Raw genomic sequence first — 57,671 nt, 5'->3', positions numbered from 1 at the left:
CCCTGAACCAGGCGGCGTACATCGCAGGCAAGGCCAGCAAAGTGAGCAAGGTGGCCACGATCAACCCCCCCATGATGGACACGGCCATCGGGCCCCAGAACGCGCTGCGGGTCAGCGGGATCATGGCCAGCACGGCGGCGGCGGCGGTCAGCACGATCGGGCGGAACCGGCGCACGGCCGCCCCGACGATGGCATCCCAGGCCGGCACGCCACGCGCCCTGTCCTGCTCGATCTGATCGATCAGGATCACGGAGTTGCGCATGATCATGCCCATCAGGGCGATCACGCCCAGCATGGCGACAAAGCCGAACGGACGATCGGACGCCAGCAGGGCCATGGCCACCCCCGCGATGCCCATCGGGCCTGTGAGGAAGACCAGCATGGCACGCGAGAAGCTCTGCAGCTGCAACATCAGCAAGGTGAAGATGATGAACAGCATGGCCGGCACGTTGGCAAAGATCGAGCCCTGCCCCTTCGTGCTTTCTTCAGCCGTACCCGCCAGTTGCACGTGATAGCCCACGGGCATCTTCGCTTCCAGCGCCTTGATCTGGGGCCACAGCGCCTGGCTGACGGTGGGGCCCTGGATGCCTTCACGCACATCGCCTTGCACGGTGATGGCGAAATGGCGGCCTTCACGCCACAGCACGCCCGGCTCCCAGACCAGCTTGGGCTTGGCCACCTGCAACACCGGCACCATGCGCCCCGAGGCCGTGGGCACGTAGGCGTTGTCCAGCGCGCCCAAGGTCTGGCGCTCGGACTGCGGCGAGCGCAGCGAGATATCGATCAGGCGATCGCCCTCACGGTACTGGCCGATGGTCGTGCCGGAGGTCAGCACCTGGCTGGCCTGTGCGATGGACTGGGTGGTGACGCCCAGCGCACGCGCTTTGTCCTGGTCCACGAACAGCCGGATCGACTTGATGGATTCGTTCCAGTTGTCGTTGACGCCACGCATGTCGCCATTGGCCCGCATCAGGTCCTTGGCTTCCTCGGCCCAGTGGCGCAAGGTGTTCACGTCTTCACCCACGATGCGGAACTGCACGGGATACGGCACAGGCGGCCCGTTAGGCAGCAGCTTGACTCGCGCACGCGCCTCGGGGAACTCGGTGGCCAGGATCTCGGGCAGCTTGTGGCGAAGCTTCTCGCGCATGGACGCGTCTTCAGGCAACACCACGATCTGGCTCACGTTGCTTTGCGGGAAGATCTGATCCATGGGCAGATAAAAACGCGGCAGGCCAGAGCCGATCCACGAACTCACCGTCTTGACGCCCGGCTCTTTCATCATGCGGGACTCGAAGCGCCGGGCCACAGCCTCGGTCGAGTCAAAGCTGGAGCCTTCGGGCAACCACAGGTCCACGATGATTTCAGGGCGGCTCGAATCCGGGAAGAACTGTTGCTGCACCTTGCCCATGCCCACAAAACCCAGGAACAAGGCGCCCAGGGTGATGGCGATGGTGATCCAGCGGTGCCCCACACACCAGTTCACCAGCGCCTTGAAGCGCGAGTAGAACGGCGTGTCGTACAGATCAACCGAGTCGCCAGCCTGCACCTTGGGTTTGGTGCGCAGCAGCCACTGCCCCAGATACGGCACGAAGTACACGGAGACGATCCACGAGATCAGCAAGGCAGCAGCCGTGACGGCGAAGATGGCGTAGGTGTACTCACCCACCGACGAGTTGGCCATGCCGATGGGCAGAAAGCCCGCCGCAGTGATCAGCGTGCCCGTCAGCATGGGCATGGCGGTGATGTCATAGGCCGCAGTGGCCGCACTCATCTTGTCGTAACCCTCTTCCAGCTTGTGCACCATCATCTCGACGGCGATGATGGCGTCATCCACCAGCAAGCCCAGCGCGATGATGAGCGCGCCCAGCGAGATCTTGTGCAGGCCCACGCCCCACAGGTCCATGATCAGGAAGGTCACGGCCAGCACCAGCGGAATGGTGATGCCCACAACCAAGCCAGGCCACACGTCCAGGCGCAATGGCTTGGTATGCAGCCCCAGACTCAGGAAGCTCACAGCCAGCACGACCACCACCGCCTCCACCAGAGCGTGCACGAACTCGCCGACCGAAGACGTCACCGCCTGAGGCTGGTTCTGGATCTGATCGAGCTCGATGCCCACAGGCAGGTCAGCCTTGATGCGCTCGGTGGCGGCCGTCAGGCTCTTGCCCAACTGGATGATGTCGCCGCCCTTGGCCATGGAGATACCCATGGCGATCACGGCCTTGCCCTGGTGGCGCACCTTGGTCACGGGTGGGTCTTCATACCCACGGCGGATGGTGGCGATGTCGCCCAGACGGAAGGTGCGCGCCTGACCGGTGGCCTGGTTGACCAGGCGCAAGGGCATCTGACGGATCTGCTCGATGTTCTGGAAGGCGCCATTCACGCGCATCTGCACATTGGTGCGATCGCCGTTGTAGACACCGGCACCCTCGATGCCATTTTGGGCATTGAGTTGGGCAATAACCTGAGGTAGCTCCAGGCCCAGCTGAGCCAGCTTGAACTGAGGAACCTCCAGGAAGATCTTTTCAGCCTGGACGCCAAACAGCTCCACCTTGGCCACGCCTGGCACGCGCAGCAGATCGGAACGGGCGCGATCGGCGAACTGGCGCAGCTCTTCCTGCGAGAAGCCATCGGCCGACAGCGCGTAGATCGAGCCATACACATCGCCGAACTCGTCATTGAAGAAGGGGCCGATCACGCCCTGCGGCAAGGTGTGGCGCATGTCGCCCACCTTCTTGCGCACCTGGTACCAGAGGTTGGGAATCTCCTTGGGTGGCGAAGAATCCTTGACCATGAACATGGTGAAGGACTCACCCGGCTTGGTGTAGGACTGGATCTTGTCCGCGTAAGGCACCTCCTGCAGCGTGCGCTCAATCTTGTCGGTCACCTGCTCTGCCATCTGCTGAGCGGTGGTGCCGGGCCAGTAAGATCGCACGACCATGATGCGAAACGCAAAGGGCGGATCCTCATCCTGCCCAAGCTGGAAGTAGGCCGCCAGGCCCAGCATCATCAGCACCACCATCAGGTAGCGCGTCAGTGCGGGATGCTCCAGCGCCCAGCGGGAAATATTGAAACGCTGCCCCTGCGCCTCGTTCGAGGAATCTGGCTTGTGACTCAAGACTCGCTCCTCGCCGATCAGGGCTTCACCGCCGGGCTCGCGCCCGAAGCAGCCGCCTCAGCCGCACCAGCTTGATAGCGGCGCACCTTCTGACCGGGATTGAGCGCATGCACGCCCGCCGTCACGATCTCCTGGCCGGCATTCAAGCCCTTGGCCACCAGCACCACATTGCCGGTGATGTCACCCGTGAAGACGGGCTGCGGCTTGACGGTCATGGTCTTGCCGTCCAGCACCCAGACGATGGACTTGCCATCGCGCTCGGCCAGGGCATACAGCGGAATGCGCAGGCCACCGCTGACACGCACCGGCGTGTTGAAGGCCACGCTGGCGGATTGCCCCAACTCGAACCCCGCCTTGCCGACATCGGCCTTGACCAGGAAGGTACGCGTCACCGGATCGGCGGCGGCAGCCACTTCACGCACGGTGGCCGATACCCACTCGCTGGTGCCCCAACGACGCACCTTGATCGCATCCTTCTTGCCAACCAGGCCGCGTACGGCCTGCCCCAGATCCTCGGGCACGGCAAAAACGGCATCGCGCGGGCCGTCATGGGCCAGGGTCAACACCGGCATGCCGGCGTTCACCACCTGGCCAGGCTCCATGTCCACCGACGTGATCACACCAGCGGCGTCCGCCACCAGCGCGGCATAGCTGGTTTGATTGCTCTGCACGCCGGCTTGCGCACGCGCCTGACGCAGGTTGGCCTCGGCCGTTCGCGCCATGGTGGTGTGGCGCTCCAGTTCAGCCTCGCTGATGAAGCCTTGCGACTTCAGTTCGGTGAAACGCTTGAGATCGGAAGTGGCCTGCGTGGCATTGGCCTCGGCCGCAGCCAGACCAGCTCGCGCGGCATCCTGCTGCAGACGCAGATCCTGTGGATCCAGTTGCCCCAGCACCTGCCCGGAGCGAACCGATTGACCCAGTTCGACCAGACGGCGGGCCACCTTGCCGGGCACACGGAAGCCCAGGCGCGACTCCGTGCGGGCACGGATGTCGGCCGAAAACTCGCGCTCCAGTACGCCACCTGTTTCAGAGATCAGCAAAGTGCGAACCGCGCGCTCGGGCGTGGGTGCAGGGGCCTCCTTGCTGCAGCCTGCGAGGACCAGAGCCAGTGCAGACGAGATCAAAGCCATGACCGCAGGCATGCGGCGCGCATTCAATTTCATAGAGCGATAAGTGTGAAATCAATGGGTGATGCGCGGTCATTCGACGACAGAAAAACGCCGGGCATCAGGCGATGACAGAATAACTGACTCGCGGGTCAGTAATGTAGGCAAGGACTTCCTGATCTGTCAATTCAGCTATTGAGACAATACGGTCTGCGTCTCACCAATTGTCATGAATTCATCCACCCCGCATTCCCCCGCTGACGTTTTCCCTCGTGCCGGCAGCAGCCTCTACTACGCGCTGGCCGCGGCATCCGCTTCACAGCGTCCTGCTTTGCTGTATTGGGTGCAATGGTGGCACGAGACTGCGCAGATTCCCTTCAAAATCCAGGACCCCGGCGTGGCGGAAACGAAACTCCGCTGGTGGTTGCAAGAGTTGAACGATGCCGCGCAAGGTCAGGCACACCACCCTTTGCTCAAAGGTTTGACCGATGCCTCACGGGTCAGCGCGCCAGCGCAGGTGCCTGCCTGGCCCTTGTGGAGCAGCCAGATCGAAGGCCTCATCACGCTCATCAACCAGACGCGCTGGCTGGATGACGCGAGCCTGCAGCGGCACATGAGGCAAACGACGGGCGCTGCCGCAGAAGGTGCCGCGTGTCTGCTGGGCGCCACCAGCGAAGCCGCACGGCAGGCCGCTCACCAGTTGGGCTGGGGCCTGCGTCAGGCTCACCAGTTGACCAGACTGGGTCAGGACGCTCGCAGCGGCTGGATCCAGGTTGCCATCGACGTGCTGCAGGCTCACGATGTGCGCGCCCACCAGTTGAGCAAACCCGACGCCGCATCACCGGCCGAGGGCTGGCCTCGATTGTTGACGCATCTCCACGGCCAGGCCTCGGCGCACCTTCACCAGGGGCTGACCGCCTGCCGTGCCCTGCCCTCGGCTGAACGAGCCGCGCTCAAGCCCTTGCTGGTGCTGTGTCACATCTACCTGCATCTGATCGACCAGGTGGCGCGCCAGGGGGATCGAGTGTTGCACGAACGCATCGTGCTGACCCCTCTTCGGAAGTGGTGGATTGCCCAGCGCGTCCGCTGGGGCCTGCTGCGCTAAACCGCTAACGAGCGAAGGGCGCAGCCAATGGCTCGCCGACAAACAGCCCCTGCTGAGGCCACATCACGCTTTTCCAGTAAGCCTCCAGGGCCGTGGCACCCTGCACATAAAACAGCAGCAGGACCTGCGGATGCGGGAACTTCTGCGGATGGGCACAGGGCTCGCTGGTGGTGCCATAGCTGGCCGTGGCGCCAGCGTCTATCCACGAGAGCACGGACATCTGCCCGTGCGCGTCATCCAGCATGCCGCCAAACGACGTCAGGTGATCAGCCAGGGCACCCGGCACAAAGCTCACGGTGTCCAGGCCTTCGATGCGCTCGCGCCCGGTCATGTAGAGCAGCACGCGATCGACGTGGCGCAAGGCATCCGTCTGATCCAGCAAGACGTTGATGCCCACCTTGGGCTGAGGCCCGGCTGGTGGATACGACCACTGCCGAACACTGCGCACCTGGTCTGATGTGGCGACGAAGTGCACGTCCACAGGGGGCGCCCCCTTCAGCCCCAAGGTGCCGTCGGAGCGCACCCCGCGATCGATGAGAGCCTTGGCGCTCGCCACATCCTTGGCAGCCAGGAGCATGCCTGGTCGCATGTGGTGATCCTTGAAAGGCTTGACGGATACCGAACCGAAGTAGACAGACGACCGGCTCTTGTGCCCTGGTTTCTGACAGGCCTCGCTGCACAATTTGCCGTCATAGCCCAGCGCCAGCGCGCCCGTAATGGAGTTGCACCCCACGGCGTAGGGCTGCTTCCAGGCCAGCGCCAGGCCTTGAACCCGATTGCCGTAGAAGGTGTCAACCTGCTTCGAAAACTTCGCGAAATCGGCTGGCGACAACTCCGGCTTCACCGGCAGATTGACGCGCAGGATCTGCGAAGCGGGGATGCGCCTTGCTTTCGCGTAATACGTCCCCACCTGCACCGAATACGGATCATCCTCGTTGATGACCAGCCCCAGGTCCTTGACGCCCAGTTTGCCGATCACGCGCGGAAAGGGAGACACCCACCGGTGCACAAACGGTGCCGATGCGCCGGAGGCCGACTGCACTGCACCCGAGGCTGTTGGCGACACGACCCCAGGCGCGCTCGCTGCGGTTTTTTCCACGCCACCGGCGGGGGAATCAGGCTGAGCCATCACCCCACCGACAAAACAGGCCACCAACAGTCCCGGCAGCCAGGCTGACATCGACCGGAAAGCGAGGACGAAAACTCGCCAAATTGGCGCAAATGGTCTGGAAATGGTCATGGGCGTTATGAAATGCCGAAAACGACATGGCAGACGGGTGGAAATGCGCTCAAGGCACGGATTATTTCGCCGATTGATGGGGGATCCCGCCTTTCAAAATCCCTTCTCACGGAGGAAAACCCCGATGAGCGATACCAAAGCAGCTTCCACTTCGATCCAGGTTCTCAGCAGAATGTTCAGTCTGCTGGACACACTGGCGCGCGATGGCGGTGCCGTTTCACTGAAACTGATCAGCGAGCAGACTGGGCTTCACCCCTCCACTGCCCACCGCATCCTCAACGACCTTGCCGTTGGCGGCATGGTCGAGCGCTCGGGCCCCGGTAGCTACCGGCTGGGCCTGCGCCTGCTGGAGCTGGGCAACCTGGTTCGTGCTCGCCTGGATGTGCGCGATCTGGCCGTGCGCCCGATGCAGGAGCTTCACAGGCTGACTGGCTTCCCCGTCTCGCTGTTCATTCGCCAGGACGACGATGCCTTGTGCATCGAACGCACTGTATCTGAGCGCAATGGCGTGCAGGTCACCCGCGTGATGGGCCTGCGCGTGCCACTGACCAGCAGTGCCGCTGGCAAAATCCTCTTGCTCAACGAATCCGGCTCTGCCCTGCAAGGCCTGGCGGGCGCCCATCCCGGGCTGCACGCTGAACTGTCTATGATCCGCCAAAGCGGCATTGCAGCTGAAGGAGAAGGCCAAGATCCTTCCCTGCAACTCAGCGCCGCGCCAATCCTGGACGACCAGGGGCGTGTCACGGCCAGCCTGGCGCTCAACGCACCTGCAGCCCGCATGAGCCCGGAATGGGGCGAAGCACTGAAGAACACAGCGCAACGCATCTCGAACACGCTGGGCTGGACCCACAACTGACGCCTGACAACCACCAACAGGCTGCAACGAAAAAGCCACCGACATGCGGTGGCTTTTTCATGCCTGGCTGAACCCTGGGCTCAGCAAGTGACACATCAAATCAGGATTGAACCTTGTTGTGCGGCAGGCTGCTCAAGGCGCCCTTTTGCGTGGCTGACTCGATCCAGCGACGCACGCGCTCGGCATCAGCCTGACGCGAGTACTTTCCAGTGGAATCCAGAAACACCATGATGAACTTTCGGCCGGCCATCTTGGCCTGCATCACCAGGCAGCGGCCAGCTTCCACGATGTAGCCGGTCTTTTGCAAACCAATGTCCCAGGCAGGGTTACGCACCAGGCTGTTCGTGTTGTGGAACTGCAGTTGACGGCTGCCCACGCGGACAGCATGCTCATGCGAGGTCGACAACTCACGGATCAGCGGCTGCTGGTAAGCGGCCTTGACCAGCGAAGCCAGATCCTTGGCGCTGGACTGGTTGCCACTGTTGAGGCCGGTGGGATCCACATAACGGGTATCGGCCATGCCCAGCGAACGAGCCTTGGCATTCATGGCCTGCACGAAAGCAGGCAATCCACCAGGATAGGTGCGACCCAAAGCATGGGCTGCGCGGTTCTCGGAGGACATCAAGGCCAGATGCAACAGTTCACCGCGCGTGAGGGTCGCGCCCACAGCAAGCCGGGAACTGCTGTTCTTTTCAGTGTCCACGTCATCAGCGGTGACCGAGATGGTTTCTTCCAGCGGCAGTCTGGCTTCCACCATGACCATCGCGGTCATCAGCTTGGTCAGCGATGCGATGGGCAACACGGCCTCGGAATTCTTGGCGAACACCACTTCATTGGTGTCCTGGTCCATCACCAGCGCCACGCTGGACTTCAGATCCAGCGGATCCTGCGTTTGGTGCAGACCATAGAGCTGGCCAAACGAGGTACCTGAGGCGCTGGAGGCTGCGGCCAGATTGGACGACGGTCGAACCGGCGCGGCAGCGTTGATGGACACTGGCGCCAGTTTGGCTGGCACGCCATTGTTTGAAACGGCGCGCACGACACTGGCGCGGGGGGCTTGCTGGACCACTCGACCGCGGGCCTTGACCTGGCGAACCACCTTGCGAGCTGCGGGCTTGGCCTTGGCAACCTTGCTGACCTTCGCAACCTTGCTAACCTTGGACGAACGAACGTTGGACTGACGGGCCTTGGTAGCGGCTTCAACAGAGGTGCCGAGGGACATGGACAGCACTGACACCAGTGCGATGACAAGCCAGTTTTTCTTCAATTTCGAGCACACCACGGTACAGCCCTTTCGTCTTCACGCAAGTGTAATAAAAAAGACGCGCAAGATCAAAGACTTACGCGTCTTTTATCAAGTGGCCTGGCTGATCAGACCACCGTCGTGCGGGTCAACCCTGTGCGGCTACCCTTTCTGACTTGCTGTGCAGCTTGTTCAACGCAGAAAGGTAGGCTTTGGCTGACGCCACAACGATGTCCGGATCTGCTCCAACGCCATTGACAACCCGCCCGCTGTGTTGCAGACGAACTGTGACCTCTCCTTGTGATTCTGTGCTTCCCGAGGTGATCGCATTGACCGAGTAGAGGACGATTTCCGCGCCACTTTTCACGACAGCCTCGATCGCCTTGAGGGAGGCGTCCACCGGGCCATTGCCATCGCTCTCGGAACGGTGCTCCTGATCGCCAGCCACGAACACGATGTTGGCGTGCGGGCGCTCACCGGTCTCGGAACGCTGCGACAGCGCCACGAAGCGGTAGTGATCCTGCTCGCCGGCCGCGCTGTCACGGCCAACCAGGGAGATGATGTCCTCGTCAAAGATCTCGCTCTTGCGATCGGCCAGTTCCTTGAAACGGGCGAAAGCGGCGTTGACTTCGGTTTCCGAATCCAGATCGATGCCAAGTTCCTGCAGGCGCTGCTTGAACGCGTTACGGCCGGAGAGCTTGCCCAGCACGATCTTGTTGGCGGCCCAACCCACGTCTTCGGCACGCATGATTTCGTAGGTGTCACGCGCCTTGAGCACGCCGTCCTGGTGGATGCCGGAGGCGTGGGCGAAGGCATTGGCGCCCACCACCGCCTTGTTGGGCTGCACCACGAAACCGGTGGTCTGCGAGACCAGGCGCGAAGCCGGCATGATCTGCTGGGTGTCGATACCCACATCCAGGCCAAAGTAGTCGCGGCGGGTCTTCACCGCCATCACGACTTCTTCCAGCGCGCAGTTACCTGCACGCTCGCCCAGGCCGTTGATGGTGCATTCGACCTGACGTGCGCCACCGATCTTCACGCCGGCCAGGGAGTTGGCCACGGCCATGCCCAGGTCGTTGTGGCAATGCACGGACCAGATGGCCTTGTCCGAGTTGGGCACCTTTTCGCGCAGGGCCTTGATGAAGTTGCCGTACAACTCGGGGATGGCGTAGCCCACGGTGTCGGGAATGTTGATGGTGGTCGCGCCTTCGGCGATCACGGCTTCGCACACGCGGGCCAGGTAATCGAGGTCAGAGCGGTAGCCGTCTTCAGCCGAGAACTCCACGTCGGACGTGAGGTTACGGGCAAAGCGCACGGACAATTTCGCCTGCTCCAGCACCTGCTCGGGCGACATGCGCAGCTTCTTTTCCATGTGCAGCGCGCTGGTGGCGATGAAGGTGTGGATGCGCCAGGAATTGGCGCCCTTCAGAGCCTCGGCCGCACGGGCGATGTCGCGGTCATTGGCGCGGGCCAGCGAGCAGACGGTGGAATCCTTGATGACATCGGCGATCGACTTGATGGCCTCGAAATCACCATTGGACGAAGCGGCAAAACCGGCTTCGATCACGTCCACCTTCAGGCGCTCAAGCTGGCGGGCGATGCGCAGCTTTTCTTCACGGGTCATGGACGCGCCGGGCGACTGTTCGCCATCGCGCAAGGTGGTGTCGAAAATGATGAGCTTGTCGGTCATGGTGGTCTCCGTAGGACAGAAGTCAGTTCAGATCAGGTTGGTGGCCGCCTGGCTTGCTGTGAAGCATCTCTTGGGCATCTGGCCAGTTCCGGATCGATCAATGACGCCATCCAAAACAAAACGGCCCGCAAGAAGCGCTTGGCGGGCCGTGATGCAAGGTACAGGTATGTACAGACGATAGCGATCAACGCGCCCGGGGCTCTCCTAGCAGTAGTAGCAGCGATGCGTTGAACGTTTTCATGGGTATCAATATAACACGCAGGTTCGTGGCCTGAGGCTGGCAAAAGCGCCAAACAAAGCCAGTAAATGGTGATCAGCGGTGCAGGCCGGCCTCTTCGGGCTCGTCCGTCGAGGTGGAAATCACGCTCACACGCTTGCCCTTCATGCGCTTCCAGATGTAGACGCCATACCCCGAGGTGCCGTACACCACAAACACGCCAAACAGCACGATAGGCGGGTGAATGGTGATCACGGCGATGCCCAGCGCAATCGCCACGATGGCGATGAAGGGCACCGTCCGACGGAAATTGACGTCCTTGAAGCTGTAGAACGGGATGTTGGTGACCATGGTCAGACCCGCATAGAGCGTGAAACCACAGGCAACCCAGACCATGCCGGGCAGGGAACGGGCCGTTTCACCCATGTCGGTGACCACCCAGATCAGCCCCATGACCAGGGCGGCGGCTGCAGGGCTTGGCAAACCCTGGAAAAAGCGTTTGTCCACCACGGCAATGTTGGTATTGAAGCGCGCCAGGCGCAAAGCCGCACATGAGCAGTACACGAAGGCGGCGATCCAGCCCAGCTTGCCCATGTCCTTGAGCGCCCATTCGTAGGCGATCAAGGCGGGTGCAGCGCCAAAGGACACCATGTCGGACAGGCTGTCCATTTGCTCGCCAAACGCGCTTTGCGTGTTGGTCATGCGGGCAACACGCCCGTCCAGGCTATCGAGCACCATCGCGAAAAAGATGCCGATCGAGGCCTGGTCAAAATGGCCGTTCATGGCCATCACGATGGCGTAGAAGCCGCCAAACAGGGCCGCCAGCGTGAACAGATTGGGCAGGATGTAGACACCTTTGCGACGCGGACGAGGCGCCTCATCGGCATCATCCAGGCTCACATCCAAGTTGGGATCGGCCTCTTTGGGGGAAACAGGTTGCACAGTCAAGCCTTGTTCAGGGTTGCCAGAATGGTAGTGGTGGCCGAGACCTTGTCGCCAGGGGCGACCTTGGGCACGGCATGCGGCGGCAGGTAGACATCTACCCGGGCGCCAAAACGGATCAGGCCATAACGCTGCCCACGCGTGAGCGTGTCGCCCGGTTTCACCCAGCACAGAATGCGGCGGGCTATCAGGCCGGCCACCTGCACCAGGGTCACCAACTGCCCGTTGGATTCGATCACGATGGCATTGCGCTCATGGTGGCGCGAGGCCGTGTCCAGATCGGTGTTCACCAGTTGCCCGGGGATGTACTCGACCTGGCGGATCACGCCGTCCACGCTGGCACGGTTGCCGTGCAGGCTGAACAGGCTCATGAACACGCTGATGCGCAAGGCGTCGCGGTTGGCGTAGGGGTCGCGGGCCTTTTCGATGCGCACGATGCGACCGTCTGCTGGCGACAGCACCACACCGGCCTGGGCAGGCACGGCGCGTGGCGGATCGCGGAAATAGACCATGTGCGCCAGCAGGCCAGCCACGGCCACCAGGGAAGCCGCCAAGGGACCTTGCCAGGAGAACGCCAGCAGGCAGGCCAGCAGCACCAGCCCCATGAAGGGCCAGTTCTCCCGGCCGGGGAAAGGAATGGGAAAGCTCATCTTGCGGCGGAGGATACCTCAAGCCACGCTGGCCTGATGCACAACCCTTTGAGGAAATGGAATCTCGATGCCCATGCTGTTGAGCGTATCGAGGATGGCCAGATTGACCGCCGAGCGCGCACCGAGCTGCCCATTCTCTGGATCCGAGATCCAGAAAGCCACGGTCAACTCCAGGCCATCAGCCGCAAAATTGGACAGATGCACGGCGGGGCCAGGGTCCTCCACCACACGCGGCAAAGCGGCAACCGCGTCCTTCAGCCTGGGCATGACACTGTTGAGGTCGGTACCATAGGCCACCTGCACGACGGTGGTGAGCATCAGCTTGTTGTCCGCCAAGGAAGCGTTCTCGACCCGCTGGGTGATCAGCAATTCGTTGGGCACGATCGACTCCCGACCCGTGGCCGAGCGCAAGACGGTGTAGCGCGTGTTGATGTCGGTGATGCGACCCTCGAAGTTGTCGACCTTCACCAGATCCCCGATGCGCAGGCTGCGCTCGGCCAGGATGACGAAGCCGCTCACGTAGTTGGCGGCCAGTTTCTGCAGGCCAAAACCCAGGCCGACACCCACGGCCCCACCCAGCACCGACAAGGCCGTCAGGTCAATGCCCGCCGCCGACAGGGCCATGATCACGCCCAATGTCAGCAAGATAGCCCGAATTGCGTTGGCCGCAATCTTGCGCAGCGACAGGTTGTCCGTCGCGCCCTTGAGCAACCGAGACTCAATGGCTGACGACAGGCTCAGACTCAGGATCAGCACCAGCACGGCACTGAGCGCACCTTCGATCAGGTTGCGCAGGCTGACCCGCGTAGCGCCAATCTTCCAGGTGATGTCTTCCAGTTCGCCCAGGACCATGGGCATGATCCCCGTCACCCACAGGACGGTGACGATCCAGGCCAGCCAGGAAACAGTTCGCTCGACCACCCTCACCGTCTGTGATGACGGGAAGGCCACCTTGAGCACCTTGACCGTCAAGCGGATGACGGCCAGCGAGGCCAGGATCGGGATGATCAGACGGAAAACCGTCAGAGGCAAAAGACCGAGGAAGGCCCTGCGGGCGGCCAGCGCCAGCAACAGCGCCAGAACGGGAAACAGCACGCCATCGACGATGTTGCGACCAAACCAGACCGAATGCGCATCACCTTGCGCACCTCGCCACAGGCGAAGCAAGCCCCAAGACAGCGCCAGGCAGGCCAAGATGATGCCCGCCTCGGACAAGGCGGAGCGCTGCTGCAATCCATCAAGCAGATGGAGCAGTTCATCAGGGGTAATGGGATGGGCGACCTGGACGGAACTCACGGACATGGAGGAGATAGGGCGGGCTTAGTTTTCAATCAGGGTTCGCACATGCGCCGCCACACTGCGGGCCAGCGAACTGAGGTTGTAGCCACCTTCGAGGCAAGAGACAATGCGCCCCTTGCTGTACTTGGCAGCCACTTCCATGATTTTCGCCGTGATCCAGGCGTAATCCGCCTCGACCATGCCTAAACCGCCCATTTCGTCTTCACGGTGGGCATCAAACCCTGCCGAAATGAAGATCATCTCGGGCTGGAAATCTTCCAGGCGGTACAGCCAGTAGCTTTCCACCACATCGCGCACGACCTTGCCGTCGCTGCGCGCAGGGATCGGGATGTTGACCATGTTGCCGGCACGGCACTCCGCCCCGCTATAGGGATAGAAGGGATGTTGGAAGAGCCCCACCATCAGGACGCGGTCATCGCCTGCCAGGATGTCTTCGGTGCCATTGCCGTGGTGCACGTCGAAGTCCACCACCGCCACGCGCTTGAGCCCTCGCACGTCCAACGCATGGCGAGCCGCCACGGCAACGTTGTTGAAGAAGCAAAAACCCATGGTCTGGTTGTGCATGGCGTGGTGCCCAGGCGGGCGCACAGCGCAGAACGCGTTGTCCAACTTGCCGTCGATCACGGCGTCGGTCGCTGCGATGGCGGCGCCGGCGGCCCGCCAGGTGGCTGCGCGCGTACCGGGGCTCGCCCAGGTGTCCGGGTCGAGCGCACGGGTGTCGCCTGTGGCCTCCAGCTGTTGTAAAAAGTCATCCAGTGTCAGCACATAGTTCAGATCATGCGCCAACGCCAGATCGGTGTTGCTGGCCAGAGGCACGTCGGGCGACAACATCAGGACGTCCAGCCCCTGGGCGCGCAACTGGTCTTCAATGGCCTTGATACGCTGGGGACATTCAGGATGCCCGTTGCCCATGTCGTGATGCAGGCAGTCAGAGTGTGAAAAATAGCCGGTTGCCATGGGTCAGCTTTGGTCCGCACGATGTGCGGGTTTGAGTTAATGTCGCGTCATGTTGCGAAACGACTCGAACCATGCCATGCCGACTGGCGGTGCCACGTCCGTCAAGGGCTCGCAAATCACGCAGCTCATTGATCAGGTTAGCACGATCATTGTGGGCAAACGCGAGCAGGTCACCCTCAGCGTGATCTGCTTGCTTGCGTCAGGTCATCTTTTGATCGAAGACGTCCCCGGCGTAGGGAAAACCACCCTCTCACAAGCCCTGGCACGCAGCCTGGGCCTGAGCTTTTCCCGCATCCAGTTCACCTCGGATTTGCTGCCAACCGACCTGATCGGCGTGAGCGTTTACGAGCGGCAGAAGGAAGCCTTTGTCTTCCATCCCGGGCCGGTATTCGCGCACGTGCTGCTGGCAGACGAAATCAACCGGGCGGGGCCCCGCACCCAGAGTGCCTTGCTGGAGGCCATGGAAGAGCGACAGGTGTCGGTGGAAGGCGAAACGCGCCCCCTGCCCTCGCCATTTTTCGTGATCGCCACGCAAAACCCGTCCGAGCAACTGGGCACACACCCCCTGCCCGAGTCGCAACTGGACCGCTTTGCCATGCGGCTGTCGCTGGGCTACCCCGATCCAGCCGCCGAACGCTCCTTGCTGACCGGCCAGGATCGCCGTGGTGCGATGCTGCATCTGCAACCGGTGATGACACCCGCGCAATGGCAACACTGGCAGCAACGGGTGGATGAGATTCATGTCGCGGACAGCCTGCTGGACTATCTGCAGGCCCTGATCACGGCCACCCGCGATGGGCGCTGGTTCGCGCTGGGATTGAGCCCGCGCGCCGGCCTGTCGTTGCTGAAACTGGCGCGTTCGCGGGCTCTGGTGCTGGGCCGCCAGCATGTGTCGCCCGAAGACATCCAGAGCCTGTGGATTCCGGCCGTTGCCCACCGCCTGATGCCCCTGCCGCAATCCGGCCGCAGTGCCACGGCGCAAGCTCGGGCTTTGCTGGAGGCCACGCCCGTCCCATGATGATGAGCCGCGCGCGTGCGATGCTGAACGCCGGCAACCACCGCCTGAGCATGGCTTGGCTCAGGCAGCGCATGAACGCGTGGTGGGAAGCCAGGCTACCCCGGCGCGATCAGCTCACGCTCAATCAACGCAATCTGTACATCCTGCCCACCAAAGCCGGTTGGGCATTTGCGCTGGTCTTCATCGTGCTGCTGCTGGCGTCCATCAATGAGCAGGTCAACCTGGGCTACGCCTTGAGCTTTTTGCTGGGCGGCGCGTCAATGGCGGCGCTCTACCAGACTCATGGCAACCTGCACGGCGTGAACATGCGCTTGCTGACGCTGCGCAGCGTCCATGCCGGCCAGGTGCTGCGCGTGGGCATCACGCTGAGCAACCAACACCGCAAGCTGGGACGCTATGGGCTGGAGATCACCGCTGGCCCCAAGGCGCCAGAGGGCACGATGGAAGGCCCTGGCACACCTCAATATGCCGAACTCGGTCCCGGCAGTGACTGCACGGTCGAGGTGGATGTCGCCACCGATCAACGTGGCTGGCTGACGCTGCCCCGTATCACGATCGACACCCGTTTCCCACTGGGGCTGTTTCGGGCGTGGGCGTACTGGCTGCCTCAGACACGCGTGCTGATCTGGCCAGCCACGGAAGCCAACGCCCCGGTCCTGCCCACCAGTGGAAGGCTTGATCACGCCGCGCACGCCCAACGCCCCACCTCCAACAGTTCGGAAATGCCCGAGGGCCTGCGCGACTATCGCCGTGGCGACCCCTTGCGCTGGATTGCCTGGAAAAAATCCAGCCAGGCGCTGGCCTCCGGCACCGGGCTGGTCAGCCGCGAGCCCGCCCAGGGCCACAGCCCCGATCTGTGGCTGGATTTCGAGCAAAGCCCCGGCATGGTCGGGCTGGATGCCGAGGCCCGCCTGAGCAGGCTGGCCAGTTGGCTGATCCAGGCTGAACAGGATGCGTCAGCCCGAGGGCCCATTTACGGGCTGCGCCTGCCTGGCATCTCGGTACCATGCAACGCGGGCACGCATCACCTGCGCCACTGCCTCGACACGCTGGCCGTTTGGTCGCCCACAGGCACAGCCCGAGGCCGACCATGAGGCGACTGTCGACGGCCGCCATCAGTCGCGAAGGGCGCGACACCCTGTTGTTGCTGGCGGTGTTGGCACTGAGCATCGCGCCGCATCTGCCGCGCCTGCCCCTGTGGTCCTCCATCAGTACTGGCGTGGCCATCTTGCTGCGCGCCCGCATGGCCTGGCGCGACGATCCCCTGCCCCCTCGCTCGGTGCTGCTGGTATGCCTGGCCATCGGCATGGGCCTGACGGTGTGGACCTTCAACACGCTGTTCGGCCGCGAGGCAGGCGTGACGCTGGTATGCCTGCTGGCCGGTTTGAAAACGCTGGAGCTGCGCGCCCGACGCGACGCCTTTGTCGTGACCTCGCTGGGCTTCTTCCTGATCCTGACCCAGTTCCTCTACTCCCAGAGCCTGTTCATCGCCGTGCTGATGGTGGTGGTACTCATGGGCATGCTCACCTCGCTGGTGCTGGCCCAACGGCCGCTGGGGCGTCCCAGCATCTGGTCCGCCACCAAGATTGCCTGGCGCAGTGTGCTCATGGGCATTCCGGTAATGCTGGCACTGTATGTGCTGTTTCCCAGAATGGGCCCGCTGTGGAGTGTGCCATCCGACGCCGGGCCACGAACCGGCTTGTCCGACCGCATCAAGCTCGGGCACGTATCGGAGTTGGCACAGGATGACACCGTGGCGATGCGCATCAAGTTCATCGATATCCCACCGATCACCAGCAAGCTGTATTTCCGGGGCCCGGTTCTGGACTTTTTCGATGGCCGAAACTGGATGGCCCGGCCACGCAATCCTGCCTTGATCAGCTCAGACGAGGTGTATCCGCCCCGCCCGGCCGGACAGGTCACCCGCTACCAGGTCACGGTGGAACCCAGCAAGGTCAGCACGGTTCCCTTACTGGATGGCACCCTGCTGGCGGCACCTACTGCGCCCCACACCGAACCCCAGATCGTTCGCGACGGCCTGAGTTGGACCGCGACCCAGCCACTGCTTGATCGCGCGCAGATCGACGCCCAAGCCTGGCTGAACATCGCGCACGGCCCTCAGGAAGGAAGCCCCCTGCTGCGGGACTGGCTACAACTGCCACCCGGCTACAACCCACGCAGCATTGCATGGGCCAGAACGTTGAGGCAACGACAGGACCTGATCGGCGCCGACCCGAAGTTGCTGTCCGATGCTGTCTTGCAGCACATCCGTCAAGAGCCGTTCCGCTACACCATGACACCGGGCGATGCCTACCTGGATGAGAACGGCCAGCCCGAGCGCGACCTCATCGACCGGTTCTGGCTGGATCGCCGCAGCGGCTTTTGCGAGCACTACGCCACCGCCTATGTGGTCGTGATGCGCGCCATGGGTGTGCCCAGCCGGGTGGTGACCGGCTACCAGGGCGCAGAAATCAACCCGGTCGATGGCTGGTTCGTGGTGCGCAACAGCGATGCCCATGCCTGGGCAGAATTCTGGCAACCCGGCACGGGCTGGGTTCGCGTGGACCCGACGGGCGCCGTGGCCCCAGAGCGCATCGAACGTGCTCGACAGGCATTTGGCCGCCGCAATACCCTACCCGGCCCTCTGTCCAACATTGATCCAGCACTCTGGGGGCGGCTGCGCAACTACATGGATGCGAGCAACCATCGATGGAACCTGTGGGTCTTGCAGTACTCTCGCCACCGCCAGATGCAGTTGCTCAAGGATTGGGGGTTCGACTCACCCAGCGCGACTGACCTGATCCGCCTGTGTGGCATCGTGATCGCCTGCACCAGCGTGATGGGCATTGCCTGGCTTTGGTGGACTCGCCCGCGCACGCCGCGCACGCCATGGCGACGTCCCTTGATGCGGGTTCACCGTGTGCTCACGTCCGCAGGCCTGCCTGCACCCGATGACTGCCCTGCTCCCGCGCCCGCACTGACTTGGGCAAAACGACTGGAGCAACTGGCCGTCAGCGCCAGTTTGCAGGCGACTCAGACCAGCCTGATCGACGCACTCAAGCAACTGGATGCCTTGCGCTACGCGCCACAGGCAGAACAAGGCCGTCAGTTCAGGCAACAACGTTCCGCGCTGATACAGACGATTCAGCAACAAGCGCAACAGTGGCGAGCCATCAAGCGACGGGATCGGGCAAACTAGGCAAATCCCGCGCCTTTGACCCTGCCTGTGCTGCACCGACATCTACCCCTCCCGATCCGAGCGAGCTCGCTGGCCTTGTTCTGCACTTTGATCGGTGCCTGCAGCAACGTCCCTAAAGCGCCCCACCCCGAGCAGACCAGCAAGGCCGTGTCACCCGTCACGGCGCAAGCCAGCGCCGCCGTTGCGGCCAGCGAGGGCGACCTGATCACCAAAGGCATTGCCACTCCGGACATTCAAGCTCAGGATGCCAGATCGACACCCGGCGGAGGATCACCGGACAGTTACGCCAATCGAGATGACGCCCATCAACTCGCCGTGGAGATCGCCACCCGGATGTCGCTGGACCCTCAATGGGTGTCGCAGGCCATCGCCAAAGCTCGCTACCGCGAAAGCGCGGCCCGTCTGATGCTGCCGGCGCCCGCTGGTACGCCCAAAAACTGGGGCGTATACCGAAGCCGCTTTGTTGAACCCATCCGCGTCAAGGCCGGCGTCGCATTCTGGCGGGCCTACGAACCCGAACTTCAAAGAGCGCAAGCGAGTTATGGCGTACCAGCCAGCGTGATTGCCGGCGTATTGGGCGTTGAAACGATCTACGGCAAGCAGACCGGCAACTTCAGAGTGCTGGATGTATTGACCACACTGAGCCTGGACTTTCCCAAAGCACGCAGCGACCGCAGTGCGTTTTTCCGAACCGAACTAGGGCAATTCCTGAAACTCTGTCAGGAGCAAGGTATCGAGCCGGACAGCATGTTGGGCTCGTATGCTGGCGCGATTGGCTTGCCGCAATTCATGCCCAGCTCCATCCGCAGATATGCCGTGGACTTCGATGGCGACGGCCGCATTGACCTGCAGCGAAGCCCTGTTGATGCGATTGGCAGTGTGGCGCACTATCTTTCGCAACATGGCTGGCATGCACAATGGCCCGTGTATTTCGATATCAAGCCACCAAAGGATGAGCAGGCGCTTGCCAAACTGCTTGCGCCAGATATCGTGCCCAGTTTCTCGGTTTCAGACATGCAAGAGTTGGGCGCATCCTTGTCTGATGCGGCACAGAATCATCCCGGGCAACTTGCGCTGGTTCTTCTCCAAAACGGCAGAGACGAACCCACCTTGATCGCAGGCACTGCCAATTTTTATGCGATCACGCGCTACAACCAATCCAGCTATTACGCACTGGCCGTCACCCAGTTGGGCGAAGTTGTTTCCAAAGAAGCCTCCCGCCAAAATGCCCAAACTCCGTAATACAGCCCGCCCCGAGGCCTAGGTACTACTACTTATCTCGCATGATGAAGAATGGCTGTACTGCATGGGGTTCACGGCGCAATATAAGGTGCATTCGGACACCACATAGGTCTGCATCGATATATGGCGTTTGCAAGGAAATTTATTTTGTGTATAGAATCCATTGCAAGTCGATGTGAACGTACCGTGAAAGTCATTCCGCTACGTGTCATGGACTGTCGCTCCCACAAATAAGTATTCATTGCCCTAGACACCCGGGCCACAAAGGACACCACATGAGCAACTACCAAGAGCTTCTCGCTCAAAAGGCCGCGCTGGAAAAGCAAGCTGCGGATCTGGACAAGCAACTGCAGGACGCCCGTCGTGCCGAACGTGCTGGCGTGATCGCTCAAATCAAGTCCCTGCTGACCGAGCACGGCCTGACTGTGGCTGACCTGGGCCTCAAGCCAGGCAAACCCGCAACGGGCGGCAGCGCCTCGGCTGGTCGCAAGGTAGCGCCCAAGTACCGCAACGCTCAAACCGGCGAAACCTGGACGGGCCGCGGACTGCAACCCAAGTGGGTTCAAGCTGCCATTGCTTCGGGCAAGAAACTCGAAGATTTCGCGATCTGAATTTCAGATTGAAACAAAAAGGCCGGTCAACTGACCGGCCTTTTTTATTGTTCAGGGCTTTGTTGGTTTGAAATCACCTGCAAGACCCAATACAAACTGTTCGGGCTTCAGATACTTCTTCAAGGCCTGATTGACCTGATCCAGCGTCAGCGATTCAATGGCCGCATCAACCTGGGCGGCCAAGGCAAAGGTTCGATCAAGGTACAAATTGGCGGCCCAACCGGCAGCCAGACGCCCATCCTGCGCGCGCCCCAATCGACGGAAATTCAGCAAGCCACGTTTGCCCGCCTCAAACTCTGCCTGCGTGAAGCCCTGCGACAGTGCTCGGTGGATCTCTTCCTTGAAGGCTGACTCCACCTTGTCTCGGTTTTGTGGCGCGAAGATGGCCGAAGCAGTCCATTCGGAATGCTGTTCGACCGGATTCCAGTTCACGCTGCTGTACACGCTATATGAGAGACCTTCCTTTTCACGGATACGGTTCCACAAACGTGAGTCGCCACCGGCCCCCAGTAAATGGTTGGCCAGCATGAACGCAGCGTAATCAGGATCCCGGTCTGTCATGGCCAATGGCATGACAACCGACATCGCGGCATTCTGTTTATCCGGTGTGCCCAGCACCAACCGCGCAGGGGGCAATTTGATCAGGGGATTGGGCACACGCGCATAGGGTTTGTCGTTGCGCCAATCACCAAAGCCCGCCTGCAATGCCTGCTTGACCGCATGGGCCTCCATATCACCCACAGCGGCAAATTGCGCATGGCCTGCAGCCAGAAACTCGCTGTGGAATGCGCGCACGCGTTCAATCTGAACGGCTTTCCAGTCGGCTTCGGTTTCGGCAAAGGTGCGGGCATAACGCACATCGCCAAGCGGATAGGGATTGCCATGACGAGAGATCGCTTCAGCCAGCACGCCTTCGGGCTCCTTGCTCTGCTCTTCGAGCGACGCCAGCGCCTGCTGGCGCACCTCTTCCAGCGCATCTGCCGGCAAGGCGGGATGTCGCAGCACATCGGCGACCAGCGCGATCAATGCAGGCAGATGCGTTCGTCGGGTTGCCAGGTTGACGATCAACTGACCAGGCGCAGCGGCAAAACTCACCTCCGCCTGCAGGGCGTCGAGCCTGTCTTGCAACTGCTGACGATTCAACGTTGTCGTGCCCTTGTCCAGCAGGGCAGCCAGTGCGGCGGCCGCTTCGCCCCAATTGGCCAGGGATTTCTCATCACCATAACGCAAGGTCAGGCTGGCCTTGACGGCCTGACCACGGGTCGACTTGGAAAGCAGCGCAACCTTCATACCCGACGGCAAGGCAAAGCGCTGCGTGCGCGCATCGATATTGGCCGGGCTGGCATCGAAGGCCTCTGCCTTGGCCTGCGCACCTTGCGCCTTGAAGTCCTTGAACATGTCGGCCACGTTCACGCGATCTGGCTGCGGCGCGCGCTCAGGCGTTGAGGTAGGCACGTACTGACCCAGGGTGCGGTTGGAAGAAACAAAGACCTGCTGAGCCACACGCTGCACATCAGCGAGCTTGGCGTTCTTGATGCGGTCACGCGTCAGGAAAAACAAGCGCCAGTCGCCTTGCGCCACGGTTTCAGACAGGGCCACGCCAATGCGCTGCGGATCTGAAAAACCCATGTCCCACGACTTGAGCCATTTGGCCTTGGCGCGGTCCAGTTCTTCCTGCGTGATGGGTACCTGCTTGAGGGAGGCCTCGATCACTTCCAGCATGGCCTTGCTGGAGGTGGCCGGATCCTGTTGGGGCGACAGTTGGGCACCGAGCAGGATGAAACCGGGATCAGCCATGCCTTCCGAGAAACTGAACACACCGGCGGCGAGTTGCTTTTCCGTCAGGGCCTTGTGCAAACGGCCTGAAGGCGTGTCACCCAGGATCACGGAGATCAGCTCGATGGCAGCGTAGTCCGGATGCGCGCCAGGCATGATGTGATAGCCGGCGTACAGCAAAGGCACACCACCCACTCGGCGCAAGGTCACGGCGCGCTCACCATCCTGCACCGCATCCAGCGTGTAGAGATGCGGCAACTGGCGCGAAGGCTTGGGAATCACGCCAAAAGCTTCCTGCACCCAGGGCAGCACCTTGGCCGGATCAAACTTGCCCGACACGATCAACGTGGCGTTATCAGGCTGGTAATAGCGGCGGTAGAAGGCTTGCAAGCGGCTGATGTCCACGCCCTCCACATCAGCCCGAGCCCCGATGGTGGACTTGCCGTAGTTGTGCCACTGGTACATGGAAGAGATCGTCTTTTCCATGAGGATGCGACCAGCGTCGTTCTCGCCCATCTCCATCTCGTTGCGCACCACGGTCATTTCGCTGTCAAGGTCCTTGCGAGCGATGAAGCTGTGCACCATGGCATCGGCCTGCCAGTTCAGGTACCAGCGCAGGTTGTCGTCGTTGGCGGCAAAACTGGCGAAGTAGTTGGTACGGTCGTACCAGGTGCTGCCATTAGCGTTGAAACCGCGCTTGTTGAACTCGCCCCAGACCTGCGGGTATTTGGGCGAACCCTTGAACATGAGGTGTTCCAGCAGGTGGGCCATGCCGGTCTCACCATAACTCTCGTGGCGCGACCCCACACGGTAGGTCACGTTGACCGTGGTAGTGGGTTTCGAATCATCGGGAATCAACAGCACCTGCAGCCCATTGGCCAGACGGTATTCGGTGATGCCTTCCACCGCGGTCACCTGTTTGATCGCTGCAACGTCCTTTTTGACCACCAAAGTAGCCTTGCCAGAGCCCGTGGCCGGTGCGGCCATCACGGCCTCCGCCAAGGTGGAGGCGACCAGCAAGGCCAGGGCACTCAGCACCAGCCGTGGTGATTGACGAAAGCGGGAAACACGTGAACTGGATGAGATCGATGCGTTCATGGGTCGGGTCGTCATGACAAAAATAGGTCCGACAGCGGACCGAGCTTTACTGAGTGTAGGGGGCATGTGTAAAGGTTCCCTTTACAACTGAGCGCCGTGGGGATGTTCAGTGCATGGCATGGCTTTGTGCGAGGTCATCTTCGCTGACCTTGATGCATGGTAAAAAACAGTGTTCTCTCTGAACGAAAAGATCCAACATGACTGCCGACACAGGCCCCCTGGCCTCCCCGATCCGCAAGCGACTTGGCTGGGTGGTGCTGGCCTTGGTTGCCGCAGCAGCGCTGATCGCGTGGAACCGCCTCAAACCGCAGGGGATGCCACCCGGTATCGCAAGCGGTAATGGCCGTATTGAAGCCACCGACATCGACGTGGCCACACGCACGGCCGGCCGGCTCAAGGATGTGCTGGTCAAGGAAGGTGACGACGTCGAAGCCGGGCAGGTGCTGGCCCACATGGACACCGCCACGCTGGAGGCCGATTTGCAGCGCGCCCAATCTCAGATCAATCAGGCGCGCAATGCCAAGGCCACGGCGGCGGCCATGCTGGCCCAACGCGAACAGGCCGTGACCACGGCCAAGGCGGTGGTGTCGCAACGTCAGGCGGAGTTGCACCTGGCCAGCAAACAGCTGCAGCGCACGCAAGAGCTGGTTAACAAGGGCTTCCTGTCACCCCAGAAGCTCGATGAAATCCAGGCGCAGGTCATGAGCGCCAAGGCGGGTGTCAGCGCGGCGCAGTCTCAGGTGGCTGAAGCGAAGACGGCCATCACGGCCACCCGATCGCAATTGCAGGAAGGCGACTCGGCCATAGCCACCGCGCAAGCCAGCCTGGCACGCGTCCAGGCGGATCTGGACGAAAGCGTGCTCAAGGCCCCCAGGCCAGGGCGCGTGCAGGTGCTGGCGGCGCAAGCGGGTGAGGTCCTGGGCGCTGGCGGCAGGGCCATCTCGCTGGTGGATGTGGGTGATGTTTACATGACCTTCTTCCTCCCCGAAACCGCTGCTGGGCGTGTGGCCATCGGCTCGGAGGCCCGCCTGGTGCTGGATGCCGCACCTCAGTACGTGATCCCAGCCAAAGTAACCTTTGTGGCCAGCGTGGCCCAGTTCACCCCGAAAACGGTCGAGACCACGGCCGAGCGCCAGAAGCTGGTGTTCAAGGTGCGCGCCCAGATTGACCGCGCCCTGCTTGATCACTATCGCCAACAGGTCAAGACCGGCATGCCGGGCATGGCTTATGTGCGTGTACAGCCCGACACGCCTTGGCCCGACAAGCTGAATGTGGCGCTGCCTGACAAGGCCTATCCCAAGCCGGGCGACCCAAGCGCCCCGCAAGCGGTTGCATCCAGCGCGTCAAGCCAAGCAGCACCGTGAACCCGTCCGTTGCCCAGATCCGTTCGCTGAGCCACGCCTACAAGCGGGTCAAGGCGCTGGATGAGGTCACGCTGACGATCCCTGGTGGTTGCATGGTCGGCCTGATCGGCCCGGATGGCGTGGGCAAATCCACCCTGCTCGCCTTGATGGCCGGCGCGCGCCAGATTCAACAAGGCGAGATCGAGGTGCTGGGTGGCAGCATGGCCGGCGCCAGGCATCGCCGCGAGGTGTGCCCTCGCATTGCCTACATGCCTCAAGGCCTGGGCAAGAACCTCTACGCCACGCTGTCCGTGCGTGAAAACGTGGACTTCTTTGGCCGCCTGTTCGGCCACGAAGCCAGCGAGCGCCAGGCCCGCATCGATGACCTGCTGCACAGCACCGGCCTGGCCCCGTTCGCCGATCGACCTGCCGGCAAGCTCTCGGGCGGCATGAAGCAAAAACTGGGGCTGTGCTGCGCCCTCATCCACGATCCGGACCTGCTGATCCTGGACGAGCCCACCACCGGTGTGGACCCGCTGTCGCGCCGCCAGTTCTGGGAACTGATCGAACGCATACGCAGCAGGCGCCCAGGCATGAGCGTGCTGATCGCCACGGCCTATATGGAAGAGGCGCAGCGCTTTCATCACCTGATCGCCATGGATGGTGGGCGCGTGCTCGCCACCGGCACGCCCGCCGACTTGCTGGCACGCACCGGCTGCGAGGATCTGGAAGCGGCCTTCATTCGGTTGCTACCCGAACAAAGGCGCCAGGAGCACCATGCCTTGGTCGTGCCGCCACGCCAGGGCGAGGTTGGTGACATCGCCATTGAAGCGCACGGCCTGACCTGCCGCTTCGGCGACTTCACCGCGGTTGACCATGTCGACCTGGCCATCCACAAGGGCGAGATATTCGGCTGTCTGGGCTCCAACGGCTGCGGCAAGACCACCACGATGAAGATGCTGACCGGACTGCTGCCCGCAACCGAAGGCCGTGCCTCGCTGTTCGGGCACCCTGTGAACGCACAGGACATGGCCATCCGCCAGCGCGTGGGCTATATGTCGCAAGGCTTTTCACTCTACAACGAGCTGACCGTCACGCAGAACCTGGAACTGCACGCCAAGCTGTTTCATGTGCCTGCAGACCAGCGCGCCGCTCGCGTGCAGGAAATGATGCAGCGCTTCGAACTGGAAGCCGTGGCAGACGAACTCCCGGAGAAACTGCCCCTCGGTGTGCGACAACGCCTGTCGCTGGCCGTGGCCGTGGTGCACAAGCCGGACATGCTGATCCTGGACGAGCCCACCTCGGGCGTGGACCCGATTGCCCGCGATCGTTTCTGGGAATTGATGATCCAGCTCTCACGCGAAGATGGCGTGACCCTGTTCATCTCGACCCACTTCATGAACGAGGCTCAGCGCTGTGACCGCATCTCGCTGATGCATGCCGGGCGCGTGCTCGCCAGTGACACGCCGGCCGCGCTGGTTCAGCAGCATGGTCACGCCAATCTGGAAGACACCTTCATTGCCTTGCTGGAGCAGGCGCAATCTGCCGATCGGGTCGATCAGACGAATAAAAGTGGACTGGACGCACCAGATGAGGCCGACACAAGACATGCCGGCACGCTCGCCGACAACCCTGCGGAAACTGACACCGCTGCGCCCACCAGCCCAGCCGTCCGCGCTGCCTCTCCCCGCCCCCCCTCCACCCGCTTCAGTCTGGCTCGGTTGCTGAGCTATGCCCACCGCGAATCGCTGGAATTGCGGCGCGACCCCATCCGCCTGACCCTGGCCCTGCTGGGCACCGCGCTGCTGATGATCATCATGGGCTACGGCATCAGCATGGACGTGCAGGATCTGCGCTTCGCCGTGCTGGACCGAGATCAGACCACCCTGAGCCGGGACTACGTGCTCAACATCTCGGGCTCGCCCTACTTTCTGGAACAGCCCCCCATCCAGAGCGATGCCGATCTGGACAAACGCATGCGCAATGGCGAGCTGAGCCTGGCCATCGAGATCCCGCCGAATTTCATGGCCGACGTGCAACGTGGCCGCCCCACGAGCATCGGCGTGTGGGTGGATGGCGCCATGCCGCAACGCGCCGAAACCGTGTCCGGCTATGTGCAAGGCCTGCACGCCAGCTACCTGGCCGACAAGATGGCGCAAGCCGGCATGCAGGCCCCGGCACTGGCAGAGGTCGAGATCCGCTACCGCTACAACCCCGACGTCAAGAGCCTGTACGCCATGGTGCCGGCCGTGATCCCCATCCTGCTCATCTTCATCCCGGCCATGCTGACCGCATTGGGGGTGGTGAGGGAGAAAGAACTGGGCTCCATCATCAACCTCTACGTCACGCCGGTGACGCGGCTGGAATTTCTGCTGGGCAAGCAGCTGCCGTATATCGGCACGGCCATGGTCAGCTTCGTGTTGATGACGGCCATGGCGGTCTGGGGCTTTGGCGTGCCCCTCAAAGGCAGCCTGCTGGCACTCACGCTGGGTGCCCTGCTCTATGTGACGGCGGCCACCGGCCTGGGCCTGCTGATGTCCACCTTCACCAACAGCCAGATCGCGGCCATCTTCGGCACCTCGCTGGCCACCATGCTGCCCGCCATCCAGTTCTCGGGGATCATCAACCCGGTGTCCTCGCTGGAAGGCTTCGCCGCCGTGCTGGGGCGCATCTACCCGACCGGCCCCTTCCTGATCATCAGCCGTGGCACCTACTCCAAGGCGCTGGGCCTGGCCGAGCTGTGGCCGTATTTCATCCCGCTGGCAGTCGCCATCCCCGTGCTGACCATCATCAGCGTCGCCCTGCTCAAAAAGCAGGACAAGTGAGGACCAGCCCATGCACAGCCTGCTGACCTCACTGGCCAACATCTTCAACCTCGGCGTCAAGGAGTTGCGCAGCCTTTGGCGTGACCGGCTCTTGCTGCTCTTCGTGATCTGGGCGTTTTCCGGTGCCTTGTACACCGCCGCCAAAGGCGCACCAGACCGCCTGCACCGCGCGCCCATGGCCGTGGTGGATGAAGACCAGTCCAGCCTGTCACAGCGGGTGATCAATGCGTTTTACCCGCCCACCTTCATGAAGCCCAGCCTCATCAGCCTGAGCGACATGGACCCCGGCATGGACGCCGGCCGCTATACCTTCGTGATGGACATCCCACCCGACTTCCAGCGCGATGTGCTGGCCGGCAAGACACCCGCCATCCAGCTCAATGTGGACGCCACCCAGATGAGCCAGGCCTTTCTGGGCTCGGGCTACATCCAGAGCATCGCCCTGGGCGAGGTCAGCGAGTTCGTGCAACGTGAGCGGCGCAACAGCACCCCACCTGTGGACCTGGCCATGCGCATGCGTTTCAACCCGGCGCTCGACAACACCTGGTTCATGGGCGTGATGGAACTCATCAACAACGTGACCATGCTGTCCATCATCCTCACTGGGGCGGCCTTGATCCGCGAGCGGGAGCACGGCACCATCGAGCACCTGCTGGTGCTGCCGCTCAAACCGGTCGAGATCATGCTGGCCAAAGTCTGGGCCATGGGCGCCGTGGTGATGCTGGCCACGACGCTGGCCGTGCACTTCGTGCTGCGAGGCGCGCTGGCCATGCCGATCACGGGCTCGGTGGGTCTGTTCATGGCGGGTAGTACGCTGCACCTGTTTGCCACCACCTCGATGGGCATCTACCTGGGTACCGTGGCACGCTCAATGCCACAACTGGGGCTGTTGATGATTCTCGTGCTGCTGCCACTGGAAATGCTCTCGGGCGGCATGACCCCCAGCGAGAGCATGCCCGAGGTGGTGCGCTTCATCATGCTGGGCGCGCCCACCACACACTTCGTGAGTTTCGCGCAGGCCATCCTCTACCGAGGTGCCGATCTGAGCATCGTGTGGCCGCAGTTCGCCGCGATCGCGCTGATTGGCGCCGTGTTCTTCACCGCCGCTCTGAGGCGCTTCCGTTCTGCGGTCAGCCGCATGCAAACCTGACACCATGCCCTTGTTCAAACCCGGATCCAATCAGCCTGGCGGCCCCACCGATGGCGACAAGAAGCAGCCCTGGCCCATGAGCCCCTGGGGCATGGCCTTGATTCTGCTGACCATGCTGTGGGCGCGTGACCTGTGGGTCAACAACGCCCAGGTCCAAGCCATGCCCTACAGCGAGTTCGTCCAGCACCTGGAAGCCGGCGAAGTGGCCTCGGTGCGCGTGGCCAGTAACGTCATCGAAGGTGAATTGAAGAAGCCCCTGCCAGACGGCCGCCAGCGCTTCATCACCACCCGCATTGAACCGGGCCTGGCCAAAGACCTGTCGAGCTACAAGGTGCGCTATGAAGGCGTGGTCGAGAACACCATCGTGCACGATGTGCTCTCGTGGGTGCTGCCTGTGCTGCTGATGTTCGGGCTGTGGAACCTGCTGGCTCGCAAGATGATGAAGGACGGCGGCTTCGGTGGCGGCCTGGGCAGCATGATGGGCGTGGGCAAGAGCCGCGCCCGTGTGTATGCCGAGACCGAAGTCAGCGTGCATTTCGATGACGTGGCCGGTGTGGACGAAGCCAAGGACGAACTGCGCGAATCGGTGGACTTCCTCAAGAACCCCAAGTCCTACGGCCGCCTGGGCGCGCGCATGCCCAAGGGCATTCTGCTGATCGGGCCACCGGGTACCGGCAAGACCATGCTGGCGCGTGCCATGGCCGGTGAAGCCGGCGTGCCCTTCTTCTCCATCAGTGGCTCGGAATTCGTCGAGATGTTCGTGGGCGTAGGCGCGGCCCGTGTGCGCGACCTGTTCGAGCAGGCGCGCAAAGCCGCACCCGCCATCATCTTCATCGACGAACTCGACGCCCTGGGCCGCGCCCGCGGTGCCGGTCCCCTTAGCGGCGGGCACGACGAAAAGGAGCAGACGCTGGACCAGTTGCTCTCCGAGATGGATGGCTTTGATGCCAGCGTGGGCGTGGTCATCCTTGCGGCCACCAACCGCCCCGAGGTGCTGGACCCTGCCCTGCTGCGCGCCGGCCGCTTTGACCGCCAGGTGCTGGTGGACCGACCTGATCGCAAAGGCCGAACCGACATCCTGCGCGTGCACCTCAGAAAGATCACCACGGCCGCCGACGTGAACCCCGATGCCGTGGCCGCCCTGACGCCCGGCTTTGCAGGCGCAGACCTGGCCAACCTCGTCAATGAAGCGGCATTGCTGGCCACGCGCCGCAAGGCAGAAGCTGTTGAGGCGCGCGACTTCAACGACGCCATCGAGCGCATCGTGGCCGGCATCGAAAAGCGCAACCGCGTGCTGAGCCCCAAGGAACGCGAAACCGTGGCCTATCACGAGATGGGGCATGCCTTGCTGGCCATGTCTCTGCCTGGGGCCGATCCGGTTCACAAGATCTCCATCATCCCGCGGGGCATCGGCGCGCTGGGCTACACCATCCAGCGCCCCACCGAAGACCGCTTCCTGAGCACCCGCACCGAGCTCGAACACCGCATGACCGTGCTGCTGGGCGGCCGAGCAGCCGAGCAACTCATGCTGGGCGAGATCTCCAGCGGCGCCGCCGACGATCTGGCCAAAGCCACCGACATCGCGCTGGACATGGTGACGCGCCTGGGCATGTCAGCCGAGCTGGGCCAGGTCGCCTACGAGCGACAGCGCACGCCCTTTCTGGCCCAGATGCCGGCCTTCGGCTCCGAGCGCAACTACAGCGAAGACACGGCCCGCCACATCGACGAGGCGGTGCGTCAACTGGTCGACAAGGCCTTTGCCAATGCCACGGCCGGACTGCAAACCCGGCGCGACTTGCTGGAACAAGGCGCCCGGCTGCTCCTGGCCCACGAGACGCTCACGGAGGCCGAACTGGCCCCTCTGGCCGCGCAGGCCCGCACCCAGACCGCTTGACAAGAAACAACAGCTGTCACGAAAAAGGACAGTTGTCCTGAATCAGCAGGTATAACGCAGTCTGTCAAACCGAGGCTGGCATCGCAAAGCCAGCCAGGTCGTCGGATTCCGGAGTCGATACATGAACATCGTCAAGCTCGCTCAGACGGGGACTGGGCTGCTTCTGATCAGTTTGCTGGTGGCGTGCAAGCAGGATCCACTGCCCGCGTATTCTGGCTATGCCGAGGCCGACCTGATCTACATCGCCCCCTCTGCAGGCGGTGTCCTGCAGGATCTGCGAGTACAGCGCGGTGACCATGTCGAGATAGGCAAGCCATTGTTCCAGGTGGATGCCAGCGCCGAGACCTACAGCCGCGATGCCGCCGTCGCCCAGCAAAGCCGTGCCAACGCCCAACTGGCAGACCTGAGCAAAGGCCGCCGTTCGGAAGAAATCGCCGCCATTGAAGCCCAGCTTGTACAAGCCCGGGCTGCGCGCGACATGTCTACATCTCAGCTCAAGCGTCAGCGCGAACTGATACGCCAGGGTTTCGTATCCGCGGCCCAGATGGACGAGCTTGAAGCCACCCAGACCCGCGATGTCGCCCGCGTCAAGGAGCTGGAAGCCCAACTGGCCCTGGCCCGTGATGCCGCGCGCCCTGACACCATCCAGGCCGCACGCGCCGAAGTACAGGCTGCCAGCGCCCAGGTATCCCAATCCACCTGGGCCCAAGGCCAGAAGGCGCGCAATGCGCCGGTGAGCGCCACCGTTTTCGACGTGCTGTACCGCCCCGGCGAATGGGTGGCCCCCGGCTCCCCCGTGGTGGCCCTGCTGCCGGACAAAGGCGTGAAGGTCCGCTTCTTCGTGCCTCAGGCGGATCTGGCCAGAACCAAAGTTGGCCAGACTGTCAATGTGCAGTGTGATGGCTGCGGCCGCACGCAGGCACGGGTCAACTACATCTCCGCCCAGGCCGAGTTCACGCCGCCGGTGATCTACAGCAACGAGAGCAAGGGCAAGCTGGTCTTCTTGATCGAGGCCACGCCTGTGAGTGAACAGGCCCAGCTACTCAAACCCGGTCAACCACTGACCGTGAGCCTGGCGCCATGAACGGGTCTGACCTGGCGATTGATGTCCGAGGCCTGACCAAGGACTTTGGCGGGCGCACCGTCGTTGATGGCATCGACATCCAGGTGCGCCGCGGCGAGATCTGCGGCTTCCTGGGGCCCAACGGCAGCGGCAAGACCACCACCATCCGCATGCTGTGCGGCTTGCTGGAACCGTGCGCCGGCGAAGGCCACTGCCTGGGCTTTGATCTGCTCACCCAGTCGCGTCAGATCAAGCTGCGCACCGGCTACATGACGCAGAAGTTCGGCCTGTACGAAGACCTGTCGATCGAAGAAAACCTGCGCTTCATCGCCGAGGTCTATGACATGCCCAAGGGCCGTGAGCTGGTCCGCCAGACACTGGACAAGCTGGGCCTGTATGAGCGCCGCCAGCAACTGGCCGGCTCGCTGTCCGGCGGCTGGAAACAGCGCCTGGCACTGGCTGCCTGCCTCCTGCACGAGCCCGAGTTGCTGCTGCTGGACGAACCCACCGCCGGCGTGGACCCCAAAGCCCGGCGCGACTTCTGGCACCAGATCCACCTGCTGGCTGCAGAGGGCCTGACGGTCCTGGTCAGCACGCATTACATGGACGAGGCCGAGCGCTGCCATCGCCTGGCCTATATCTCCTACGGCAAGCTGCTGACCTCGGGCACCACGCAGGAGGTGATCGCCGGCTCGAAGCTCAAGACCTGGGAAGTAACCGGGCCAGCCCACAACCCACAGCTTGATCGCATCATCGCCCTGACGGAAAAACACAAGGACTGGATGGCGGTGCCCTTCGGTACCGAGATCCATGTCAGCAGCGTCACAGGGCGGGATTTCGGGGGCTGGCTGTCCAGCATCGAACCCCACCATCCCTGGCAGGTGCGCGCCATCCCTACCGGCCTGGAAGACGTCTTCATCCATCTGAGCCAGCATGCCCAAGACAATTTCCGATAAGGCCTTGTCATGGCGGCGCGTGTGGTCCGTGCTGCGCAAGGAATTCGTCCAACTGCGGCGTGACCGCCTGACCCTGGCCATGCTGATCGGCATCCCGCTGATCCAGCTCATCCTGTTTGGCTATGCCATCAACGGCGATCCCAAGCACCTCCCCACTGTTGTGGCGGCGGTGGACAACAGCCCGCTGAGCCGCAGCGTCATCCGTGCCATCGAGAACACCGGTTATTTCGACATCCAGGGCGTGGTCAGCGAGGCCGAGGCCGAACGGCAGATCAGCGCGGGGCTGGTGCAATTCGCCATCGTGCTGCCTTCGGATTTCAGCCGCAAGCTGCTGCGTGGCGAGCACCCGGTCATCGCCGTCTACGGTGATGCGAGCGACCCCTCCACCTCAGGCGGCGCCATCTCGGCACTCAACCAGTTGCCCGCGCAGGCCTTGCAAACCGAGTTGCGCGGCCCACTGGCCCACCTGCGCGCCAAGGACGCCCCTTTCGAGTTGCGCGTACACCGCCGCTACAACCCGGAAGGCATCACGGCCTACAACGTCGTGCCGGGCCTGATGGGCATCATCCTGGTCATGACCCTGGTGATGATGACGGCCATGGCCATGACACGCGAGCGCGAGCGCGGCACCTTGGAAAACCTGCTGGCCACACCGGTCAAGCCCATCGAGGTGATGATCGGCAAGATCCTGCCCTATGTGGTGATCGGCTATGTGCAGGTGCTGATGGTCTATGTGGCATCGCGCGTGTTATTCGATGTGCCCATGTTCGGAAGCTACCTGCTGCTCACCGCCTCGGTACTGATCTTCATCATCGCCACCCTGGTGGTCGGCTTTCTGTTTTCAACCGTGGCACGCACGCAGTTGCAGGCCATGCAGATGGCCATCTTCTTTTTCCTGCCCAACATCATGATCTCGGGCTTCATGTTCCCGTTCAGGGGCATGCCGACCTGGGCTCAGTGGATCGGCGAGGTGCTGCCGGTGACCCACTTCCTGCGTGTGGTTCGCGGCGTGATGCTCAAAGGCTCGACCCTCGCCGAGGTAGGCCACGAGATGTGGCCCATGCTGGCCTTCACGCTGATCGTGGGCGTATTGGCCATGCTGCGCTACCGGCAGACGCTGGATTGAACGGGCTGCAACGGCCAAGCCGCGCAGCCACCACACTCACTTGGCTGCAGGCGCCGCTTGCGGCGCCGTCACCTTGGGTGCCAGCATCACGCGGGTCTTGCCGCTGGTCGTCACGAGGATCACCGCATCGCCCGGATTGAAGGTTTCGTTGCCCTTGGCCTGCACAATGGAGCGGCGCTGGCCATTGGCGGTCTGCAGCAGGATCTCGATGGCGTCCTCACGCGTACCGAAGCGCTCCACCGCATTGCCCACCACAGCACCAACCACCGCACCGGCCACGCCGATCATGGCCGAACTGCGGTTGTTGCTGGACGCGCCCACGCCGGCTGCACCACCCAGCACGGCGCCCGTCACGGCGCCACCACCGCTTTGACTGCCCTCGATCACGACGGGGCGCACATTGAGCACCACGGCGTCCTCAACCTGGGACATGCGCTGGGCATTCTCAGGCTTGATCACGTCGGGGCTGGTTGTCGAACAGGCCGCCAGAACCGCCAGGGACACCGCAGCCACGGACTTCATGGTCAACTGCACGATTTGCTTCATACACACACTCGCTTCAACAGAAAACGGGTGCCCGGAAACAGCAAAGGGATGGCACCCCATCCCTTCACTGTATCGCAGTCGTGTTGGGCTTTTGTAAAGAAGCCCATAAGGTATCGCGGTCAGTCGTCAATACCCAGTTCCTGGATCTTGCGCGTGATCGTGTTGCGACCAATGCCAAGCTTCTGGGCGGCCTCGATGCGACGCCCACGGGTCAGGTCCAGCGCCGTGTGAATCAGGCTGGCTTCGAACTGGCGGGTCAAGGCATCCCAGACATCTGTCTGGCCGGATTCGAGCCGCGCACGCGCGTCACGCTCCAGGTCCTTCAACCACGTCGGCGCCACCGCCACCGTAACCGGCAGCGCATCTTGCCCACCCTCAGGCACCACCACGGCAGACGGCACAGACGGTGCGGCGGCATTTGGCAAACCAGATGAAGCCTGATAGACAGGCGCCAATGTTTCACCCGGCATCCCTTGCCAGCCTTCAGGCGAAGGCCGCACCGCATCTGCAGTACCGCTGTATGCTGCCGCTTCAGGCGCGGCCGTGTTGGCCACACTGGCGGCAGCGAGAGGCTCAGGCATTGCCAGGGAAGACACACCCACCTTGCTGTCCAGCAACTCTGGCGGCAGATCCTTGGACTCGATCACCTGCGCTGGCGCCATCACGGTCAGCCAGTGGCAGATGTTTTCCAGTTGACGGACGTTGCCAGGGAAGTCGAACGCAGCCAGCCGGGCCAGCGCCTGTTCGGAAATGCGCTTGGCCTCTACACCCAGATCCTTGGCGCTCTTTTGCAGGAAAAAGCGCGCCAGCGTCGGGATGTCTTCTCGGCGTTCGCGCAAGGCTGGCAGGCGCAGGCGGATCACGTTGAGGCGGTGGAACAAGTCCTCACGGAACACGCCATGCTTGACGCGGTCTTCCAGGTTCTGGTGGGTTGCGGCAATCACCCGCACGTTGCTTTTGAGCGGGTGGTGGCCACCGACACGGTAGAACTGACCATCGCTCAACACGCGCAGCAACCGCGTCTGCAGGTCAAAGGGCATGTCCCCGATTTCATCGAGGAACAAGGTGCCGCCATCGGCCTGCTCGAAGCGGCCACGACGCATGGTCTGCGCACCCGTAAAGGCGCCGCGCTCATGGCCGAACAGTTCGGACTCCAGCAGATCCTTAGGGATCGCAGCCGTGTTGATCGCCACGAAAGGCCCATTGCCACGAGGGCTGTGCTTGTGCAGCGCGCGTGCCACCAACTCTTGACCCGAGCCTGATTCGCCAGTGATCATCACCGTCACATTGCTCTGACTGAGGCGGCCAATGGCACGGAACACGTCCTGCATGGCCGGCGCCTGCCCCAGCATCTCCGGCATCTGCGTCACGCGCTCGTCGATCACCTCTTCGCGCACGCTCTCATCCACGGCACGGCGGATCAGCTCGACCGCCTTGGGCAGGTCAAAGGGCTTAGGCAGGTACTCGAACGCGCCGCCCTGGAAGGCCGACACGGCACTGTCCAGATCCGAATACGCCGTCATGATGATGACAGGCAGACCCGGCAGACGCGCCTTGACCTTGGACAGGAGGTCTATGCCGGAGCCACCCGGCATGCGGATGTCAGAGACCAGCACCTGAGGTTCGTCCTCATCGAGTGCTGCCAGCACATCACGGGGGTTGGTGAACACGCGAACGGGCAAGCTCTCGCGGGTCAGTGCCTTTTCAAGCACAAAGCGGATGGATTGGTCGTCGTCAACGATCCAGATGGGTTTCATGCTGGCCTAGTGTGGATGGCATCCCGAACCGGATACGTCGCGGTGGCCGGCGTCACGGTAGTGGTATCAGTATTTTGAATACCGTGCGTCCTGGCTCGCTTTCGCATTCGATGGTGCCTTGATGCTGTTGAACGAAGGTTTGCGCCAAAGTCAGGCCCAGACCGGAACCACCCTCACGCCCCGACACCAACGGGTAAAAAATGCGATCGCGGATGGTTTCCGGGATTCCCGGGCCGTTATCTTCAATATGCAAGACCAATGCCAGCCGGTGCAAATGGCGGTTGATGGTGACCCTTCGCATCACCCGGGTGCGCAAGGTCAGCTTGGCATCACCGGCGGCAATACGCTCTGACAGGGCTTGCGCCGCGTTGTGCGCGATATTCAGCACCGCCTGAATCAACTGCTCACGATCGCCCCGGAACTCGGGCAGGGAGGTGTCGTAGTCACGCCAGACCTTCAAGCCTTTGGGGAATTCCGCCAGGATCAGGGAGCGCACCCGTTCACACACCTCGTGAACGTTGACATCCCCCACCAGATGCGGGCGCCGATGTGGTGCCAGCAGGCGATCGACCAGCGCTTGCAGACGATCAGCCTCGTGGATGATGACCTGGGTGTACTCCGTGAGGGATTTGTTCTCCAGCTCCATCTGAAGCAACTGCGCCGCACCACGGATCCCGCCCAGCGGATTCTTGATCTCATGGGCCAGGTTGCGGATCAACTCCTTGTTGGCCTGCGCCTGATCCAGCGCGCGCTCTTCCCGCTCCTGCTTGGTCTGCTGTTCGATTTCGACCAGTTCGATCAGCACATGGGCCGTGAGGTCCATCTTGGTGACGATGACCTGTACAGGCAGCGGGTCACCTGCCATCACATGCAGATGCCGCTTGAGCTCCGCCTGCAGGCGGCTGGTTGCGAACTCGTTGCGCGCCACCGCCGTGACGATCTCCTTGAGCAGAGCCGGATCGACGAACCAGTCGTAGATGGACTCGCGCATCACGCTGCGACGAGACAATCCCAGCACCTCTTCAAACACCGCATTCGCAAACAGGCAGCGCCCGTCTGGCTCGACGACCGCCACCATCGTGGCCAGGTGATCGAATGCTGTCAGCTGCGCGGACAACTCCTGTGAGCCGCGCCTGGTGGTCTTGACCGACGCCTCTGCCTTGTTGCCCATGACTGCCTTTACTCTGCCTTGACTCTACCGTTACGCGCTCTTGTGCACACCCCGCAGGCGCTTACTTGCTGGCAGACGCGCCGCCCAGATTACCCAGCTCGCGTTTGAGTGCAGCCACGTCAGCTTCCTTGCGGGTGATCGCAGCCTTCATTTCATTGACGCGATCCTGGTACTTCTGGAAATTGCGCTCGTCACCCTTGCGATCGGGCTGACCGTTGTTGAATTCCTTCTGCAAGGAAGACAGGGTCTCCTCTTCCTTGCGCAGCTCGGCTTCCAGAATCTTGCGGCGATCGGCGTCGCGAGCCTTCTGATCGTCTGCCGACACTTTCTCGCCCGTGCTGCTGCCGCCAGAGGACTTGCCGCCACTGCCGCCTTTCGGCGCAACGGACTGGATCACCGTGATGGGTGCGCCATCCAGCGTCTTGCAGCCCTTGTCGTGAGCCTCCTTGGCTGACAGAGCATCGGTGTACAAATTGCCGGGGCACCGATAAACCGGCTTGTCCTCGGCTTGCGCGGGTGCGTGACTCAAGGTGGCCAGCATGGCCAAGGTCACCCACCTCGACAAGCTGCCAGCACACCTGGACGTGCCTCGACCCGACTGATCCACAGGAAGGTGATAAGCCATATCCGTCATGTTGATTCATTGATGTGGCAAACAGTATGCCCTCAAGCCAGGGGCGCTGGTCAAGCGCACAAGCGCGCGTTTACATGACACAACGCCCCGAAGGCTGAATCGGGCAATAAAAAAGGGCGACTTGCGTCGCCCTTTTCGAGTGGCCTTTGCAGACCACACTGGCATCCCGAAGGATTACAGCGCGTAGTACATGTCGAATTCGACAGGGTGCGTGGCCATGCGGAAACGCGTCACTTCCTGCATCTTCAGCTCGATGTAAGCGTCGATGTAGGCGTCGGTGAACACGCCACCCTTGGTCAGGAAGGCACGGTCCTTGTCCAGATATTCCAGAGCCTGATCCAGGCTGTGGCAAACGGTCGGGATCAGTGCGTCTTCTTCTGGAGGCAGGTGGTACAGGTCCTTCGTGGCGGCTTCGCCCGGATGGATCTTGTTTTCCACGCCGTCCAGACCAGCCATCATCAGGGCCGAGAAGGCCAGGTATGGGTTGGCAGAAGGATCGGGGAAACGTGCTTCGATACGGCGGCCCTTGGGGTTCGCAACGTAAGGAATACGGATCGAGGCCGAGCGGTTCTTGGCCGAGTAAGCCAGCTACACAGGGGCTTCGAAGCCAGGAACCAGACGCTTGTAGCTGTTGGTACCGGGGTTCGTGATGGCGTTCAGGGCACGAGCGTGCTTGATGATGCCACCGATGTAGTACAGAGCGAATTCGCTCAGACCAGCATAGCCTTCGCCTGCGAACAGGTTCTTGCCGTCTTTCCAGATCGACTGGTGAACGTGCATGCCGGAACCGTTGTCACCAACGATAGGCTTGGGCATGAAGGTGGCGGTCTTGCCGTAAGCATGTGCCACGTTCGTGATCACGTACTTTTGCAGTTGCAGCCAGTCAGCGCGTTCGGTCAGGGTGCTGAACTTCGTGCCGATTTCCATCTGGCCGGCGTTCGCCACTTCGTGGTGGTGCACTTCGACAGGGATGCCGACCGATTCCAGAATCAGGCTCATTTCAGAGCGCATGTCCTGGAAGGAGTCAACGGGAGGCACGGGGAAGTAGCCGCCCTTGACGGTGGGACGGTAGCCGCTGTTGCCGTGTTCGAATTCCTTCGAGGTGGACCAGGCGCCTTCTTCCGATTCGATCTTGAAGAAGCTGCCCGACATCTCGTTGCCCCAACGCACGGAGTCGAAGACGAAGAATTCGGGTTCCGGACCGAAGTAGGCGGTGTCGCCCAGACCGGAGGACTTCAGGTAGGCTTCAGCGCGCTTGGCCAGCGAGCGAGGATCGCGCTCGTATGCCTTGCCATCGGTAGGGTCGATGACGTCGCAAGTCAGGATCAGGGTGGGCTCTTCGAAGAAGGGGTCGATGTTGGCCGTGTTAGGGTCAGGCATCAACTGCATGTCGGAGGCTTCAATGCCCTTCCAGCCGGCGATGGACGAGCCGTCGAAGGCATGGCCCGAGACGAACTTGTCTTCGTCAAAATGAGACACAGGCACGGTCACGTGCTGTTCTTTGCCACGGGTGTCAGTGAAGCGGAAGTCAACGAACTTGACTTCGTTGTCCTTCACCAGCTTCATCACGTCGGCGACGGTCTTGTTGGCCATCAGGTGCTCCTAGCAAGAGGCTTAATGTGAATGCGAGAAGAGAAAATATGTCTGTTTCCAGATCAGAAACAGCGCGCAAGTGTAATAGCAGAAAGCGTGCCTCAAGGTCGTGACAGATCAAGCTTTTGAATTCCTTGCACGGGAAATCCCCCGCCAGATCGCACCGAAGCGGATCACGAAGTCCGATTCGCCATGCACTTGAAGGGGACAAGATTCAAATCGTGAAATCTCGGAAGCCTCTCTGCCGAACTGGGCACCTCCACAAATGCACTATATAGGTGCACAAGCGTGATCAACCCTGGTTGCGCACCAATATTGGGCCAGTTTTTGCACCAAGCTTGAGCAGACCTTGCTGCAGGTATGCAAACGCCTCCTCGACCTCTTGCGCCCCCCCTTTGACGCCCAGTTCGATGTGGCGTCCATGCACCGGATGGTCTACGCTGGGCAGGCTGAACACTTTCACCGGCGCATAGCGGGATTCGACTTCCACCATCAAAGGCGTGAGCACCGACTCGATCGCGCCATAGACCACGACAGCTTTCTCTGCCAGTTGCCCCTGCCCGTGCAGATCCGCGTGCAACTCGTCGAGCGCCCAGGCCATCATGGGCCAGGCCATGACAGGAAAGCCTGGCAGGAAGTGCACGCGCCCCTCCAGCGTGAATCCGGGAATCTGGTTGTAGGGGTTGGGGATGATGTCCGCGCCAACGGGAAAGAAACCCATCTGCAGGCGTCGCTGTGTGTCAGCCGAATCTGGCTCGAAAGGCTTGCCATCCTGCTCTGCCAGGACTTTGCAGCGATCCAGGATCAACGCCCTGGCTTGCGGATGCAATACCAGTTCACGGCCCGTGGCTTTGCCGGCGCAAGCACGCGTGTGGTCATCAGGCGTAGCGCCAATGCCACCAAACGAGAACACCACATCACCGCTGTCCAGCGCGTGCCGAAGGTCGGCCGTGATGCGCTCGGGCTCATCACCCACATAGCGCACCCATGAGACGGCCATGCCGCGCTCGGAGAGCAACTCGATGGCCTTGCTCAGATGTTTGTCCTGGCGGCGTCCGCTGAGGATTTCGTCGCCAATGATGATGAGTCCGATCATGTGGATGTCCCGATGTGGATGTCGACCGTGTCGCCAGACACTGATGAAGATGGGGAAGCCTGGCGCTGGGCCTGCAAGGCACTCAAAAGAAAATGCGCGAACCAAAGGCTGGAGAAGGCGAACACCAGCGTGTAAAGCCACACCGACAGCAGCACCATCAGCGGTGCCAGAATCACGGTCAGCGCCCCCATGGCCCACAGCGCAGCCGGTGCTGCGCCAATGTAGCCACACAGGATGCCCATGCCCAGCAGGCTGCCATGGTGGCGCTTGAGCAGGACCTCCCGCTCGGTCGGCGATGCCACATCCACCAGGGTGTCGAAAGCCATGACGCGGTAGGTCAGCCAGCCCCAGATGACGGGCGGCACCAACACGGCAAAGATCGGCATCAGCCACAAGGGCAGGCTCACCACAAACAGGGCCAAAGCCGTTATCGATGCCCCTGCCGACCACAATAGCGAGCGCCACCAAGGGGTTGCATCACGATCGAGCAATTGAGGAAATCGTCTGTGGCGAACGAGCTTGACCAGGGATGGTGTCATCAACCCCGCTACCAGCAGCAGGCACACGACAATCACCAGCGGCACGACCATGAGCACCAGCAGAAAGGGTGCTGCGGCCGTTCGCAGGAAGCTCAAGCCTGCGCGATCAAGCCAGGCCAGCACGTTATGGCTGATACCCCAGGTATCCAACGCCTGCCGCACCGCAGCCACACCTGGCTCCCAGCCGAACCATCCCAGAAGCCCCAGACCGGTGGCAGCCAGGATCAAGGGCAGAAGAGACAGATAGATCACACGCGGGTGCAGACAATACGCCACAGCCCGCCAGGCCGAATCGGCCATCAGCGCCGTAGACGAGATCGAGGTGCCAGAAGACAAGACAACATTCAAGGGGGATCGCTGCATGGCTGCCAGCATACCCAAGGTCGGGCGAGTTGGCCTCGCCCGCTTTCGCTTTAGCCTTGACCGATCAGGCGCTTGAGCCCCAGCCATTGCTGAGCCCAGAAGCCTTCTCCGTAGTCCCGCCCACCTTCCTCGGGCAACTGATCGCGGATGCCCGTAGCGGCAAACTGGCCATCGAACCGTGCGGTGCGAAACACGATGTCCCAGATCGGGAACAGGACGGCAAAATTGCAGCCACCCAGTGAACCGGGTTTGTTGCCTTCATGGCCCAGACCAATCGCGTGGTGCAGGCGGTGGAACTTGGGCCCTACGAGCAGACGCTCCCCCAGCCAGCCAAAAGTCAACCTTGCGTTGGCATGCGACAGGTTCTCGATCAACTGGGTGACCGCGACCACCGCCACGAACCGCCCTGGCGGCACACCGATGGCGCGTGCCGTGAACGCGATGATCAGGTCGCGGATGACGTCATCAAGCAGGTGGTTGCGGTTGTCGCTCCACATCGTCATGTGGCGCTGGCTATGGTGCACCGCGTGCAGTGCCCACCAACGGTTGACTTGATGTTGGCCGCGGTGGATCCAGTAATCCACCAGATCGAACACCAGCAAATACAGCACGAAACTGGCCCATGCCGTGTCGGTCACGCCCGGCCACCAGGGCGCCATGGCGGCGTCAAGCTGCATGCCATCCAGACCATTCACACGGGCCTGGCCAAACAAGCCATCCAGCAAAGGCTCGACGGAAAAGAACATGGCCACGCGGAACACACCCAAGCGGTGCAGGAGTGTGTAGATCACATCGGCTCTCACACCCCTGTCAAAGCCAAAACGCTCGACAGGCCGCCAACGTTGCAATGGTGCGATCAGGCACAGCATCAGCAATAGCTGGATGAGCCCCACCAGCAACCAACCAGTCGCCGCATAGGCATCTTCGAGCAGATTGCCCATGCCTGCCGCAAACATGGCGGGCTGCACGGCGTTTTCGAACAGCCATTGCTGAACCTGCCCGAAAGCGTCGGTCAGCGGGGTGATCAGCGTCTCATCAATCATGATGCGATGTTGAATTCAAGGCTTGAGCGGGGCCGGCCCCGCAGCAGCAAAATCAGGATGCGCACGCAGCGTCGCGAAACACAAGCCACGTGCCTGCAGCCCCACGATGAGCGGCTCCAGCACGGCGGGCGCCCAAGGGTCCTGCCGTGACCAGATGCCCAGGTGCATCAGGAGAATCTCCCCCTGGCGTACGTTCTTCAGCGCCCGATTGAGCAAGGCGGCATTGGGGTAACGATCACTGGACAACTCATCACCGAGGAAGCCCGCAGGCGTCCAGGGCACGTGCTGCCAGCCACAGGCTTTCGCGGCAGCCAGCAAGGCCGGCGATGTCTTGCCGCCAGGCGCTCGAAAAATAGCCCGCATGGATTGGCCCGTCATCTCCTGGAAACGCCGGGCTGGTTGAGCAAGTTGAGCGCAATACTGCTGGGCGGTGAGCGTTTGCACCTGCCCGGCCTGCGGACCGGCCGAGCCCTTGAATCTGAAGCGGCCAGCCACATCGGCTTGCCAGCTCAGGTGGTCCCAGGTGTGGGAACCAAAGTCGTGACCTTGTGACGCCAGCGCCTTCCACCACGGGGCCCATTGCGCATCCAGCGTGCTGCCCTCGGTCTTGCCATCGACACGCTGGGTGCGCTCGTTGGCCAGAAAGAAGGTGGCCTTGACACCATGGCGTTGGAGCGTGTCCACGATCAAAGGCGCAACACCCATGTGGCCAGTGTCAATGGTCAGGTAAACGGGCTTGTCACAGCGCTCGGCAGTTGGCGTATCAGCCCATACCGACCCGGCACTCAGGCACAAAACAGGAAGACAAACCCCGAGCGTGCCCGCCACAGCCAAGGCGACATCAGTTGCGCGGCGCATGGTCCAGCGTCCACACGCCGTGCGGCGAACGTCCCAGTGGAATCTGACGGATCACCTTTTGCGTGACCGTGTCGATAAAAGTCAGCTTGCGTGCCCAGCGCGAAGTCACCAGGATGGTCTTGCCATCCGACATCAGGTCCATGCAGTCCGGGCCACCAGGCGCCGGATAAGTGGCCACCACCGACATGGTCTGCATGTCGATTTTGCTGATCGTGTTAGCCACCCGGTTACTCAACAGAACATGGCGTTTGTCACCCCAGGCTCGAAACGCATGAGCGCCCTCGCCTGTCTTGATGCGTTTGCTCAGAACGGGCTTGGGACCGGTAATGTCATACACCTCGACATAACTGTCGCCGGTCAGGCCGATCATCAACTGTTTGTCATCTGGCGTGAGAAATATATCTGCCGGCAGCTTGCCCACTGGCACCTTCCAGCGCGGCGTCTGCGTAGCCAGATCAATGGCAATCAGTTCATCGCTGTCCTGCATGGTCACATAAGCGACCGTGCTCTTGCTGTCCACATTGATGTGGCTGGGCGTTTTACCAGTAGGAACACGCTTGACCAGCGAAACATCCACGCCACCGCCCTGACGGGGCATCGAGCGGTAAATGTCCACGTGGTTGAGCCGATTGGCTGCCGTGATGAACCACTTCATGTCCGGCGAAAAACGCAGTTGATAGGGGTCGGCAATGCCCTCCATCACGCGCTGCACCTGCCCTGTCTTCGGGTCCACCAGGGTCATGGAATCAGCCCGCGCATTGGCGACCATGAGCGACTTCTCGTCCGGCGTGAGGTAGAGGTGATGCGGCTCCTTGCCTGTGGGCAAGCGGCGCAACTCTTTGAAACTCACCGGGTCGACCACGCTGATCGTGGCGTCCAGCGAGTTCAAAACAAAGATGGGCGGCTTGGCGTGCGAGGTCGCAGCAGGTGCGGATGCAGTCTGAGAGGCTGCAGGCGAGCCAAGCCCAAGGCTCAACACGCCCGCTAGCAAAGCGCCGGCGAGACGCCCAAAGTGGACATGTCGTGCGGCGCTCGGATTGTCTGTGCGGTTCATCGGATAACTAAGCTTCGGTCAAGCTCTCCAGTGTAAGCCGGCCCAGAGTCAGGCCAGACCGCTGCTCGTGTATCGCCAGCCATCCAGCGCACCAAGCCAGTCAATTGCGATCGCTGCCCAGAACCGATCCCAGCAGACCGCCGGAGCCACCCAGGCTGCTCAGCAGATTGCCCTCTTCGCGGCCACCACTGCCAGTTTGGGGCGCGGCGGCAAAGATGCGGGAGGCCAGTCGCGAGAACGGCAAGCTCTGCAGCCAGACATGGCCGGGGCCCGTCACCCTGGCCAGGAACACACCCTCGCCGCCAAACATGGCCGTCTTGATCTTGCCCACGTATTGAATGTCGAAATCCACGCCTGACGTGTAGGCCACCAGGCAGCCTGTGTCGACCAGAAGGGTTTCGCCGGCCTTCAACTCACGCCGCACGACCGTACCGCCTGCGTGCACAAAGGCCATGCCATCGCCTTCCAGCTTTTGCATGATGAAACCCTCACCACCAAAAAAGCCGGTCCCGAGCTTGCGCTGAAAGGCAATCCCCAGGGACACGCCACGCGCGGCGCACAAGAAGGCATCCTTCTGGCAGATCAGCATGCCGCCGAGCTGCTTGAGGTCCATCGGCAGGATCTTGCCCGGGTAGGGGGCCGCGAATGCCACGCGCTTCTTGCCACTACCCTGGTTCTGGTAAACCGTTGTGAACAGACTCTCCCCGGTGATCAGGCGTTTGCCCGCCCCCAGCAACTTGCCAAAAATGCCGCCTTGTTGCGGCGATCCGTCACCAAAGACCGTGTCCATCTCAATGCCGGACTCCATGAACATCATGCTGCCGGCCTCGCCGATGGCAGCCTCGCCCGGGTCGAGCTCGACCTCCACGAACTGCATTTCAGCGCCTTTGATTTCGAAATCCACAACGTCCATCGCCATCTCAGTGTTCTCCTGTAGTCAATACCCCGGCAGTGCGGGATTCACACAGCGCGTTGCATGCGTGAAAATAGGACGCACAACAAAGAACTGTGCAGGGGTACCATGAAGGAGGATTTTGTCCGACTTCCGGACATCATGTTGCGACCAAGCAGTTAAAAGCCGCAATGCCTCATTTCGAACCCCTTCACTTGCCCACGCTGACCCTGGTCATCGGCGTCGTGCTGTTCATGGCCGCCGGGATCATGACCTTGGTCGGCGTGACGCAACGCACCTACCGAGGCTACTGGTTCTGGACGGCAGCCCAATGGGCCAACATGCTCAGCGCCCTGACGCTGTTCCTGCATGACACGCACCCCTGGATGGTGCCGCTGTCGGTCCTGCTGTCGCTGCAATGGCCCCTGACCATGCTGGCCGGCATGCGCCAGTTCTACATCCGCAGCAACTTCCGAACACCACCGCTCACAGACCTGGTGTTGCTCGTGGGCGGTTTCCTCGCCTACGTCACCATCTGGCGCCAGAACCCCAACGACGTCGGCGCACGTGTCGCCTCATTCAGCCTGATCAACATCTGCTTTTACACCTACACCGCCTGGCAGGTGCATTCGATCCGCGACTGGCGGCAAAGCCCTTATCTCAAGGCCATCCTGTTCTTCCTGGTCGTGGCAGCAGGCTTCCAGGTACCGCGCATGGTGGCCGCCTTCGGCGCGTGGGGCGTGCCGGTGGTAGACCCCAACCAGATCCAGCAGCCTGTGGTGCTGATCGGCCTGGTGGCCGCCGTCATGTTCTCGGTTTACATGTGCCTGCTGTTGACCTACGAGCGCACGGAACAGGACCTGCGCGAGTCGCACCGACAGTTGCGCATCATGGCCGACTTCGACATGCTCACCCAGGTTCCCAATCGCCGCCACTTCAACGAGATGGCCTCGCAGACACTGCGTTTGAGCCCACCCGGCTCATCTGCCCTGATGGTGTTCAACATCGATCATTTCAAGCAAGTCAACGATGAAAGCGGCCATGCAGGTGGTGACGAAGCACTGAAACTCGTGGCGGGCAGCGCACGCAAGATCCTGCGCAGCCGCGACTTGGTAGGCCGATTGGGCGGCGACGAGTTTGTGGCCTTGCTGCCCAACACCACCATCAACGATGCCCTGCACGTGGCAGACCGCATGGTCAGGCAGGTGGACCAGGGGCGCTCGTCGCTGCAACAAAGGCCTTTGAGCCTGAGTTTCGGCGTGGTACAGATTCAAGCTGGCGAGTCCCTGCCGGACGCCACACACCGAGCCGATCAGGCCCTGCAGGAAGCCAAGCGGCAAGGGCGTGGCCGTGCCGTTGCGGCTGAGCAGGAAGGCGAAGAAGGCGTGTTCACAACGGTGCGCACGCTGGGCATCAACGAGGCCTGATCGCACTGCTGCGACAATCCCGGCATGTCAAAGTTCGATGTCGTCGTGATCGGCGCAGGTGCCGCCGGCCTGTTTTGTGCGGGTTTGGCGGGCCAGCGAGGCCTGAGCGTGCTGGTGCTGGATCACGCCAGCAAGGTGGCCGAAAAGATCCGCATTTCTGGAGGCGGCCGCTGCAACTTCACCAACCGTGAGGTCACGCCGGCCAACTTCCTGAGCGAGAACCCCCACTTCTGCCGCTCGGCGCTGACGGGTTTCACGCCCCAACACTTCCTGAGTCTCATCGAGCGCCACGGTATTGCCTGGCACGAGAAGCACAAGGGACAGCTGTTTTGCGACCGCAGCGCCGGCGACATCATCGACATGCTGCTCAAGGAGTGTGACGCGGGTGGCGTGGTTCGGCGCCAGCCCTGCGCCGTGCATGCCGTCAGGCCGATGGGCACATCCTCGGCAGATCAAGCCCGATTCGAACTGGACACGGACCAAGGTCTGGTTCGGGCTCACCAGGTCGTGATTGCAACCGGCGGCTTGTCCATCCCGAAGATCGGCGCCACCGACTTCGGCCAGAAGCTCGCTGCTCAAATGGGCCACCGCATCGTGCCCCTGCGCCCTGCTTTGGTCCCCTTGACCTTTCCTGCCGAGCAATGGGCGCCGTTCGTGTCGTTGGCCGGCATCTCGCTGGAGGTGGAGATCAGCACACCCCCCGCACCGCCGTCTGAAGGCGCCAAACGCAACAAGAAAACCGCGCCTGCATCCTTCCTGGAGGACCTGCTGTTCACCCATCGCGGCCTGAGCGGCCCGGCCGTGCTGCAGATTTCCAGCTACTGGCAGACAGGCCAGCCTTTGACGCTCAACCTCGTGCCCCAACGGGATCTGGCTGACAACCTCAAGCAGGCCAAGACCGGCTCGCGCAAGCAGTTGTCCACCCAATGGGGATTGAGCCTGGGCGACACCGTACCGCAGCGCATGGCGCAAACCCTGCTGGCGCAACAGGCCGTGTCCAACCCAGCTCTGAAGCCGGACGCCGCCCTGGCCGAGCTCAAGGACAAGGATCTGGACGCACTGGGGCAGGCAGGCAATGCCTGGTCCATCACGCCCAACGGCACGGAAGGCTACGCCAAGGCGGAGGTCACCGCTGGCGGCGTCGATACCCGCGACCTCAGCTCCCAGACCATGGAGAGCAAGATCGTGCCCGGCCTGCACTTCATCGGCGAGGTGGTGGACGTCACCGGCTGGCTGGGCGGCTACAACTTTCAATGGGCCTGGGCCAGCGCGATGGCCTGTGCCCGCGCCCTGACCCCGTTTGCGGGCCCACAACAGGATTAAGATGCCGGCCTATGAGCAGCACGCACTTCGGTTTTCAGCAGGTTGACGAGCAACAGAAGGCACAACGCGTTCGCGGTGTGTTCGACTCCGTCGCCGGCAAGTACGACATCATGAACGACCTGATGTCGATGGGTTTGCATCGCCTGTGGAAGGCCTACACCATCGCCGCCAGCGGCGTGCGTGAAGGCCACAAGGTGCTCGACATCGCTGGTGGCACGGGCGACCTGTCCGAGGCCTTCGCCAAGCGTGTCGGCGCCACAGGCATGGTGGTGCACACCGACATCAACGAAGCCATGCTGAGCACCGGACGAGATCGCCTGCTCAACGCCGGCATGGCCCTGCCCACAACCTTGTGCGACGCCGAAAAGCTGCCCTTCCCCACCGGCACATTCGACATCGTCACCGTGGCCTTCGGCCTGCGCAACATGACGCACAAGGACCTGGCCCTCAAGGAAATGTGCCGCGTGCTCAAGCCTGGTGGCCGTTTGCTGGTGCTGGAGTTCTCCAAGGTCGCCAAGCCGCTTGAAAAGGCTTACGACTGGTACTCGTTCAAGATCCTCCCCAAGCTGGGCCAGATCATCGCGGGCGATGCCGCCAGCTACCAGTACCTGGCCGAATCCATCCGCATGCACCCCGATCAGGCCACGCTCAAGGGCATGATGAAGGAAGCCGGCTTCGGCCATGTGGACGTGCACAACATGACCGGCGGTGTCGTGGCCATGCACATGGGCATCAAGTGCTGAACACCTGATGCAATCGCAGCGGCAGCGCCTGTGCCAGACGCTCAGGACTGCCCCAGCAGATCACCCTTGAGGCTGCGGTCAGACGGATGCTCGCCCAGCCAGATCTTCAGCAAGGCACGATAGAAGTCCTCGCCAGCAATGTCCTTGCCCAGAGGCTTGCCACCCATGGTCACACGGGTGCCGATGCCCGGCAAGTAGTCCAGCTGGATCTGCGCGCCCTTCACCGCCTCACCGGCACTGCGCATCGCAGCCTCCAGCTCATCGATGCGAGGCTGCAAGCTAAGGAGGTCAGCCGGACTCACGTTGTCCTCGATACCTTCCGTCAGGGCATTCGCCAGCTTCTCGCCCGAGACACTGCGCAGCATCACGATGCGAATGCTCTTGGGGCCAGCCTGATTGAGGATCGCAGCAGGCGCAGTCTCTTTGCGCGGCACGTACAGGCCAACCGCATACACCTTGATGATCATCTTGACGCGCACGCCCGCGCCATTGAGCACCAGAGCCTGACTGGCCAGACTGGTCTGATCATCGAAACGCACGCCAGCCACTTCGAGGGCGGCAAGGGCCGGCAAGGCCCAGAGGCTGGTCAACGCCAGAACCAGGCTTGCCATGGTCGACTGAAAACGGTTCATCACGTGGATCGGACGGTAAAACTGCCATTCAGGTCGAACCGATACTCGCCCTCCCGCCCATCCCGCCGTTCGACATCGCGGGGATGGACATGCGCCAGAAACTTCATTGTCGACGCAACAACACAGATGTTACATTAACTCTGCAATATAGGGTCGGTATCATGCAGGCCAATACCGTTATCCGACTATCGATGTCTGCCGTTCCTGCCAATAATTCCCGCCATCGCCCTGCCCGTCCTTCCGCGGACGGCAGCGAGATGACCGTTGAAGAACTCTCGGCGCGAACCGGCGTCAGCGTCCGCAATATCCGCGCATACCAAACTGCGGGCCTGATGCCTCCGCCAAGATTACAAGGCCGACTGGGTCTGTATGACGCTGAACACCAGGGCAAACTGGAGCTGATTCGGGACTTGCGCCAGCAAGGATTCAGGCTGGACGCCATCAAGGGCATGTTGGAAAAGACGCCTGAAGGCGCCTGGGGCGAGTACTCGCTCATCAGTGAACTCTTCTCGACCACCTTCTTCACCGTCGAGGCACCCAAGCGCAAAGCCATCAACGAGATGGCGGCCAACTGGGACACGAAGGCCACGCCTGAACAAAAGGAACGACTGGCACGCAACGGTCTGTATCGCCCCGTGGGGGACGACGAGGTCGAGATGTTGAGCCCGGCACTCGAGCGCATCGGCATTCAGCTGGCCGAGTTGAATGTGCCTCTCGACACCGTTCTGGACCTGCAGGACGAACTGATCAAGCACACCAGGGCCATTGCCAAGGCCTACGTGGAGCAACTCTTTTTGGAACTGCTCAAGGCCATCACCAGCCCACAACCGACATCCAGTGACAAAGGTGCAACAGCCCCCAAGCTAGCCCCGGACCCTAATGTCATCGGCGCGATGAAAAGCTTGTTCGAACGGCTGCGCCCGCTGGCGATTGGTTCGGTCAGTGCGGCCTTCCCCGTGGTCCTGCAGCAGGAGTTTGACCGCGCCATCCAGAAGCAACAGAAGAAGCGCAGCTGAGCAGGTTCCGATCAGCCCTGCACCAGGGCACCGGTCGTGAAGAAGGCGCCACCCGCCACGTGATGCAGGCTGCGCTGCTCGTCACGAGCAAAGTGCCACCGGCCTTCACGGAACACGGAAGGATCCGCCCATGCGGCCACCACCTCCGCCAGAAACAGGTCATAGCGCTGGGCCATTTCAGGCTCAGGCAAGACCCTGCACTCCAGCCAGGCCACACAGCCCTCCACCAGGGGCGCACCCACACTTGATGCGAGGGCAGCCTGCAGGCCGCACACCTCGAATTTGTCTTGCGCCAGGTCTTTGCCACTCTGGCTTCCCGCTGCCATGACTTGATGGGTCAAGGCCACTGGCGGCACCGACAGCACAAACTCGCCCGAAGCCTCGATCAAGACCCTTGTATAGGCCTGCTTGTCGATCACGACGGCCACTTTGGGCGGATTGAAATCCAGCGGCATGTTCCACGCAGCCGCCATCACATTGCGCAGACCGCCGTGAGCCGCACTGACCAGCACGGTGGGCCCATGATTGAGCAGGCGATACGCCTTGCTCAGCTCGACAGGTACGCGCGCGGCGTGGCTAGGCTGATCAGGGGCGCTCGTCATGAAGGGACTCCGACAATTCAGTTCATCCGAGCCAAGCCGCTCTGCGTGAACGGGGGCCAGAAAACACGAAAGGGTCAGTAGTTTCCTACTGACCCTCGTGAACTTCTTTGGTCGGGGCGGCGGGATTCGAACTCGCGACCCCTTGCACCCCATGCAAGTGCGCTACCAGGCTGCGCTACGCCCCGACGAAGACTTAGACTATAGCATGGCTTTTTTGCCATTTTTGAGGCTCAAGCAAACTTTTTATCATCAAGACAACAGATCGCGGATCGACAGCAAGGCTTCGCGCAGCGCCATGACCGAGTCCGGGCTCAGTTTATCCAGTTCAGGCAAGGCGGGCATCATCCAGGCTGCATCGGCCATGGCAGGTGTACTGGCCTGCAGGGCGCGCGCCGCACGACCATCCAGCAAGCCGCTGGATACCGCGCCGTGGTGTGCACCGTTGAGCACGCCAGCCGACACGGGCGGCATGCCACCCGCATGGTTGCGCGCCGGGCTCAGCGGCTCATCCACCACGCCATCCAGTTCGTCCGCCGCTGGCGCCAGCACACCCATCTCGGCCAGCTGATTGCGGGCACCACTGATAGTGAAACCCTGCTCGTACAGCAACTCGCGGATGCGGCGAATCAGCAGCACCTCGTGATGCTGGTAGTAGCGGCGGTTGCCGCGGCGCTTCATGGGTTTGAGCTGGACGAACTCCTGCTCCCAGTAGCGCAGCACATAAGGCTTGACCAGGCACAACTCGCTCACCTCACCAATGGTGAAGTAGCGCTTGGCAGGAATGGGGGGCAAAACGCCCTCGACGCGGTCCATGGATCCCATCGCAGACTACAGATCAGTTTCCCGATGTTCCGTAAAAATCCCGAGCAAGATCAACAAGATCGGGAAAAGGCTTCAGACTTTACTCCAAGTCTTCACCAGATGGAATGTCACCTTGCACCATGCCTTTGAGCTTCTGGCTGGCGTGGAAGGTCACGACATTGCGCGCCTTGATGGGAATCGCCTCGCCCGTACGGGGATTACGTCCCGGGCGCGGTGCTTTACGGCGAATCTGGAAGTTGCCAAAGCCCGACAGCTTCACGTCGGTGCCCTGCACCAGGGTGTCGTTGACCAGCTCGAAAAACGCCTCGACCATGTCCTTGGACTCACGCTTGTTGAGGCCCAGGCGCTCAAACAGCATGTCGGCCAGCTCGGCCTTGGTCAGGGTTGGCGTTTCGATGGTGGGCAACAACACCGTCAGATCACTGATTTTTTCGCTCATCTCTCAGGCCCTCCCCGGCCTCAGGCACGAACTCGTGCGCCAATGCCGCTGTCCAGGGAGGCCAGGACGGCCCTCATGGCAGCTTCAATGCGCTCATCGGTCAAAGTCTGCTCATCATCGCGCAGTTCCACGCGCACGGCCAGACTGCGCTCGTTGTCGGCGATGCCGGCCACAGGCGTCTTGGGCTTGTAGATGTCAAACAAGCGGGCACCACGCACCAGGCCCTCGCTCGGGGCCTTGGTGATGGCGGCGATCAAGGCGTCGTGCGGCGTGCTGTCCTGCACCACCAGGGCCAGGTCACGGTACACGGACTGCATCTTGGGCACACTGGTGAACGCAGGCACCACGCGCTGCACCAGCACGTCGGCATCCAGCTCGAACAGCACCGGCGCCAGCGGCAGGTCATACGACTGGCGCCACTTGGGGTGCAACTCACCCACGAAGCCTACCGCCTTGCCGTCCACCACCACCTGCGCGCAACGGCCAGGATGGAAGGCGGGGTGCTCGGCGGCCACGAACTGAGGCTGACGCGGGGCCAGCAAGGCCTCCACGTCGCCCTTCACGTCGAAGAAATCCACGTTGCGTGCAGCCGTGCCCCATTGCAGCGCGTCAGCCGAGCCATAAGCCAGGCCGCTCACGCGCACGGGCTGATCAAAGCCCGCCACGGTCTGCGCGCCGTCTTGCACGGACGCGTCACGCTTGAACACACGCCCCACTTCGAAGATACGCACGCGATCGGCCTTGCGCGAGAGATTGGTCTTGAGCACCTCGACCAGGCTGCCGATCAGGCAGGAACGCATCACGGCCAGCGGGCTGGCGATCGGGTTGAGCACCCGAATCGGGTTGGTGTTGCCGGCGAAATTGGCTTCCCACTTTTCCTCCACGAAGCTGAAGGTGATGGCTTCCTGATAGCCACGCGCGGCCACGGCACGGCGCACGGCGTACAGGCCACGCTGAGCTTCCGGACGCACTTGCGAGGTCACAGGTGCCTTGGGCGCACGCTTGGGCAGCTTGTCGAAGCCGATCACGCGCACTACTTCCTCGATCAGGTCTTCTTCGATCTGGATGTCGAAACGCCAGCTTGGCGGGGTGACGACCAGGTGCGTGTCATCCTTCTTCGCCTGGGCCGTGAACGGCAGATCCAGACGCGTCAGCACCTGCTCGACTTCCGTCAGCGTCACGGGCATGCCGATCACACGCTGGGCACGCGCCAGACGCAGCGTCACCGGCTTGCGATCGGGCTTCTGCACGATCTGGTCATCCAGCGGGCCAGCCTGGCCACCGCAGATGTCGATGATCAGGCGGGTGATGCGCTCGATGTAATCGGCTGTGGGCGCCGGGTCCACGCCACGTTCATAGCGGTGCGAAGCATCGGTCGAGAAGTTGTAGCGGCGAGCACGGCCAGCAATGGCCTTGGGCCACCAGAACGCGGCCTCCAGGTAGACATTGCGGGTGTCATCGCCCACGGCGGTGGCGTCGCCACCCATGATGCCGGCCAGCGACTCGACCTGGTTGCCGTCCGCGATCACACCAACCTGCTCATCCAGCGTGATGGTGTTGCCGTTGAGCAGCTTGAGTCGCTCGCCGGCCTTGCCCCAGCGCACGGCCAGCCCGCCCTGGATCTTGTCCAGATCGAACACGTGCGAAGGCTGCCCCAGCTCGAACATCACATAGTTGGAGATGTCCACCAGCGGCGACACCGAACGCTGACCACAACGCGCCAGGCGTTCGATCATCCAGTCCGGTGTCCTGGCTTGCGGATTGACACCACGGATCACGCGGCCAGCAAAACGACCACACAGGTCGGCCGCTTCCACGGTCACTTTCACGCGGGCGTCGATCTCGGGCTTGACGGGCGCCACAGCGGGCAAGGTCAGCGGGGCACCCGTCAAGGCGGCCACTTCACGGGCGATACCCGCCACGCTCAGGCAATGCGCCAGATTGGGCGTGAGCTTGAGCGTGAACAGCGTGTCGTCGAGCTTGAGGTGCTCGCGGATGTTCTGGCCAATCGGTGCATCATCCGCCAGGATGTGCAGGCCGTTCGACTCCTCCGACACACCCAGTTCGCGCGCCGAGCACAGCATGCCCTGGCTTTCCACGCCACGCAGCTTGCCCAGTTTGATCTTGAACGGCTTGCCATCGGCGCCTGGCGGCAATTCGGCCCCCACCGTGGCGCAAGGGATCTTGATGCCCGGGCGCACATTGGGCGCACCGCACACGATCTGCAACACGGCGCCCGTGCCGGCATCCACCTTGCACACGTTCAGACGATCGGCGTCCGGGTGCTTGGCCACTTCCAGCACATGCCCCACCACCACGCCCGTGAAAGGCGGCGCAACGGGTTGCAGCTCTTCCACTTCCAGACCCGCCATGGTCAGGAGATCGGCCAGTTGCTGCGTGGTCAGGTCGGGGTTGCAGAAGGTTCGCAGCCAGGACTCGGGGAATTGCATGTCAGTGATCCTTGGGAATCGGTATGTTTGGTTCGATCAGATGAGCTCGGACGGGTAATCCGCGTCCAGCACCACGCGATAACGGGCCTTACCCGCGCGCAGGTGCTCCAGCGCATCGTTGATGCGGCTCATCGGGAAATGTTCGGTTTGAGGCTCGATGCCATGGCGTGCGGCAAAGTCGAGCATGGTGTCGATGTCCTGGCGCGAGCCCGTTGGCGAGCCCGACACACTGCGTTGGCCACCGATCAGCGGGAAGGCTTCCACCTCCATCGGCTGAGGCAGGATGCCCACGATGTGCAGGCGGCCATTGGGCGCCAGCGTGCTCATCAGCGCCTTCCAGTTCAGCATGACGTTGACGGTGACCAGCACCATATCCAGCTTGCCGGCCACCTGCTTCATGGACTTGGCATCCACGCTGGAGACCACGTTGTGTGCCCCCAGTTGCAAGGCCTCATCACGCTTGGACTCGCTGGACGTGAAGGCTGTAACCTCGCAGCCCCAGGCGCGCGCGAACTTGAGCGCCAAATGCCCCAGCCCCCCAATGCCCACCACGCCAACGCGGTGCGTCGGCTTGATGCCGAAGTTCAGGAAAGGCGAGAACACCGTGATGCCGCCACACAGCAAGGGACCAGCCTTGGACGGATCCAGCTTCTCAGGAATAGGGCAAGTCCACAGCCAGTGCGCACGCACACGTTCGGCAAAGCCACCGTTGTGACCGACGATGGTCGGCACACCGGCCCGGCACAGTTGCGGCTCACCACCCAGGCAGCTTTTGCAGGACATGCAGCTTGCGGCCATCCAGCCAATGCCCACACGCTGGCCCAGCTTCAAGCCCTTGGTATTGCTGCCCAGCGCGACGACCGTGCCGACCACCTCGTGGCCACCAATGATCGGGTAGCCCGAGAAGCCCCATTCGTTGTCGATCAAGGACAAGTCGGAGTGGCACAGGCCGCAATGCTCGACCTTGACCTCCACCTCTTCCGCGCCTAGGGGACCTGGCTCATACGAGGTTGCCACAAGCGGCTTGGAAGCCTCTTGCGCAGCCCAGGCACGGATGGTGGTAGCGGAAGTCGTGGTCATGGCAGAGATCCTTAGGCAGGTGTAGCGGGGCTCAAAGCATCACACAAACGGCAAAGGCCTTGCGGCCCCTGCCTTTACTGGAATTGCTGCAGGAAACGCAGATCGCCTTCGTAGAACAGGCGAAGATCGTTCACGCCGTAGCGCAGCATGGTCAGGCGATCCGGCCCCAGGCCAAAGGCAAAGCCGATGTAGTGCTCTGGATCCAGACCAAAGTTGCGCACCACGTTCGGGTGCACCTGCCCTGCTCCACCTACTTCCAACCAGCGGCCCTTGAGTGGGCCGGAGGCAAAAGCGATGTCCACTTCAGCCGATGGCTCCGTGAACGGGAAGAAGGACGGACGGAAGCGAATGTCCAGCTCGTCGGTCTCAAAGAAGGTGCTGAAGAAATCACCCAGCACGGCCTTCAAGTCGGTGAAGCTGACACTCTCGCCAATCCACAGGCCTTCGCACTGGTGAAACATGGGCGAGTGCGTGGCATCGCTGTCCACACGGTAGGTACGGCCCGGCGCGATCACACGGATCTCGGGCATGCGCTCGCCCTTGGCGATGGCTTCAGCGTGTTGCTTCACATGCTGCACGGCGTAACGCACCTGCATCGGGCTGGTGTGCGTGCGCAGCAGGTGACCACCTTCCACGTAAAAGGTGTCGTGCATCGATCGCGCAGGATGGTCTTCCGGCGTGTTCAGTGCAGTGAAATTGAACCAGTCGGCTTCGATTTCCGGACCATCGGCCACGGCAAAACCCATCGAACCGAAAATGCCTTCGATGCGCTCGATGCTGAGCGACACCGGGTGCAGACCGCCCTCGCCACGGCGGCGACCAGGCAAGGTCACATCCAGCGATTCCGCACGCAATTGCGCTGCCAACTCGGCATCCGCCAACTCCTGACGACGCGCATTCAGCGCCGCCTCTACCTGCTGCTTGGCCTGGTTGATGGCGGCACCACGGGTTTTCTTTTCTTCAGGGCTGAGCGCGCCCATGCCTTTGAGCAATTCGGTCACGCTGCCAGACTTGCCCAGGAAACGGGCCTTGGCGTTTTCGAGGTCGGCGGGCGTGGCTGTGGCGGCAAATGCCTCTTGGGCAGATTGCACCAGCGCCTGGAGATCGCTGTGGGTGTCGGTCATGGTCTTTTGTCGAAAAAAAAGGCCAACGCGATGTTGGCCTTTAGTTCACCGGCCTGACGACCGGCGCAGCATCTTGCGAGCTGTCTGCTCGATAACGATCAAGCAGCCAGTTGAGCCTTGGCCTTTTCAACGATGCTGGCAAAAGCAGCAGGATCGTTGACAGCCATGTCAGCCAGCACCTTGCGATCGATTTCGATCGAAGCCTTCTTGATGCCAGCAATGAACTTGCTGTAGGTCAGGCCCAATGCGCGGCTACCGGCGTTGATACGTGCAATCCACAGACGGCGGAATTCACGCTTCTTGGCACGGCGGTCACGGTAGGCATATTGACCTGCCTTCATGACGGCTTGTTTGGCGATGCGGTATACGTTCTTGCGGCGACCACGGAAACCCTTGGCCAGGGCGAGAACTTTCTTATGACGAGCGCGGGCTGTTACACCACGTTTGACGCGAGGCATGGATTACTCCTTCGGCGTAAATATCTAAAACCAGATCGAGACGTTTCGTTAGCTCTGAAGCGATGCGCTTACAGGCCAGCGAAAGGCAACATTTGAGCCATGTGGCCCATGTTGGTCTCATGCACGTTCACAGCGCCGCGGAGCTGACGCTTGTTCTTCGTGGTCTTCTTGGTCAGGATGTGACGCTTGAAGGCTTGACCGCGCTTGACGGTACCACCCGGGCGAACGCGAAAACGCTTCTTCGCACTGCTCTTGGTCTTCATTTTGGGCATGTTCTGCTCCTTT

General features: G+C 62.0%; 47 protein-coding genes, 1 tRNA gene and 1 pseudogene (1 of these 49 running past the window's edge). 18 read left to right on the top strand and 31 right to left on the bottom strand.

The window, feature by feature from the left end; genetic code table 11:
- Positions 1–3,118 carry the 5' portion of an efflux RND transporter permease subunit gene (locus HY836_RS09660; protein ID WP_290675843.1) on the bottom strand. 26 nt of this gene lie to the left of the window's left edge, so 3,118 of the gene's 3,144 nt are visible here — the first part of the coding sequence; the start codon lies at positions 3,116–3,118; its stop codon lies off the left edge, out of view.
- Positions 3,119–3,135: 17 nt separating this feature from the next.
- The gene (locus tag HY836_RS09655; RefSeq protein WP_290675841.1) at positions 3,136–4,281 is read right to left on the bottom strand and encodes an efflux RND transporter periplasmic adaptor subunit; all 1,146 of its coding nucleotides are present in this window, start codon (positions 4,279–4,281) and stop codon (positions 3,136–3,138) included.
- Positions 4,282–4,453: 172 nt separating this feature from the next.
- On the opposite strand from HY836_RS09655, the gene HY836_RS09650 reads away from it, so the two are divergent.
- A complete protein-coding gene (locus tag HY836_RS09650; protein WP_290675839.1) occupies positions 4,454–5,329 on the top strand; it encodes a squalene/phytoene synthase family protein in 876 nt (291 codons plus the stop codon).
- Between the two features lie 4 nt (positions 5,330–5,333).
- Here the strand turns inward: HY836_RS09650 and HY836_RS09645 are convergent, their stop codons facing one another.
- Positions 5,334–6,458 (bottom strand): TIGR03790 family protein, encoded by a 1,125-nt coding sequence (locus tag HY836_RS09645; RefSeq protein WP_290675837.1) that lies wholly within the window; start codon positions 6,456–6,458, stop codon positions 5,334–5,336.
- Positions 6,459–6,693: 235 nt separating this feature from the next.
- On the opposite strand from HY836_RS09645, the gene HY836_RS09640 reads away from it, so the two are divergent.
- The gene (locus tag HY836_RS09640) at positions 6,694–7,425 is read left to right on the top strand and encodes an IclR family transcriptional regulator (RefSeq protein WP_290675836.1); all 732 of its coding nucleotides are present in this window, start codon (positions 6,694–6,696) and stop codon (positions 7,423–7,425) included.
- A gap of 100 nt (positions 7,426–7,525) precedes the next feature.
- On the opposite strand, the gene pbpG is transcribed toward HY836_RS09640, so the two are convergent.
- From pbpG to HY836_RS09610, 6 genes are all read right to left on the bottom strand, one after another.
- Positions 7,526–8,647 carry a D-alanyl-D-alanine endopeptidase gene (gene pbpG / locus HY836_RS09635; RefSeq protein WP_290675835.1) on the bottom strand — a complete coding sequence of 374 codons (1,122 nt, stop codon included), beginning with the start codon at positions 8,645–8,647 and terminating at the stop codon, positions 7,526–7,528.
- A 169-nt stretch (positions 8,648–8,816) separates the two neighbouring features.
- Positions 8,817–10,358 (bottom strand): 2-isopropylmalate synthase, encoded by a 1,542-nt coding sequence (locus HY836_RS09630; protein WP_290675834.1) that lies wholly within the window; start codon positions 10,356–10,358, stop codon positions 8,817–8,819.
- Positions 10,359–10,671: 313 nt separating this feature from the next.
- Positions 10,672–11,481, bottom strand: a complete 810-nt coding sequence (gene pssA / locus HY836_RS09625) for a CDP-diacylglycerol--serine O-phosphatidyltransferase (RefSeq protein ID WP_290675861.1) — start codon at positions 11,479–11,481, stop codon at positions 10,672–10,674.
- 38 nt (positions 11,482–11,519) lie between these two features.
- Complete coding sequence (locus tag HY836_RS09620) at positions 11,520–12,167, bottom strand: phosphatidylserine decarboxylase (RefSeq protein WP_290675833.1); 648 nt, start codon at positions 12,165–12,167, stop codon at positions 11,520–11,522.
- A gap of 18 nt (positions 12,168–12,185) precedes the next feature.
- A complete protein-coding gene (locus HY836_RS09615; RefSeq protein ID WP_290675831.1) occupies positions 12,186–13,469 on the bottom strand; it encodes a mechanosensitive ion channel domain-containing protein in 1,284 nt (427 codons plus the stop codon).
- Positions 13,470–13,487: 18 nt separating this feature from the next.
- The gene (locus tag HY836_RS09610; protein ID WP_290675829.1) at positions 13,488–14,423 is read right to left on the bottom strand and encodes a histone deacetylase family protein; all 936 of its coding nucleotides are present in this window, start codon (positions 14,421–14,423) and stop codon (positions 13,488–13,490) included.
- Between the two features lie 76 nt (positions 14,424–14,499).
- Between HY836_RS09610 and HY836_RS09605 the strand changes: the two genes are divergently transcribed.
- The 5 genes from HY836_RS09605 to HY836_RS09585 all read left to right on the top strand — a co-directional run bounded on the left by HY836_RS09605 (position 14,500) and on the right by HY836_RS09585 (position 20,493).
- Positions 14,500–15,441 (top strand): MoxR family ATPase, encoded by a 942-nt coding sequence (locus tag HY836_RS09605; RefSeq protein WP_290675859.1) that lies wholly within the window; start codon positions 14,500–14,502, stop codon positions 15,439–15,441.
- A complete protein-coding gene (locus HY836_RS09600; protein ID WP_290675827.1) occupies positions 15,438–16,535 on the top strand; it encodes a DUF58 domain-containing protein in 1,098 nt (365 codons plus the stop codon). The genes HY836_RS09605 and HY836_RS09600 overlap by 4 nt, the downstream gene beginning before the upstream one ends.
- Positions 16,532–18,640: a transglutaminaseTgpA domain-containing protein gene (locus tag HY836_RS09595; RefSeq protein ID WP_290675825.1), complete on the top strand. Its 2,109-nt coding sequence runs from the start codon at positions 16,532–16,534 to the stop codon at positions 18,638–18,640. Before HY836_RS09600 ends, HY836_RS09595 begins: the two co-directional genes overlap by 4 nt.
- Before the next feature lie 315 nt (positions 18,641–18,955).
- Positions 18,956–19,882, top strand: a complete 927-nt coding sequence (gene mltB / locus HY836_RS09590; RefSeq protein ID WP_367114667.1) for a lytic murein transglycosylase B — start codon at positions 18,956–18,958, stop codon at positions 19,880–19,882.
- Positions 19,883–20,157: 275 nt separating this feature from the next.
- The gene (locus HY836_RS09585) at positions 20,158–20,493 is read left to right on the top strand and encodes an H-NS histone family protein (RefSeq protein ID WP_290675823.1); all 336 of its coding nucleotides are present in this window, start codon (positions 20,158–20,160) and stop codon (positions 20,491–20,493) included.
- Positions 20,494–20,544: 51 nt separating this feature from the next.
- Here HY836_RS09585 and HY836_RS09580 read toward each other — a convergent pair whose 3' ends face one another.
- The gene (locus HY836_RS09580; RefSeq protein ID WP_290675821.1) at positions 20,545–23,382 is read right to left on the bottom strand and encodes a pitrilysin family protein; all 2,838 of its coding nucleotides are present in this window, start codon (positions 23,380–23,382) and stop codon (positions 20,545–20,547) included.
- 182 nt (positions 23,383–23,564) lie between these two features.
- Between HY836_RS09580 and HY836_RS09575 the strand changes: the two genes are divergently transcribed.
- The 7 genes from HY836_RS09575 to HY836_RS09545 all read left to right on the top strand — a co-directional run bounded on the left by HY836_RS09575 (position 23,565) and on the right by HY836_RS09545 (position 33,724).
- Entirely contained in the window at positions 23,565–24,731 is a 1,167-nt protein-coding gene (locus HY836_RS09575) for an HlyD family efflux transporter periplasmic adaptor subunit (protein WP_290675819.1), read from the top strand.
- Positions 24,728–27,535, top strand: coding sequence for a ribosome-associated ATPase/putative transporter RbbA (gene rbbA, locus HY836_RS09570; protein ID WP_290675817.1), 2,808 nt, complete (start codon positions 24,728–24,730; stop codon positions 27,533–27,535). The genes HY836_RS09575 and rbbA overlap by 4 nt, the downstream gene beginning before the upstream one ends.
- Positions 27,536–27,545: 10 nt before the next feature.
- On the top strand, positions 27,546–28,685 hold the full coding sequence (locus HY836_RS09565) for an ABC transporter permease (RefSeq protein WP_290675815.1): 1,140 nt from the start codon (positions 27,546–27,548) through the stop codon (positions 28,683–28,685).
- 76 nt (positions 28,686–28,761) lie between these two features.
- Complete coding sequence (gene ftsH, locus HY836_RS09560) at positions 28,762–30,579, top strand: ATP-dependent zinc metalloprotease FtsH (protein WP_290675855.1); 1,818 nt, start codon at positions 28,762–28,764, stop codon at positions 30,577–30,579.
- Between the two features lie 121 nt (positions 30,580–30,700).
- Positions 30,701–31,663: an HlyD family efflux transporter periplasmic adaptor subunit gene (locus HY836_RS09555; protein WP_290675813.1), complete on the top strand. Its 963-nt coding sequence runs from the start codon at positions 30,701–30,703 to the stop codon at positions 31,661–31,663.
- Positions 31,660–32,598, top strand: a complete 939-nt coding sequence (locus HY836_RS09550) for an ABC transporter ATP-binding protein (protein WP_290675811.1) — start codon at positions 31,660–31,662, stop codon at positions 32,596–32,598. The genes HY836_RS09555 and HY836_RS09550 overlap by 4 nt, the downstream gene beginning before the upstream one ends.
- Positions 32,576–33,724, top strand: a complete 1,149-nt coding sequence (locus HY836_RS09545) for an ABC transporter permease (protein WP_290675809.1) — start codon at positions 32,576–32,578, stop codon at positions 33,722–33,724. The genes HY836_RS09550 and HY836_RS09545 overlap by 23 nt, the downstream gene beginning before the upstream one ends.
- A gap of 36 nt (positions 33,725–33,760) precedes the next feature.
- Here HY836_RS09545 and HY836_RS09540 read toward each other — a convergent pair whose 3' ends face one another.
- The 11 genes and pseudogenes from HY836_RS09540 to HY836_RS09490 form a co-directional block, all read right to left on the bottom strand.
- Positions 33,761–34,270, bottom strand: coding sequence for a hypothetical protein (locus tag HY836_RS09540; RefSeq protein WP_290675808.1), 510 nt, complete (start codon positions 34,268–34,270; stop codon positions 33,761–33,763).
- Between the two features lie 119 nt (positions 34,271–34,389).
- Positions 34,390–36,027: a nitrogen regulation protein NR(I) gene (ntrC, locus tag HY836_RS09535; protein WP_290675807.1), complete on the bottom strand. Its 1,638-nt coding sequence runs from the start codon at positions 36,025–36,027 to the stop codon at positions 34,390–34,392.
- 52 nt (positions 36,028–36,079) lie between these two features.
- On the bottom strand, positions 36,080–37,198 hold the full coding sequence (glnL, locus tag HY836_RS09530) for a nitrogen regulation protein NR(II) (RefSeq protein ID WP_290675806.1): 1,119 nt from the start codon (positions 37,196–37,198) through the stop codon (positions 36,080–36,082).
- Positions 37,199–37,259: 61 nt separating this feature from the next.
- Positions 37,260–37,832 (bottom strand): hypothetical protein, encoded by a 573-nt coding sequence (locus tag HY836_RS09525; RefSeq protein WP_290675805.1) that lies wholly within the window; start codon positions 37,830–37,832, stop codon positions 37,260–37,262.
- 174 nt (positions 37,833–38,006) lie between these two features.
- Positions 38,007–39,425, bottom strand: a pseudogene (gene glnA, locus HY836_RS09520) (type I glutamate--ammonia ligase).
- A gap of 292 nt (positions 39,426–39,717) precedes the next feature.
- Complete coding sequence (locus HY836_RS09515) at positions 39,718–40,521, bottom strand: molybdopterin-binding protein (protein ID WP_290675804.1); 804 nt, start codon at positions 40,519–40,521, stop codon at positions 39,718–39,720.
- A complete protein-coding gene (locus tag HY836_RS09510; protein WP_290675803.1) occupies positions 40,518–41,423 on the bottom strand; it encodes an EI24 domain-containing protein in 906 nt (301 codons plus the stop codon). The genes HY836_RS09515 and HY836_RS09510 overlap by 4 nt, the downstream gene beginning before the upstream one ends.
- A gap of 50 nt (positions 41,424–41,473) precedes the next feature.
- Positions 41,474–42,448 carry a sterol desaturase family protein gene (locus HY836_RS09505; protein ID WP_290675853.1) on the bottom strand — a complete coding sequence of 325 codons (975 nt, stop codon included), beginning with the start codon at positions 42,446–42,448 and terminating at the stop codon, positions 41,474–41,476.
- A 33-nt stretch (positions 42,449–42,481) separates the two neighbouring features.
- Positions 42,482–43,324 carry a polysaccharide deacetylase family protein gene (locus tag HY836_RS09500; RefSeq protein WP_290675802.1) on the bottom strand — a complete coding sequence of 281 codons (843 nt, stop codon included), beginning with the start codon at positions 43,322–43,324 and terminating at the stop codon, positions 42,482–42,484.
- A complete protein-coding gene (locus tag HY836_RS09495) occupies positions 43,308–44,378 on the bottom strand; it encodes a YncE family protein (RefSeq protein ID WP_290675801.1) in 1,071 nt (356 codons plus the stop codon). The genes HY836_RS09500 and HY836_RS09495 overlap by 17 nt, the downstream gene beginning before the upstream one ends.
- Positions 44,379–44,478: 100 nt before the next feature.
- Positions 44,479–45,297 (bottom strand): TIGR00266 family protein, encoded by an 819-nt coding sequence (locus HY836_RS09490; protein ID WP_290675800.1) that lies wholly within the window; start codon positions 45,295–45,297, stop codon positions 44,479–44,481.
- A gap of 188 nt (positions 45,298–45,485) precedes the next feature.
- On the opposite strand from HY836_RS09490, the gene HY836_RS09485 reads away from it, so the two are divergent.
- From HY836_RS09485 to ubiE, 3 genes are read left to right on the top strand one after another with little or no spacing between them, the layout of a single operon-like run.
- Positions 45,486–46,697, top strand: coding sequence for a GGDEF domain-containing protein (locus tag HY836_RS09485; RefSeq protein ID WP_290675799.1), 1,212 nt, complete (start codon positions 45,486–45,488; stop codon positions 46,695–46,697).
- Between the two features lie 24 nt (positions 46,698–46,721).
- The gene (locus tag HY836_RS09480) at positions 46,722–48,020 is read left to right on the top strand and encodes an NAD(P)/FAD-dependent oxidoreductase (protein ID WP_290675798.1); all 1,299 of its coding nucleotides are present in this window, start codon (positions 46,722–46,724) and stop codon (positions 48,018–48,020) included.
- Between the two features lie 11 nt (positions 48,021–48,031).
- Positions 48,032–48,763 carry a bifunctional demethylmenaquinone methyltransferase/2-methoxy-6-polyprenyl-1,4-benzoquinol methylase UbiE gene (ubiE, locus tag HY836_RS09475; protein ID WP_290675796.1) on the top strand — a complete coding sequence of 244 codons (732 nt, stop codon included), beginning with the start codon at positions 48,032–48,034 and terminating at the stop codon, positions 48,761–48,763.
- Between the two features lie 41 nt (positions 48,764–48,804).
- Here ubiE and HY836_RS09470 read toward each other — a convergent pair whose 3' ends face one another.
- Positions 48,805–49,374 carry a chalcone isomerase family protein gene (locus tag HY836_RS09470; RefSeq protein WP_290675794.1) on the bottom strand — a complete coding sequence of 190 codons (570 nt, stop codon included), beginning with the start codon at positions 49,372–49,374 and terminating at the stop codon, positions 48,805–48,807.
- Here HY836_RS09470 and HY836_RS09465 point away from each other — a divergent pair.
- Entirely contained in the window at positions 49,368–50,411 is a 1,044-nt protein-coding gene (locus tag HY836_RS09465; RefSeq protein WP_290675792.1) for a MerR family transcriptional regulator, read from the top strand. The two genes, HY836_RS09470 and HY836_RS09465, sit on opposite strands and share 7 nt — an antisense overlap.
- Before the next feature lie 11 nt (positions 50,412–50,422).
- Here HY836_RS09465 and HY836_RS09460 read toward each other — a convergent pair whose 3' ends face one another.
- The 9 genes from HY836_RS09460 to rpmI all read right to left on the bottom strand — a co-directional run bounded on the left by HY836_RS09460 (position 50,423) and on the right by rpmI (position 57,658).
- The gene (locus HY836_RS09460) at positions 50,423–51,013 is read right to left on the bottom strand and encodes a flavin reductase family protein (protein ID WP_290675790.1); all 591 of its coding nucleotides are present in this window, start codon (positions 51,011–51,013) and stop codon (positions 50,423–50,425) included.
- Between the two features lie 108 nt (positions 51,014–51,121).
- Positions 51,122–51,198: transfer RNA gene (locus HY836_RS09455), tRNA-Pro, on the bottom strand.
- Between the two features lie 64 nt (positions 51,199–51,262).
- Positions 51,263–51,835: a MerR family transcriptional regulator gene (locus HY836_RS09450; protein ID WP_290675788.1), complete on the bottom strand. Its 573-nt coding sequence runs from the start codon at positions 51,833–51,835 to the stop codon at positions 51,263–51,265.
- Between the two features lie 79 nt (positions 51,836–51,914).
- A complete protein-coding gene (locus tag HY836_RS09445) occupies positions 51,915–52,274 on the bottom strand; it encodes an integration host factor subunit alpha (protein WP_290675786.1) in 360 nt (119 codons plus the stop codon).
- A gap of 20 nt (positions 52,275–52,294) precedes the next feature.
- Positions 52,295–54,724, bottom strand: a complete 2,430-nt coding sequence (gene pheT / locus HY836_RS09440; RefSeq protein ID WP_290675784.1) for a phenylalanine--tRNA ligase subunit beta — start codon at positions 54,722–54,724, stop codon at positions 52,295–52,297.
- A gap of 36 nt (positions 54,725–54,760) precedes the next feature.
- Positions 54,761–55,804, bottom strand: a complete 1,044-nt coding sequence (locus tag HY836_RS09435) for an NAD(P)-dependent alcohol dehydrogenase (RefSeq protein ID WP_290675782.1) — start codon at positions 55,802–55,804, stop codon at positions 54,761–54,763.
- 74 nt (positions 55,805–55,878) lie between these two features.
- Complete coding sequence (locus tag HY836_RS09430; RefSeq protein WP_290675780.1) at positions 55,879–56,928, bottom strand: phenylalanine--tRNA ligase subunit alpha; 1,050 nt, start codon at positions 56,926–56,928, stop codon at positions 55,879–55,881.
- Positions 56,929–57,026: 98 nt separating this feature from the next.
- Entirely contained in the window at positions 57,027–57,386 is a 360-nt protein-coding gene (gene rplT, locus HY836_RS09425; protein WP_058089095.1) for a 50S ribosomal protein L20, read from the bottom strand.
- Positions 57,387–57,454: 68 nt separating this feature from the next.
- Positions 57,455–57,658, bottom strand: coding sequence for a 50S ribosomal protein L35 (gene rpmI / locus HY836_RS09420; RefSeq protein WP_028601240.1), 204 nt, complete (start codon positions 57,656–57,658; stop codon positions 57,455–57,457).
- Positions 57,659–57,671: the final 13 nt, after the last annotated feature.

Source organism: Aquabacterium sp. (assembly GCF_016234775.1).
In the GTDB taxonomy this organism is placed as follows: Bacteria; Pseudomonadota; Gammaproteobacteria; order Burkholderiales; family Burkholderiaceae_C; genus Aquabacterium.
The sequence above is the reverse complement of the archived record's forward strand: the minus strand, read 5'-3'. Positions and strand labels throughout refer to the sequence as shown.

Bases quoted from the DNA above. Each gene is read 5' to 3' on its own strand.
- HY836_RS09655 (WP_290675841.1), bottom strand. From the start codon at position 4,281: ATGAAATTGAATGCGCGCCGCATGCCTGCGGTCATGGCTTTGATCTCG.
- HY836_RS09650 (WP_290675839.1), top strand. From the start codon at position 4,454: ATGAATTCATCCACCCCGCATTCCCCCGCTGACGTTTTCCCTCGTGCC.
- HY836_RS09645 (WP_290675837.1), bottom strand. From the start codon at position 6,458: ATGGCTCAGCCTGATTCCCCCGCCGGTGGCGTGGAAAAAACCGCAGCG.
- HY836_RS09640 (WP_290675836.1), top strand. From the start codon at position 6,694: ATGAGCGATACCAAAGCAGCTTCCACTTCGATCCAGGTTCTCAGCAGA.
- pbpG (WP_290675835.1), bottom strand. From the start codon at position 8,647: ATGTCCCTCGGCACCTCTGTTGAAGCCGCTACCAAGGCCCGTCAGTCC.
- HY836_RS09630 (WP_290675834.1), bottom strand. From the start codon at position 10,358: ATGACCGACAAGCTCATCATTTTCGACACCACCTTGCGCGATGGCGAA.
- HY836_RS09620 (WP_290675833.1), bottom strand. From the start codon at position 12,167: ATGAGCTTTCCCATTCCTTTCCCCGGCCGGGAGAACTGGCCCTTCATG.
- HY836_RS09615 (WP_290675831.1), bottom strand. From the start codon at position 13,469: ATGTCCGTGAGTTCCGTCCAGGTCGCCCATCCCATTACCCCTGATGAA.
- HY836_RS09610 (WP_290675829.1), bottom strand. From the start codon at position 14,423: ATGGCAACCGGCTATTTTTCACACTCTGACTGCCTGCATCACGACATG.
- HY836_RS09605 (WP_290675859.1), top strand. From the start codon at position 14,500: ATGCCGACTGGCGGTGCCACGTCCGTCAAGGGCTCGCAAATCACGCAG.
- HY836_RS09600 (WP_290675827.1), top strand. From the start codon at position 15,438: ATGATGATGAGCCGCGCGCGTGCGATGCTGAACGCCGGCAACCACCGC.
- HY836_RS09595 (WP_290675825.1), top strand. From the start codon at position 16,532: ATGAGGCGACTGTCGACGGCCGCCATCAGTCGCGAAGGGCGCGACACC.
- HY836_RS09585 (WP_290675823.1), top strand. From the start codon at position 20,158: ATGAGCAACTACCAAGAGCTTCTCGCTCAAAAGGCCGCGCTGGAAAAG.
- HY836_RS09580 (WP_290675821.1), bottom strand. From the start codon at position 23,382: ATGACGACCCGACCCATGAACGCATCGATCTCATCCAGTTCACGTGTT.
- HY836_RS09575 (WP_290675819.1), top strand. From the start codon at position 23,565: ATGACTGCCGACACAGGCCCCCTGGCCTCCCCGATCCGCAAGCGACTT.
- HY836_RS09565 (WP_290675815.1), top strand. From the start codon at position 27,546: ATGCACAGCCTGCTGACCTCACTGGCCAACATCTTCAACCTCGGCGTC.
- ftsH (WP_290675855.1), top strand. From the start codon at position 28,762: ATGAGCCCCTGGGGCATGGCCTTGATTCTGCTGACCATGCTGTGGGCG.
- HY836_RS09555 (WP_290675813.1), top strand. From the start codon at position 30,701: ATGAACATCGTCAAGCTCGCTCAGACGGGGACTGGGCTGCTTCTGATC.
- HY836_RS09550 (WP_290675811.1), top strand. From the start codon at position 31,660: ATGAACGGGTCTGACCTGGCGATTGATGTCCGAGGCCTGACCAAGGAC.
- HY836_RS09545 (WP_290675809.1), top strand. From the start codon at position 32,576: ATGCCCAAGACAATTTCCGATAAGGCCTTGTCATGGCGGCGCGTGTGG.
- HY836_RS09540 (WP_290675808.1), bottom strand. From the start codon at position 34,270: ATGAAGCAAATCGTGCAGTTGACCATGAAGTCCGTGGCTGCGGTGTCC.
- ntrC (WP_290675807.1), bottom strand. From the start codon at position 36,027: ATGAAACCCATCTGGATCGTTGACGACGACCAATCCATCCGCTTTGTG.
- glnL (WP_290675806.1), bottom strand. From the start codon at position 37,198: ATGGGCAACAAGGCAGAGGCGTCGGTCAAGACCACCAGGCGCGGCTCA.
- HY836_RS09525 (WP_290675805.1), bottom strand. From the start codon at position 37,832: ATGACGGATATGGCTTATCACCTTCCTGTGGATCAGTCGGGTCGAGGC.
- HY836_RS09515 (WP_290675804.1), bottom strand. From the start codon at position 40,521: ATGATCGGACTCATCATCATTGGCGACGAAATCCTCAGCGGACGCCGC.
- HY836_RS09510 (WP_290675803.1), bottom strand. From the start codon at position 41,423: ATGCAGCGATCCCCCTTGAATGTTGTCTTGTCTTCTGGCACCTCGATC.
- HY836_RS09500 (WP_290675802.1), bottom strand. From the start codon at position 43,324: ATGCGCCGCGCAACTGATGTCGCCTTGGCTGTGGCGGGCACGCTCGGG.
- HY836_RS09495 (WP_290675801.1), bottom strand. From the start codon at position 44,378: ATGAACCGCACAGACAATCCGAGCGCCGCACGACATGTCCACTTTGGG.
- HY836_RS09490 (WP_290675800.1), bottom strand. From the start codon at position 45,297: ATGGCGATGGACGTTGTGGATTTCGAAATCAAAGGCGCTGAAATGCAG.
- HY836_RS09480 (WP_290675798.1), top strand. From the start codon at position 46,722: ATGTCAAAGTTCGATGTCGTCGTGATCGGCGCAGGTGCCGCCGGCCTG.
- ubiE (WP_290675796.1), top strand. From the start codon at position 48,032: ATGAGCAGCACGCACTTCGGTTTTCAGCAGGTTGACGAGCAACAGAAG.
- HY836_RS09470 (WP_290675794.1), bottom strand. From the start codon at position 49,374: ATGGCAAGCCTGGTTCTGGCGTTGACCAGCCTCTGGGCCTTGCCGGCC.
- HY836_RS09460 (WP_290675790.1), bottom strand. From the start codon at position 51,013: ATGACGAGCGCCCCTGATCAGCCTAGCCACGCCGCGCGCGTACCTGTC.
- HY836_RS09450 (WP_290675788.1), bottom strand. From the start codon at position 51,835: ATGGGATCCATGGACCGCGTCGAGGGCGTTTTGCCCCCCATTCCTGCC.
- HY836_RS09445 (WP_290675786.1), bottom strand. From the start codon at position 52,274: ATGAGCGAAAAAATCAGTGATCTGACGGTGTTGTTGCCCACCATCGAA.
- pheT (WP_290675784.1), bottom strand. From the start codon at position 54,724: ATGCAATTCCCCGAGTCCTGGCTGCGAACCTTCTGCAACCCCGACCTG.
- HY836_RS09435 (WP_290675782.1), bottom strand. From the start codon at position 55,804: ATGACCACGACTTCCGCTACCACCATCCGTGCCTGGGCTGCGCAAGAG.
- HY836_RS09430 (WP_290675780.1), bottom strand. From the start codon at position 56,928: ATGACCGACACCCACAGCGATCTCCAGGCGCTGGTGCAATCTGCCCAA.
- rplT (WP_058089095.1), bottom strand. From the start codon at position 57,386: ATGCCTCGCGTCAAACGTGGTGTAACAGCCCGCGCTCGTCATAAGAAA.
- rpmI (WP_028601240.1), bottom strand. From the start codon at position 57,658: ATGCCCAAAATGAAGACCAAGAGCAGTGCGAAGAAGCGTTTTCGCGTT.